A 54,917-nucleotide genomic window follows, 5' to 3' on the forward strand; every position below is an offset into this window, starting at 1 on the left:
GACAAGAAGGAGCGTGCGGCACTGATCGCAGTCTATGCGTCGCGTGGCCATGCGCCGTTATGGGTCGACGAGAAAGGCCTCAATGCGGATGCGGCCGGCGTGGTCCGCGCCTTCGAGACGGCGGGCGAATGGGGGCTCGATCCGGCGGATTTCGCGGCGCCGAAAGTCGATGTCGCAACGGAGCTTTCGCCCGAGACGCAGGCGGCTCAGGAGGTCGCGCTGTCCCTCGAGGCGCTGAAATATGCGCGCTTCGCGCGCGGCGGGCGCATCATGAGCCCGGCCGAAAAGCTCAACTCGAACCTCGACCGTAAGCCGCAGCTGCTCGATCCAGCAGCGGTGATCGAGGGGCTTGCGGGGGCACCCGACAAGGCGGCCTATCTCACCGGCACACATCCCCGGCATCCGCAGTTCGAGCGGCTGCGGGAGAAATACGCCGAGGCGATCGCCAAGATCGGCGGCAAGCCGAATGCGGCAGCCAAGAAGATCCTCGCCAACATGGAGATGTGGCGCTGGATGCACGACGACCTCGGCGCGGTGCACCTGATGGCCAACGTGCCCGCCTACATGATCGAGCTCGTCAAGGACGGGAAGGCGATCCACACGGAGCGTATCGTCGTCGGCGAGATCGGCAAGCAGAGCTCCATCTTCACGCGCCCGCTCAAGAGCATCACGTTCCGCCCCATGTGGCGCGTGCCGGAGAGCATCAAGGTCAACGAGCTGTGGCCGAGCCTGCTCAGGGGCGGCGGCCTCATGCGCCAGTACGGCCTCGAGGTCGAGACGAAGGACGGCCGGCGGCTCGACTGGCGGACGATGGACTGGCGGACGCTCGACATCCGCAACTATGAGGTCGTGCAGCCGGCAGGGCGCAAAAGCGTGATGGGCTACGTGAAGTTCTCGTTCCCGAGCCAGCACACGATCTTCATGCACGATACGCCCGACAAATGGATGTTCAACTCCAAGCAGCGGACGCTCTCCCACGGCTGCCTGAGACTGCGCAATCCGCTCAAGACCGCGGAGCTCATCCTGGCGGAGGACAAGGGATGGGATGCCGCCAAGGTCGACGATCTCGCGAAGAACGGGCCGATGAACAACGAGATCCCGATGGACACCAAGATCAAGATGCACATCGCCTATTTCACGGCGTGGGTGGACGATGCGGGGACGCTCAAGACCTACGGCGACGTCTACGGGCACGAGAAGCGCGTCACGCAGGCGCTGGACGGCCGCTGGGACGCGATCGCCAAAGGGCGCAATCACCTGGCGCCGGTCGTGCCGGACCAGGCGCAGCTCACGGCCAAGCCGGTAAAGCAGGCCGCACGCAGCGGCAAGTCGGCGAACGACGATTTCCTGAGCTCGTTTGGCGGCGGGTTCTGAGGCGTTTTCGATCGAGACGTGCAGCGCCTTTTCACCCGCGCAGCGTCATGGCGAAGCCATGCTTCGCATGGGCATATCGCTTCCAGGTGAGGGGGCCTGCTCTGCGCACGGCGTTCGCCGCGCTTGGCAGGAATGACGGGGGGATGGACTAGGGCCAGCGGCGGAGCGCGGTGCGGGGGAAGCTCCATTCGGGCGTCACAAGCTGGTCGCCAACGGGTGTTGCGTACCAGGGCGATCCATCGGACGCGTTCGGGTTCTTGAGGATGTGCATGTCCTGGGCGGGCATGTAGCTTTGCAGGAGCAGGAAGCGCCTCTCTCCCGTGGCCCGGTTCTCCACCATGTCGACGACGAGCACGGCGTGGCCCGGGAAACCGCCCTTGATGAACACGTGCCCGATGGCGAGGCCGTCCGCGGCGACCGGCTTCAGCTCCCGCTCAAGCGAGTAGGTGCCGGCATAAGCGAAGACGAGATCCATGTACTTGCGCAGCCCCGCATGGTCTTTCCGCGGCGCGGAGGAGAAGCGGCGGCGCTTGCCATCGGTGTCGTTGAACGCGATCTCGCCGTCGCGGCCGAGGCTATAGAGCCATTCGGCGCGCAGCCGCATGATGGCATCCGCGCACTGCTGCAGGTCGCGGGGCCCGACGTCGATATCGACCACGGCTGCGTGCACGTCCTGGCGCCATTTGGGCTTTCCGGTGTGCAGCAGCACGGGTGCGCCCGCCGATCGCAGCGGCAGGCCGCGCAGCCACGCGGCGAACGATCCGTCCGCCGCAGGCGTACGCGTAAACCCTGGCGGAGGCGCGATCCGTTCGGCGAGCGTCTCTGCCGGCGCCGCATCGGATGCGCGCCATCCGTAAGGCGTGCGGGCCTTGGTTGCCGGTGCGGCGGCCGCCGTTGCGACAGCGGCGAGAACGAGCAGGATCGCGGACAGAACGAGTGGGGCGGGGCGGTCTCTCATGCGTCTTTCGCTTGCATGCAATCGTGGCATGGCCGCGACGTGACGGATCGCTCCAACGATGTCGATGGCGATCCCGGCGGGATACGCTTCGGTGTTCGCGTGGTGGCGCGAGACCAGGATCGCGTCGGACCCGAGCCGCGCGAAGCGCCGCTCGTCGGTCTCATCCAACACTCGGAGCGCGACCAGGCGATCGGCGGCTCGCGGGTCCTGGGAGCTGCAACCGGGGCAAGCGGGTCGAGGCTTGCCTCGGCGTCCGCACAGGGCGCGCGCGAGCATCCGCGCTTTGCGTGTGCGTCAAGCTCCTCGGGTGCACCGTATGCCGCGCGACGGCACGGGGGCTTTCGGCCCAGCGCGTCCGCAGCTTGCAACAGGTGACGGAGGGCCCGGACGGAAGGTTGAAAAGGAACGAGCCCGCCCGGAGGAAGCTCCGGAGCGGGCTCGCATGATCGCGGTCAAGGACGATTGCGTTCTGCGGCGGATCACGTGGTTAGGTATCCCCTGGTGCGCGTTGGCCAGTCTGCTGGCCGTGAGAGCGCTCCCTTTCGGGATCACCTGCTTTTCGGTCCGCCTTCTCGTGTCCTAGCCACTGATCCTTGTTTCGTGGGTCTCTCGGCCGTTTGCGAGTTCGTCCGGTCTTGCGTCTCCGGCTTCACAGGCGCTCTCGGGGGTTTGCCAACGCATCCCGGGCGCTTTCGATCTCATCGGCAGCCGATCTCTGGCTCTGCCGGGTTGCGACGCGTCGGGCGGAATGCTCGAACGCCGTGATGTCTGATCGAATAAAAAGCCTCTCGACGGCTATGCCCTACACGGGCCCGTTGCCGACCAAGTCTCCACGTCGATTGAACGAATTTTCAAATCCGCGCCGCCCGCCGATATCCCGGCTCTCACAGCGACGGGATCATGCCGCGAACGGCTTCGACTGATCCGGTGGCCACATTTTCTTAGACCTCCTCTTTGGAGAAGTAGAGAAAGTCTGCGCCTCGTCGGCTCCTCTGTCAATCCATCAAGTCTCGGCGATCACACGATGCGCCTTAACCGCGTGTTGAGGCTCGCGCGCTAGAATTCACGAGACCTCCAATCGCAGCCGGGCCGTAAAGAGGCTCTCGAGCCCTGCATCTCGACCGCGATCCCGCTCACGTCTCACAAGGCGCGCTGCCATGAGATCTGCAATCGGGTTTCTGTCGCTTCTTGCTTTCGGATGCCTCGCCGCGGGCGTGCTGACGGTGGTCGGCTCAGGCTCTTCGGCGGATTTCTCCTTTGCTCCGGCGATGGGTGCGACGCATGGCGGCGTGCACCTCGGCTCGCTCCTGATCGGTCTCGTGCTCGGCGTCGTGCTCTCGGCGCTGGCGCGCGTGTCCTGGGGTGAGCTGCCACATCGCTTCGTGTGCTGGATGCTTGCCTACGAGCGCGCGTTCTACCGCCTGGCGCTCTTGGGCGCGTTCATCGGCGCGCTGGTCTTCTACTGACCCTGCGCCCGATCGCGCAAAAAGAAAGCCCGGCATCGCTGCCGGGCCTTCCGTAGGATCGATGTCGGTCCGGCGGGTCCCGCCGCAAACCGCGATCAGATCGAGTAGTACATATCGTATTCGACCGGATGCGGCGTCATCTCGTAACGCATGTTCTCGCCCATGCGCAGCTCGATGTAGGCGTCGATCATATCGTCGGTCATGACGCCGCCAGCCTTGAGGAACCCGCGGTCCTTGTCGAGCGAAGCCAGCGCTTCGCGCAGGCTGCCGGCGACCGTCGGGATCTTCGCAAGCTCGGCCGGCGGCAGATCGTAGAGGTTCTTGTCCATCGGGTCGCCGGGATGGATCTTGTTCTGGATGCCGTCGAGGCCCGCCATCAGCATCGCCGTGAAGGCGAGGTAGGGGTTGGCGCCCGGATCCGGGAAGCGGATCTCGACGCGCTTGGCCTTCGGGCTCGTGACGACCGGGATGCGGCAGGACGCCGAGCGGTTGCGCGCCGAATAGGCGAGCAGCACGGGTGCCTCGTAGCCCGGCACCAGGCGCTTGTAGGAGTTCGTCAGCGGGTTGGCGAAGGCGTTGATGGCCTTGGCGTGCTTCAGGATGCCGCCGATGTAGAACAGGCAGGTATCCGAGAGGTCGGCGTACTTGTTGCCGGCGAACATCGGCTCGTTGCCCTTCCAGATCGACTGGTGCACGTGCATGCCCGAGCCGTTGTCGCCGAAGATCGGCTTCGGCATGAAGGTCGCCGACTTGCCGTAAGCCTGCGCTACCTGATGCACGACGTATTTGTAGACCTGCATGTGGTCGGCCATGGTGATCATGGGGCCGAACTTGATGCCGAGCTCGTGCTGGGCCGCGGCGACCTCGTGGTGATGCTTCTCGACGACCACGCCCATCTCCGAGAGCACGGACAGCATCTCCGAGCGGATGTCCTGGCATGAATCGATCGGCGGAACCGGGAAGTAGCCGCCCTTCGCGCGCGGACGGTGGCCGAGGTTGCCCATCTCGTACTCGGTCGACGAGTTCGACGGCAGCTCGGAGCTGTCGACCTTGAAGCCGACGCTGTACATGTCGGTCGAGAACTTCACGTCGTCGAAGATGAAGAACTCGGCCTCGGGGCCGAAGAACACCTTGTCGCCGATGCCGAGGGAAGCCATGTAGGCTTCGGCCTTCTTGGCGATGGAGCGCGGGTCGCGCTCGTAGGGCTGACCGGTCAGCGGCTCGGTGACGTCGCAGAAGATCGCGAGCGTGGTCTGAGCGAAGAACGGATCGATGTGCGCGGAGGTCGGGTCGGGCTTCAGGAACATGTCCGAGGACTCGATGCCCTTCCAGCCGGCGATCGACGAGCCGTCGAACGCATAGCCTTCGAACACGCTCTCGTCGATGCAGGAGACGTCGGCGGTGACGTGATGCATCTTGCCCTTGGTGTCCGTGAAGCGCAGATCGACGAACTTCACGTCCTTGTCCTTGATCAACTTCAGGACGTCACTGACCGTTTTCATAAAAACTCCCCTTTCGATCTGGATTGGTCATCGCGGCGCGTCGGACGCGCGCGAGATCAGATGGCATCCGCGCCGGTCTCGCCCGTGCGGATGCGAATGGCTTCCTCGATGGTCGAGATGAAGATCTTGCCGTCCCCGATCCGGCCCGTCTTGGCGGCTTTTTGGATCGCCTCAACAGCCTTGTCGAGCATCTCGTCGCCGAGAACGACCTCGATCTTCACCTTCGGCAGGAAGTCGACGACGTACTCGGCGCCGCGATAGAGCTCCGTGTGGCCTTTCTGCCGGCCGAACCCCTTCGCCTCGATCACGGTGATGCCCTGCAGGCCGATCTCCTGGAGGGCTTCTTTGACCTCGTCGAGCTTGAAGGGCTTGATGATGGCTTCGATCTTTTTCATGTGCGCCCTGTCCTCCATGGGTGCCGAGCGCACCCGATGCGCCGAACCGGCCATCGGGTAGCACGGGGCGTGCCAAATCGTGTGCGACTATTTTAGTCTTTGCTAGTCAATGAGTTGGAGAGTTTCTGCCCTTTTCGTAGGCAGCCGTGCAGGCTTACGTAGCCTAAAAAGCAGGCGGTATGGGCATATTTTGTGCACACAGGGACGGCCGGTGCACGGCGACCTGCCGGCAGTCTTCTACAGCATAGCGCCAGTTGGCATTTTCCGTTTGCCGCACGCCGCGCGATCATGGCGGCAGGCCGCGGCGGCGTGAACGAGGGAGAGACAGCGTGGGGCACGAGACGAACTGGCTCAATGGCGGCGTCGAGCTCCTCTCGCCGCGCGAGATGGGGCGTGCCGACCGGATCGCCGCAAGTCACGGCGTGCCGGGTCTCGTCCTGATGGAGGCCGCGGGTGAGGCGGTCGCGGAGGCGGCGCGGGGCTTCGTTCGGCGGGGCTTGCGGGGGGCGGGGCTCGGGGGGCCGTTAAACACGGGGGCCTTGGGGTCCGCCGCCGCGCGCCTCCTCAAGCGCGCATCGTACGACGTGCGCCTGTTCCTCGCCGGCGAGAAAGCCGCGCTCACGGGCGATGCCGCCGCCATGGCGCGGCGCTTCGACGGACCGGTGCGCGCCCTCGATCCGCTCCAGCTCGAGAGCCTGCACCTCGTCATCGACGCGCTCTACGGCGCCGGGCTGTCGCGGCCGATCGACGGCGTTGCCGCCGAGGTCATCGCGGCGGTGAACGACTCGGGCACGCCGGTGCTCGCGGTCGACGTCCCGAGCGGCCTCGATGGGGCGACGGGGATGGCGGCGGGTCCGGTGATCCGCGCCACCGAGACGGTGACGTTCTTCCGCCGCAAGCCGGGGCATCTGCTGTATCCCGGCCGGGCGCTCTGCGGCCGCGTGCACGTGGCCGACATCGGCATTCCGGAGCGGGTGCTGTCCGAGATCGAGGTTCAAACGTTCGCCAACGCCCCCGCCCTCTGGCAGGCGCAGTTCCGCTGGCCGACGCACGAGGGACACAAGTATGCGCGCGGCCATGCGGTGGTCGTCTCGGGACCGGCGCACGCGACGGGTGCCGGCCGGCTCGGCGCACGCGCCGCACTCCGCGCCGGGGCGGGCCTCGTGACGGTGGCGAGCCCGCTCGATGCCGTGCAGGTCAACGCCATGCACCTGACGGCGATCATGCTGAAGCCGTTCGAGGGGCCTGAAGGGCTCGCGGGGGTGCTTCAGGACACGCGCAAGAACGCGGTTCTGATCGGCCCCGGCGGCGGTGTCGGCGAAGCGATGTGCCGGCTCGTTGAGGCGGTGCTGCGCTCTCCGGCCTCCGCTGTGCTCGACGCGGACGCGCTGACATCGTTTGCGGGCGACCTGGGGCGGCTGCGGGCCGCCATCGCGCAGCGCCCCGAGGGAAGCGTCGTCCTCACGCCGCACAACGGCGAGTTCGATCGCCTGTTCGGCGCCGTTTCGGGCTCGCGGCTCGACCGTGCGCGGGCCGGCGCCGAGCGGTCCGGCGCCATCGTGCTGCTCAAGGGGCCCGACACAGTAGTGGCGGCGCCCGACGGGCGCGCGGCGATCAACGCCAATGCCTCGCCATGGCTCGCGACCGCGGGCTCCGGTGACGTGCTCGGCGGTATCGTCACGGGACTGCTCGCCCAGGGCATGCCGGCGTTCGAGGCCGCAGCGGCGGGCGTGTGGCTGCATGGCGACGCCGGCACGGATTTCGGCCCTGGCCTGATCGCGGAGGATCTGCCGGAACGCCTGCCAGCCGCGCTGGCGCGGCTGCGGAGTGTGACGCGATCTGCGTGAGAGGAGTTGGCCTCTTGGGCGTCGCATGTGCGGCAGCTTGTGTGGGTGCCGGCCTTCGCCGGCATGACGTTGGTATTGTGGCAACCGGAGCAAGCGGCCCCTGGATGGCCGCCTCAGGGGCGGCCATGGTGTGAGAAGCGCAGACGGCTCACTCTGAACCGTCGGAGTACTGTGATCGGCCGGCTTCGCGCATGGCGCGGTCGGCGGCGAGGAAGGCTTCGAGATCGGCGGGGGCAGGCGGGCTCGCGGCGGAAACGCCGATGGCCGCCATCATGTCGCGGACGGGCACGTAGCGTCGGGCCTTGCGGTCGTAGAGAGCGCCCTTGACCAGCGCGCGGGCAGCGACCTGCCCTTCGCGCGCGCCTCGCGCGAAGACGAACGTCTGCTCCATGAGCACGGCCTCGTCCAGCCAGCCCAGGACGCGCGTTTCGAGGCGGTAGCGCTCGAAGGCGCGCAGCTCGCGGCGGAAGCGGATCAGGACCGCGTTGGCAACCGGCGTCCAGGCGTTCCGCCAGACGGCACCTGCAAGGCCGCTCCGCACGAGCAGGTCCAGGCGGCCGAGATCCATGACCGCGAGATAGCGGCCGTTGTTCATGTGGAAACTGAGATCGAGGTCGTTCGGGAGCACCCGGAGCGTCAGCGCGCCGACGTCGCCGGGGAGGGCGAGGCGGGGGCGGAACGGCGCCGACAGCAGAAGCCACACGAGGCGCAGCCAGAGGTTCATCGAGCACGCGGCTCCCTTTGGGCCCGCGTCACGCGGGGCGGGCCTGATCATCCGGCCTTCGCGCCCTTGCTTCAGCGCGTCGCAGCCACAATTGCCCTTTATTGACCGGGAGGCCAGAGTCAGGGGAAGATTCGCGGCAGCAGGCAGTCTACCATGCGACCGGCCGCGACTGGCAAAGAGGCTCCATGACAGCGCTGCGTACCGTTCGTCCCGTTCCCGTCCGGGTGGCCCTGGCGCTGGCGCTTCTCGCCGGCGGCGCGGGCACGCCTGCGGTCGCAGCGCCGGCCCCGGGCGCGACGTCCGCCGAGGTCGCGGAGGAGGGCGCGGGCGCGCTGGTGCGGGGCGAGGCGCAGGCCGCGGTGCTCAACTACACCGTGGCTCTGAAGGATACCTCGCTGCCCAACGACCGGCGGGCGGCCATCCTCAACGACCGCGGCGTCGCCAACATCAAGCTCGGCCAGACACGCCAGGCGTTCGAGGATTTCAATCTCGCCGCGCAGCTCTTTCCGGAGTTCGCTGCCGTCTACAACAACCGCGGCAATCTTCTCCTGTCGCTCGGGCTCGCCAAGGAGGCGCTCAAGGATTTCGACCGTGCCCTGGTGCTCGCCCCCGGATACGCCGCGGCCTACAACAACCGGGCCGGCGCATTGATGCGCCTCGGCGAGACCGAAGGCGCGATCGCCGACTATACGCAGTCGGTCAAGCTCGCGCCCATGAGCCCGGCCCCGCTCAGCGGGCGCGGGCTCGCGCACCTGGCGCTCAACCGGCCTCATGCGGCGATCCGCGACTTCTCGCGCGCGGTCAAGGCGGATGCGCGCTATTCCGTCGGCTATCGGAGCATGGCGGAAGCCAAGCTCGCGGTCGAACGGTACGACGAGGCGATCGAGGACCTGTCGCGGGCCATCGCCTTCGACGCGACCAACGCGGAGAGCTACCTGCTGCGGGGCAGGGCGTATCTCGCGCTGCGTAGCACCGCGTCCGCGATCAAGGATTTCACCAAGGCCACCGAGCTCGACGGCAAGAGCGCAACCGCGTTCGCCGAGCGCGGCTTTGCCTACTCCCTCGCGGGCGCCCCCGAGGAGGCGTTCCTCGACCTCAACAAGGCGATCGAGATCGATCCGCGCTCGGGGCTCGCGTTCGCCTACCGCGCCTATGCCTACAAGCAGACGGGGCAGACCGACATCGCCGTGCGCGACATCGAGGTGGCGCAGAAGCTCGATCCCGCCGCGCCGGAGGTGCACTGGGTGAGCGCGGAGATCGCCGAGGCGCAAGGAGATACGGTGCAGGCCATTGCCGCCCTCAAGAAGGCGCAGGCGTTGCGGCCGGGCTATCGCGAGGCGAAGGAAGCGCTGCAGCGCCTCGGCGCCGCGCCGCTGCATCCCGAGGAGCGGGAGGTCGCGGGCGCGGGTATCGACACGTGGCGCGTGGTTGTCCGCGGCGCGCAGTATTTCGCCGTGGACGATCGTTATCCCCGTCTCTCGGTTCCGCTGGAGATGATGGGCGCCGGCGAGCCCAAGCTTCTCGAATGGCAGCTCAAGGAGGCGCCGTTCAAGGGCATCGGCACGCTGCGCTTCTTCGGCGGAAAGGTAGCCGGCAAATCCGGCACGGAGGCGCTCGAGCTGATCGCGGTGGTCGATCTCGAGACGAACCAGGTCGTGGCGATCGAGCCGCACAAGCAGGGCGACAAGGTCGCCGCGTGGACCTGGGCCAACGGCAAGGCGACGGTCGCCAGCGTCGATGGCGTCACGGACGAGATCGACCTCAGGATCGGGCGCGAGAACGAGGTGGTCGGCGCCGGGCCAGGGCGTCGCTACACAACGACGTTGGAGGGCGGCGGCAGCCGTGGCGGCAGCGGCTGGGCGCCCTGGAACTCGCCGTTCGGCGGCTCGTACGGGGAGCAGGCGCCGACGCAGAAGCGCGTCAAGAAGAAGTCGAAGTCGTTCTTCGACCTGCTCTTCAACTGAGCGGCCCCCATTCCGGGGCGGACCCCTGGGTCGGCATTGGGTCAACACTCTCCTAACGCAAGTGTGCTTTCCTCGCACAAGTGTGCTTTGCTGCTCCTCCGGGCCGCGTCCGTGGCCCGATGCACATCGTTTTTTGTCTGGAGTGAGAAAGAGATGCGTTTGGTCCTGCTCGCGATCGCGCTTGCGGCCGCAACGGCATTCGTGCCCGTCGCGGCGTCCGCCGATGTCGTTGCCCGTATCAGTACGAGAGGCCAGACCATGGACGTCTACGTTCATGGAATGCACTACTACAGCTGGCCGGTTTCGACGGGACGCGGGCCTTACGCGACCCCGACCGGGTCCTTCCGGCCGAAACGGCTCGAGCGGCGCTGGTACTCCACGAAGTACAACAACGCGCCGATGCACTACGCCGTGTTCTACAGCGGCGGGTATGCGATCCACGCCACCACCGAGGTCGGACGGCTGGGGCGACCGGCGTCGCACGGCTGCATACGGCTCGCGCCGTCGCATGCGGCGCAGTTCTATACGCTGGTGCGCTCCCACGGGCCCGCACGCACGCGCATCACCATCACACGATAGACATAGCAAAGCGGGCGGCTCTAGAGCCGCCTGCTCCGATGACCTCTCCTCGAGCCGCCTGCATGTATGCGTCGTCCTCAACTCTTCCGGCCTCCCGCTTCCGCCGCACGTGGCGGGCCGGGCTCGCCGTTGCGGCGGTCATCGCCTATCCGGCCTGGACCCATCAGGCCCGGGCGGAGACGGAGATGGCCCGCGGCGACGGCGCGGAAAGCGTCCCGATCGTCACCATCATCAACAAGGCGCCGGCCGCAGCAGCGCACGAAGCGTTGCAGCCCGAGGCCACGCCGTCGGCTCCGTCACCGGTGCGCACCGTCCCTTCTGCGTCTGAGCCTACCCCGCACGCCGCTCCCGGCTCCGGGCCCGCGTCGGCCGGGGGCACCGGGATAGAGGCCGGCGATCGAGCGCCAGAGGCGGCCGAAAGCGTGGCGCCTCCACCGCCTCCCTTGCCGCCCACGCTTTCGATCGACATCGACCTCTCGCGCCAGCTCATGACGGTTACCGAGGACGGGGCGCGGATCCACACGTGGCAGATCTCATCGGCACGCTACGGCTTCCGCACGCCGACCGGCACCTTCCAGCCGACGTGGATGGCCAAGATGTGGTACTCGCGCCAGTACGATCTCGCGCCCATGCCGCATGCGATCTTCTTTCACAAGGGTGTCGCCATCCACGGCACCTACGCGACGCGCGCGCTCGGCAATCCGGCGTCGCACGGCTGCGTGCGTCTCGGGCTCGCCGACGCGGCGGCGCTGTACAAGCTCGTGACGCGACACGGCATCGAGCGGACCCGGATCGTCGTGCACGGCGCGCCCGATCATTCGACCGCGGGACGCGTGACGCGGATGGAGAGGAGGGCCGCGACGGAGGAGGTGGTGCGTTTCCGCCGCGCCTCACCCTACCGTTATCTGCCGCCAAGCTACTACGGGCGCGGGGTTGCCGCCGATGTCGGCGCCGCGCGCCGCGCCTACGGCGCGCCCCGGAACGGACCGCGCGGCGCGCCGCGGGGATATTCCTACGGCTACGGCTTCTAGACCATGATCACTTCAGGCCCGGTCAGCCTGAAGTCAGAACGGGTTCCAGGTCGGGCGGGGGGAGAAGCGCACGTAGCCGATGTTGGCGCCGAGGCGGAGACCCAGCCCCGAGCGGATCGGAGCCATCGTCACGTCGCCGCCCTGGAGCAGCGTCATGCCGACGCCGCCCACGAGATAGGCCGAGCCGTCGATGCCAGTGAAGCGACGGAAGAGCGCGTCCGGCTCGTGCAGATTGTAGATCAGGAACAGCGTGCGCGAGCCGGCGGCGCCGACGTCGTAGCCGATCGAGGGCCCGTGCCAGTAGACCCTCTGGCTGCCCCCGTTGCGCAGGTAGAGGGTCCCCTCGCCATAGCGCAAGCCGGCCAGGAACGCGCCGCCGCCTTCGGTGCCCAGCACATAGGCCGTGGGCCGGCCGGCCTTCTCGAAGGCGTGCTCGATCACGCTCGCGAGCGAGGTCGAGACGGTGCCGAAGAAGCCGCGGGTCGCCTCGCGGATCTCGTCGATGGTGTAGCCGCCGCCGTCGGCGTCGAACGACGTGGTGCCGTCGCCGTTCTCCTCGGGCGCGGGCAGCGCGTACGGCGCGCCGGGAGGCGGGACGTCGTAGTTGGGCTCCGCGGGCGGCATCGGCGGCGGCGGAATGATGGCCTGTGCCGTGGTCGTGCTCCAGTCCGAGACGCGGTCGGCGTCCTTTTCCGCGACGTCGGGCGCGGGTGCGGATGCTGCTGGCGGGGTTGGAGCGGGCTCGGCGGATGGCGCGGGCTTGGCCGCCGGCGCCGGGCTCGTGGGCGGCGCCTCGTTCGTCTTCGGCGTTTCCGCCCGGCGCAGCGGCGAGAGGGCCTCGGTCACGTCGGCTGCGGAGGGCTCGGCGGGCGCGGGAGCGGGTTTGGGCGGCGCTGCGGCGGCGCTCCGCTCGGGTTCGTCCTTGGCCACCTGCGTCGGCACGGCTGCGGCCGGCGGGGCCCCGATCTCCTGGTCGATCTTCGAGATGAGGTAGGCCGACTTGGCGCGCATCACGGCCATGAGCTCGCTCGAGGCCGCCTTGAGCTCGGTCAGGTTCGCGCAATCCCCGCTCGCCGCGCCGTCGGTGCTTTCAGGGCTACCAAGCGTATCGATCCTGCTCAGAAGCTCGCCGGCCTCGGCATCGAAAGCGTCGAGCTTGGGATCGCGGACCAGCTTGAGCCCTTTGGTCTCGTAGTCGGCATCGGTCCATTTCTTGTGGTCGCGGAGCGCCTGCAGCTTCGCCTTGAGCTTCGGCTGCGTCTCGGCGCTGAACGCGCGCAGCTCGGCAGCCGACGCATCGACGGCGTCGCCGAAGCTGTCGGCCGTGCAGGTCTCCGCGCCCGCGGAGCCGGCCATCAGCGCCAGCGCCATGGCCCAGCCTGCCGAGGCTGCGGCGAGTTTCCGTCTCATGCCCATCGAAAAGCTCTCTTTCGCCAGTTTTTGGCGTTTTTCGGGAGTTTAGCGACGAAAGCCCCTGAAACGGGATATTTTTTTGACAGGCGCGCCCGGGCTTTAGCCGATCCGGCTGCCGCCCGCCGTACCCCCTCGGCTCAAGGAACCGTACGCACGACGCTCGACATCGGCCGCTCGCTGCCCGCCGCGGGCAGGCCCTTCACGTCCTTCTCGATCATCTTGTCGTACTCGGCCAGCGTCTTGAGATCCTCCTTGGCCTTCATCTGCACGACTTTGTAGCCGCCGGCCTTGAGGGCCGCGAGCAGGGCCGGCATCGCCTTGGCCGTATGCGGCTGGATATCGTGCATCAGGATGATGCCTTTGCCGTTCTTCTCGAGCTTCTTCATGATGGTCTCGACGAGCTTCTCGGCGGTCTGGCGCTTGAAGTCGAAGCTGTCGACGTCGGTCGAGAACATGGCGATGTTGCGGCTCGCAAGATGGGCGAGGGTCGCCTGGGAGTCACGCAGATAGGGATAGCGGAAGAACGGCGAGATCGGCCCTCCGACCGCGCGGCGCACGCCGCTGATGCCCTTCTCGATTTCGTCCTTGGCCTCCTGGTCCGATTTCTTGCGCAGATCCTGATGCGACCAGGTGTGCGTGCCGACGGTGTGTCCGCGATGGGCGACGTCGCGAATGATCTCGGGCAGGCCGAGCGCCATTTTGCCGAGGCTGAAGAAGATCGCCTTCGTGCACTGTTCATCGAGCGCGTCGAGAATGGCCTTGGTCGTGCGCACCTGCGGCCCGTCGTCGAACGTGATGACGACCTCCTTGGGTTGGAGGAAGTCATAGGCTTTGTAATGGTCCATGCCGAAGCCCGGGCCGCCGGTGGTGTCGATCTCGACGGTGCGCGCGACGCCGAGCGCGTCGGGGTTGGCGCATGCGGCCTTGGGCGCTTCCGGCAGCGCTGCCGTCTCGGGAGGGGCCTTGGCGGTGGTCTTCTGCGGGGGTGTCTGAGCGGCCGCCGCGGTTGCGATCAGAACGAACAGCGTTGACAGCGTGGTGCGCATCGTGGGGTCCCTCCCGATTTGTGGCGGCCTTTCTAGCAGCAAAAGGTGGCCGCGGGGAGGTCGGCGGACGGACCTGGGGATAAGGTGGAGGAAAGCGGGAACGGGCGAAAGGCCCGCCGGCTCAGGAGCATTTGGCGGCGAGCTTGGACCGGAAGCGGGCAACGTCGACGACGATGCGGGTGTGCGTCGCCTTGCCGATCGATTCGATCGAATCCCACGCCTCGATGAGGAACGATAGCTTGCGCCCCTCGACCCCGGTGAGGGTCGCGCGCGCCGAGACGCGCTCACCCGGCGGGCTTGCGGCCGTGTGGCTCAAGTCCAGGTGGACGCCGAGGGAGGCTTCGCCGGCGGCCAGATGGAGTTCGACACAGGCAACGGCGGCCTGCTCCATGAGGGCGGCGAGGCTCGGCGTCGCGTAGACGGCGACACTGCCGCTGCCGACAGCGGGCGCGGTCATGGCCTCGGTGACGACGGCGCTGGCGTGGCCTTCGAGGCCCGCCCGCAACGCGCGGACCTCCGGTCGGTCGGTGGGGCTCATGCAGATCCTTTCAGGGCGCGGACATCCAGGATCTCACGGCCGCGCGCGCCTGTCACGCCAGCACCCTGTCACGCCAGGAACAGCGAGGGCGCGCGGGCCGGCGTAGGGTCCGGCCATGAACCACACGGGCCCGACCGATCGGCCCCATCATCCCGGAGGCTTCCAATGACCCGCACGCTCCGCAACGCCGCTCTCGCCACGCTTGCCGCCGCCACGGTCCTCGCGCCTTTCGCGCCCGGCGCCTTCGCCCGGGGCGGCAAGGAATATTTTTCGCAGACGTACGTCTTCGACAAGCCGATGAACGGCTACCAGGGTTTCTCCGGCGCCTATCACTGCTCCTACGTCAAGACGCCGAAGACGGTCTGCACCCGCGCCGGCTCGTGCAAGCGGGTCTGGGAGCTGCTGCAGACCTGCCAATAGTCTGCGCGCCACGCGTTTCGCCCGTTTCCTCCTCCACATCCATCCTGGCCCCGGTTTCGGGGCCTTCTTTTTTGGAGCACGGGACGGAAGAGAATATCAGCGGATGACACGCAGCTCCACGCGGCGGTCGAGCTGATAGAGCGCTTCGGCCGGGTAGCGTGAGCGGTCGACGCCCATGTAGGGCTCGGACTTGCCTTTGGGAGAGAGCGTGAGCGTCCCCGTGTAGCCGCCCTTCTTGAGCAGGCTCGCGACCGTCTCGAGCCGCTCGCGGGAGAGATCGTAATTGTACGCGTCGGTGCCGCGCTCATCGGCGTGGCCCGTGAGCTCGACGACGTTCAAGTGCTTCAAGCTCAGGTATTCGAGCAGGAGCGCGGCCGCGCGCTCGCCATCCGGCGTGAGCGTCGCCTCATTGTAGACGAACATGATGGGGACCGGGATGATGTCCGTCTTCACTCCGGCAGACGGCGGATCGGGCGCCGCTGCGACCGTGGCTTCGCCCGTGGATGTCCGCTCGGCGGGTTCGGCCGTCGGCGCGCTCGCGTTCGGCTGCACGTCGAGGACCGGTGGGGCTGCTGCTGCGAGGCTCTGTGCGTCGGATGCCGCCGCTTTTGGAGCTTCGCCGGCGGACACGGATTTCGCGGCGTCCGCGGTCTCTTGTTTCGCGTCCTCGCGGGCCTGCTCGACGAGGCTCTCGAACTTGCGCATGACGTCGCCGGCAACGCTCTCTGCCGACGACGGCGCCGGCTGCCCAGCGCTCGCGGTCCGAGGGGCCGGTTTCTGGGGCGCCGATTTCTCCGGTTCTGCCGGAGGCGTGCGGCTCACCTCATAGGTGAGGCTCGGGTCGGCGCTCGCGAACTTGTGTTCGGTCGAAAGCGTCCATTCGCCGTTCTCGTCCGTGCGCGCGGTGCCGGCTGGCTTGCCGTTCTCGAGCACCGTCACGTAGCTGTCGGCCGCAGCCCGGCCGGCGAATACGGACGTTCCGTCCGGAGAGATGCGCGAGATGTCGATGGAGACATCGCCGGGGGCGGAGGAGGACGACGATGATGAGGTGGAATCGCCGCCGAGAGCTTTGGCCGCCGCGTCGATGGCGGCTTCCGGAGAGGGCGGCGTCTCTTGCGGCGCATCCGTGGAAGCGGCCGCCTTGGCGGGATCCTTCGCGGCCGGCTCCTCATCCGTGACGGCGAGAGACCACGGCAACGGGATGCCGAGATGGCCGGCCGCGAAAATCGCAGCCGCACCGGCCGCGGCCAGCAGGACCAGACCAAGCGCAACGCGCCTGAGCATCGCCACTCTCCACCTCGATCGTAGCACCATGTCCGCGCACGATGAGCCAGCTTTGGCGCGTTATCAAGGCTCCGCGGCTATTTCTCCAGTCCGGGAAATGATTAGAGGCGCAGAGCGGCAATCGCCCTGCGCCTCGCGATGTCGTCACATCAGGCCAGCCGACGGCTCACCCCTTGTTGTCGGGGGCGGGAGCCTCCGGCTGCGGTCCGCGCTCGTCGGCCGGGCCGCGGTCACGGTCGCGCCTCCAATGCCCCTTGCCCTTGCCGGAACGCCCGCCGCGGTCGAGCTTGGCCTTCTGCTCGTCGGAGAGCGCGGCGTAGAACTTCTCGGCGGCGGGACGGAACGTCTTGAGGGCCTCGAGCGAGGTTTCGAGGCCGGCCTGCGTCTGGGCCAGGCGCTCGATCGGCGTGCGCTTCTGGCGCTGGCCGTCCTCGGCCGTGTCGGGACGCTTCGGGCACGCTTCGCTGAGCTTCCCGGCAGCCGCGCGCGCAGCGGCGCTGAACTCGTCGAAAGCCGCCTTCTGGTCGTCGGTGGGCTTCACGCGGTGCTCGATGCGAACCAGCATGTGGTCGGCAAACTCGGCGGCGTCGCCCCGGCAGATGCGGTGGTTGGGGCCGCCGAACGACAGACCCATGATGCCCGCTCCGCCGCCCATGTGGCGGTGCTTGTGGCCTTCCCAGTAGTTTCCGCGCTGGGCCATGGCGCCCGCGGCAACGAGCACAACCGCCGTCGCGGTGACGCCTGCCAGGATGTACTTGCCTTTCCGTGTCATGTGATCCGTCTCCTTGCTCGATCGGCGCCGAAGGCGTTGTTGCTGTCCGGGGGGAGCCGGAGCGCCGTCTTGCAGGGAGAACGGCGGAGGCGCGCAGTTCCGTCGCGCCTCCGCGTCGTTTACTGGCAGACTTTCTGGCGGGCGTGGCAGTCGGTCGCGATGACGCCGGTCTCGCACTTGTACGTCGTCGCGCCCGAAGGCTTGGCGTAGCCCGCGTTCTCGCGGATGTTCTTGAGCGCGGCATCGGCCATGAACTTGGCGATGTCTTCGTTGATGCCGGTGCCAACGGCGCCGATCTGCTTGCAGGCCGCGTTGGCGGTAGCGGGCAGGGTTGCGAGCAAACCGAGCGCGAGTGCGGTTGCCACGCCCTTGGCAATCAATCTCATGTTCATCCTCCATGACAGACGTCGGCCTTCGGGCGACATGCCTGCGGCCTCGGCGCGGGGACGCTGCGCCTTGCCCGGGGTTGAATTGTGGCGGAAAGGCGTCCGCGCCGCTGAATGGCCGGCGGGTGTGACGCGGAAGTCAACGGCGCGTGCAGCGCCGGTCTATTTGCACAACAGGAGGTCGCGGGCACCGGTATCGTCGGTGACGGTCAGCGTGCCGCCGGAGACCGTCAGCGTGAAGTCGTAAGGTTCGGCGCTGCCCTCGACCGTGCACTCCGACGTCACCTTCCACTCGTTGCCGGTGCCATCGACGGAGGTGAACCGGCAGTGCGTCTCGTACTGGTCGTAGCCGTCCTTCGACAGCATGAGGGGCGCCTCCTGGCGTTCCTGCGGCACCTTGCATTGCGCGAGGTCGGACGCCCAGGTGCCGACATAGGCCGGATCGTCTGCCGGATCGTCGGCATGTGCGGGAAGGCTCGCCATGAGGAGCGCGGCCAGAGCCGCCAGGGCCAGAGCGTGTCTCGGTCCGTGCGTGCGCATGCATTGATCTCCCGGATAGGTTCGAAGTCCAGGCAAGCGTTTTCGTCGCACGCCTGTCAAGGGGCGTATCGGGTGGTCCGGTGCCTGACACAATGCTATGCCATCCAGCCTTCGGGCCGGACGCATCGCCGGTCGCACGGGAGTGATCATGCTGAAACGGGTTTTGCTTGCGGCCCTCGCCGCCGTCGTTCTCTTCGGCGCCTACGTGGCGCTGCAACCTTCCGCCTACCGCATCGAGCGCACGGCGATCGTCGTTGCGCCGCCCGCCGCCGTGTTCGCCGAGGTCAACGACTTCCACAATTGGGCCGCATGGTCGCCATGGGCCGGGCTCGACCCCGATGCGAAGACGACGTTCGAGGGGCCGGTCGCGGGCGAGGGCGCGGTGTTCCATTGGTCCGGCAACGCGGAGATCGGCGAAGGCCGCATGACGCTTGCCGAGAGCAAGCCCGACGAGCGCATCCTGATCGACGTCGACTTCGTCAAGCCGTGGGCCGGCAGCCAGTCGAGCGAGTTCACGTTCAAGGCGGATGGCGCGCGCACCATCGTGACCTGGACCTCGTCCGGCGTGAAAGATTTCATCGGCAAGGCGATGTCCCTGTTCATGGACACCGACAAGATGATCGGCGCTCAATTCGAAAAAGGGCTCGCCAACCTCAAGGCCGTGACCGAGGCCAAGCTCGGCCACGCCCAGCCGGACCCGGTCGCTGACTGAGGAGGGCAGGCGTCAAGCCTTCTTGTTCTGCCCGCGCGGACGCCGCGCGCCGGTCGTGTCCAGCCGCGGCGCCACCCCGCCGAGAGCCGCGATGAAGGCTTGCGCGCCGGCGGGCGCACGCACTTTGCCGCCGTGGATGAAATAGACGAACACGTCGCGCGGGCCCTTGTCGCCCGTCGGGGGCGGAGCCACGCAATGGCCGGCCACCCGTTCCGGCACCCCGCCCTCGGCCCATGTTTGAGCGGCCGCGGCCCAGGCCGAGATCTCCTGTGCGGGATAGCAGGTCGGCACGTCGTCTGTGCCCTTCTGCAGACGCGCGTAGACGAACGTGCCCGAGGGATCGGCAATCGCCGGATACGTGGGATGATCCGCATACACGACCGGGACGCCGAAGCGGCGCACGAGCGCGACGAACGCTTCGCACTTGAACGAGGGATGGCGCACCTCGACGGCGTGGCGCAGCGTGCGGCCGTCGAAGCTCGCGGGCAGGAGCGCGAGGAAGGCGCCGAAATCGGCGGCGTCGAACGCCTTGGTCGGCGCGAACTGCCAGAACATCGGGCCCAGACGATCGGCCAGCATCGTGGGGCCCGAATCGAGGAAGCGCTTGATCGAGTCGCCTGCTTCGGCGAGCACGCGCCGGTTGGTGGCGAAGCGCGGGCCCTTGAGCGAAAACACGAAGCCGTCGGGCACCTCGCGCGCCCATTTCGCGAACGTGGCCGGCGTCTGCGAGCGATAATAGGTGCCGTTGATCTCGATGGAGGTGAGCGCCCGGCTCGCGAACCCGAGCTCCTTGGCGTGGGCGAGCTTGTCCGGGTAGAAAACGCCACGCCAGGGCTCGAAGGTCCAGCCGCCGATGCCGGCTCTGATGGCTCCACGCTCGCTCATGCGCTCCTCGACAGGATGTGCTCCTCGGCGCGCGCCCCCGTTGTCCCCAGCATAGACCGGCGGACGGCGGGGCGACAACCTGCCCGACCCAGCGGCTCCGTGCGCCAGGGCCGGCCGGTGTGGTAAAGCCGGTGAGGAAAGGAGCGCTGCGCTTCGTGGAATCGACCGACCAACAGACGGAAGCCGAAACGGCCAGCACGGAGACGGAGACCGAGCCGGCCGGCGAGACGCTTGCGCTCAGCGAGCGGCTGGTCGCGCCACCGGACAGAAACCAGCGGGCGTTCCGCCTGGCGCTGGTGGCCGCGCTCCTGGTCCACGCGTCGCTGCTGATCGAGATCGGGCGGAGTATGCCGCGTGCGATCGGAGACCGGTCGGGGGTGTCGGATGCGATCGCCGTCGATCTCGTGACGGAAGCCGATCTCCGGAGCCGCGAGACCGTGTCGCTGCCTGCCGCCGGCGCACCTGTGCCCCCGCCCGCGGCCGCACCGCAGCCGGACGAGCCGCAGCCGCCTGAGCCCAAGCCCCAGGCAGAGGAGCCGCAGCCGCAAGCGGAAGCCCCCGCTCCCAAGGCGCCAGCCCCAGAGGAGAAGCCCCAACAGCAGGCAGCGCTGCCGGATTTCGAAACCATGCTGCAGGATCTCGCGACGACGCCCTTGCCCGAGGAGGCCGCCAAAGAGACGCCGCAAGAGAAGCCCCAGGAGGCTAAAGAGGCCAAGGAGACCAAAGAGGTCAAAGAGACAAAGGAGACGGCGAAGCCCGCCGAGAAGGCGCCACCTTCTCCACCCCGCGAGAAGGCGCAGAAGCAGGCGCGGCTTGAGCCCACGCCGCGCGATCTCATGTCGGCTCCGCCGGGGCGCTCGGCGGCGGCCTCGCGTCCGCCGGGCATCACGCGCTCCGGTGAGAACGACGAGTTCGGGCGCGCCGTCGTGCGCGCGTTGCGCCAGACCATGCCGCCGCCGCGCGGCATCCTCGGCCGCGTCACCGTGCGGCTCATCCTGACCCAGAACGGAGACCTCGCAGAGGTGCGCGTGCTCGACGCGTCGGGCACGAGCCTCGACCAGAGCGTCGTCTTCGCGACCAAGCAGACCTATTTTCCGCTGCCGCCCTACAACGCCACCCTCGCGGACCGGACGTTCCTCATCACCTACGTCTACCGGTGAGGCGGCTCAGTCCTTGTTGAGGGTCTTGTCCAGGTCCGTATCCTGGCCGGCGAGGTGCTTGTCCTTGTCGGGCAGCACGTCGGCGACCGCCGAAAGGCGCTTCCAGGCAGGCTCCTGCGTTTCGGCGCCGGACTTCGGAACGAACGCCGATTCCTCGACCACGCTCATGCGGTGGATATAGCGCGGGCAGTTCGTGAACACGGATTCGATCGTGACGCGCACAATCATCTGCGCGCCGGGATAGCGCTCGAGCAGGGGATCGCCGTCGGCGATGCACGCGGAGCCGAGCACGCGCATGCGCGCCTGCCGCTCGAAGTCCACGAACAGCAGGCTGACCTTGCCGGTCTCGTTGATGTTGCCGGTCGAGAGGTGCATGCCGTTGCCGTTGTAGTCGGGAAAGGCCAGCGTGCGCGCGTCCGCGACGGTCACGAAGCCGCGTGCGCCTCCTTTGTACGAGCAGCTCGGCTGGCCGTAGGCATCGGCGGTGGCGAGGAAGAACATGTTCTGGCGGGCGATGAAGGCGGCATCGACGGCGCTCAGGTGGTCGTGAACGAGAACGGCCTCAAGGCGGTCTGCGAGCTTGCGGCTGCCGAAACGGTCCTGCAGGTCGCGCTGGCTGTCGGAGAAGAAGTCCGCGCGCTCGCCGGGCCCTGCCGGCCGGGCCGCGACCTCGTCGCAGGCGGCGACACAGGCAAGCTTGCCGACGCATTCGGTCCAGCTCACGCGGTAGATCTCGGCGGCGTCGCGCGCGGCGAGCTTCTCGTGCGTCAGCGTCAGCTCGGTGACACCGGGCTCGAGCTTTCTGAGCTCGGCCACAACGATCGACGTGCCTCCCCGCAAGGCGGGAACCGGGCCGTCGTAGATCCACGACAGCGCGACGCGGCGATCCTCGACGAGATCGAGATAAGTTCCGGAGAAGGCATAGGGCTTGCCGTCGCCGTTCACGCCTTCGAGGCGGAAGCTGCCGCCCGTCCTCAGGTCGACGGTGACGGAGGTGACCGTATCGGCTCCGGGCGCCAGCCACCGGGCGAGCAGCCTCGGCTCCGTCCAAGCGGCGTAGACGGCGCCGGTGGTCGCCTCCACCTTGCGCACCATCGTGACGGAAACGGTCCTATTTCTGTCGCGCACCGCCACCCTTGCCTCCAGTCCCCTCGGAAAGGACGCTTTCCAGCGCGTCGAGACGCTCCTGCCAGAACCTCTCGTACCCGCCGAGCCATTCGAAGGCTTCGCTCATCGCATCCGCATTGAGGTGGCAGACGTGGTTGCGGCCGACCACCTCGCGGTCGACGAGGCCGGCGCGCTCGAGCGTCTGCACGTGCTTGGATACGGCCGCGAGCGACATGGCGAAGCACGGCACCATCTCGCTGATGTGATGGGGCCGCTTGGCGAGCAAGCTCACGATCTCCCGCCGCGTCGCGTTGGCGAGGGCGTGAAAGAGGTGGTCCAGGTGCTCGTCGTTTCGCTCAACCATTTGATTGAATCTTTCATCGTGCGGCCGGATTGTCAATTCGAACCGCGGCTGTTTGTCAAACCGCGCGGCTTAATAACACTTCGAGCATTTTTGGCTTCGCGATTAAGTCCGTGCGCGTCGCGTTCACTGCAGCCGGCTCGCGATCGCCGGGCCCGCGTGACTTTCCCGTCCGCGGCAGGTATGACGCGGCTCGCTCCTCCGGCCGAGGGGTATGGCGGACCCCGGGGGAGGCTCGTTCATCGATGGCAGACGACACCCTCGTCCGGAGCGGAAAGGCCGAGGCGCGCGACTGGATCGGCCTCGCCGTTCTCGCGCTGCCCTGCATCATCTATTCGATGGACCTCACGGTGCTGCACCTCGCGGTGCCGCAGATCGCCGCCGCGCTGAGGCCGAGCTCGTCGGAGCTCTTGTGGATCGTCGACATCTACGGGTTCATGGTGGCGGGCGCCCTGATCACCATGGGAACGCTCGGCGACCGCATCGGGCGTCGCCGGCTGCTTCTGATCGGCGCGGCGGTGTTCGGCGTGACGTCCGCGCTCGCGGCGTTCTCCACGACCCCCACGTCTCTGATCGCGGCCCGTGCGCTCCTCGGCCTCGCGGCGGCGACGCTCGCGCCGTCGACGCTCTCGCTCATCCGCAGCATGTTCCATGACGACCGGGAGCGGGCGCTTGCGATCGGCGTGTGGGTGGGGTGCTTCTCGGTCGGCGCGGCGGTGGGGCCGGTCGTCGGCGGCTTCATTCTCGCCCATTACTGGTGGGGGGCGGTGTTCCTCATCAACATCCCGGTCATGCTTCTGCTGCTGGGGGTCGGCCCATACCTGCTGCGGGAGTTCCGCGACCCCGACGCGGGGCGGATCGATCTTCTGAGCGCAGCGCAGTCGATGGCAGCGGTGCTCGCGGTCATCTACGGCTTGAAGCGCATCGCCGAAGCGGGCCTGGCGCCGCTGCCGCTGTTCGCCGTCGGCGCGGGCGTTCTGATCGGCGCCTATTTCTTTCAGCGGCAGTCCGCGCTCGACGATCCGCTGATCGACATCGGCCTCTTTCGCATCCCCGCCTTCTCGGCGGCGCTCGGCACCAACATCGTGGCGCTGTTCATGGTGTTCGGCACGTTCCTGTTCATTGCGCAATACCTGCAGCTCGTGCTCGGCATGGGGCCGCTCGAGGCCGGTCTCTGGACAGCGCCTTCGGGCGTCGTCTTTGCGCTCGGATCGGTCGCGACGCCGTTTCTGGTGCGCCGCTTCGAGCCTTACGTCATCATCTCGGTGGGCTTCGTCATCACCGCCGCCGGCTTCCTCGTGCTGACGCAGCTCGGCGCGGCCGACGGTCCGTGGGTGCTGTTCCTCGGCATGATGATCCTGTGCCTCGGCGTCGCGCCGACGGGTGCGATCACGACGGACATCGTCTTGGCCAAGGCGCCACCCGAGCGCGCAGGCGCGGCCTCGGCGATCTCGGAGACCAGCTTCGAGTTCGGCGGCGCGCTCGGCATTGCCGTGCTCGGCAGCCTCGTCACCGCCGTCTATCGAAGCGCGATGGCCGGTGAGCCGCTCGCGGGCGTTCCGGTGCCGTCGATGGCGGCGGCTAGGGATACGCTCGGCGGCGCCGTTGCTGTGGCCGCCGAGCTCGGCGATCCGGCCCGGACGGCGCTTCTCGGCACGGCGCGGGAGGCGTTCGTGTCTGCCTTCGTGGCCGCTTCCGCCGTCTCGGCCGCGACCGCCCTCGGCGCGGCCGTGCTGGCGGTAATCACGCTCCGCAACGGGCGGCGGTGACGGTTCGGGGAGCGCGGGAAGTGCGCACGGTCCTCCGCGCGGACCGATCCTAATCGCGGCAGGGCACCGATATCACGCGGCCGACGTAAGGGATCTTGAACTTGCATTTGCGCTCCGGGACGACGCTTTCCACGTCCGCGTCCGTATCCGCGACCGGCGCAGCGGCAGTCGTCGTTGCGGGCGCGGCTTTCTCCGTCGCAACCGGCTGCGCGGAGATCGTGCCGGCCGCCGGCGCGGGTGCTTCTTCCGCCGCAGGTCTCCGCTTCGGCGCGCCGATCAGGGCCAGCGATGCGCTCGTGGCACCGGTGAACGTCTCGGTCGTCGCCGCGACCTGCGGAGGGGGCGTTGGGGCCTGAGGCGCATCGGCCTTTGCGGTCTCGGCCGGCTTCGCGGGCACGGCGGCCCTCTCCTCGCCGCAGCGCGCGATACTGTCGGGCGCGCGCTTCCAGGTGAAGGTCTTGCTGAAGAACGAGCCGGCGTTGCCGACCACGCGCAGTTTGTCGTCGCTCAAGCGGGTCAGCGCCACGCTGTATTTCCTGCCGCGGTCGGGGCTGTAGATCCAGCCGCCGCCGTCCGGCGTGACGTTGCCGAGAATTTGCATGCCGCAGCGCTTGGCGTTGGCGGCGTCCGTGATGTGGACCACGGTGCCGCAGAGGCCCGGACCGCCGGCGCACGGCGCAATCTCGACGGCGCCGCGTCCGTTGTGGTCGAACCAGATGCCGGTCGGGTCGCTCGTCGCGGCCTCGGAGCCCGAGGTCCAGATCAACGCGCCCGCGGCCGCGAGCGTCAATGTGCGAATGCTTGGAAACATGGCCCATCCTCTCCGTATCGCAAGGGTGTCTCTCGCAATGTCGATGGGGGATCTTTGGCGGCGGCGGCCGGGAGGCGCTATTCCGCGGGGAACAGGCCGGAAGGGAGAAGGCGCGCGCAAGGCGGACTGATCCGGGCCTCGCGGCCCGTCCACAGGGCGCGTTTGAACTCCGGGGAGCGTTTGATACGATCGGCCCGCAGCGGCCGCTGTGGCGCCTCTCCCCGAGGTGCCGCGGCCGCAGCGCGTCCTCGTCCATTCGCGTCGCACCTCGATACAAGGTTGCAAAGAGACGCGGGATCCCCGTTCGATCTGACCGCCGGAGAGCGGCACGTGTCACTCAAATCCCTCCGTCACCGCTGCGAGTACGGCGCCCTCGTGCTGGCCATGAGCGCGATGCGCCTGGCCGGCGTCGACGCGTCGGCCAGCGTCCTGGCCTGGCTCGCGCGGCTCATCGGACCGCGGACGCGCCGTCACGGGCAGAGCCTCAGGAACCTCGCCATTGCCTTTCCCGACCGCAGCCCCGCCGAGCATGCACGCATCGCGCACGCGATGTGGGACAACATGGGCCGCATCGCCGCCGAGCTCATGCTCATCGACCGCGTGATCGCCGACCCAGCCCGCATCGACATCCGCGGAACCCAGGGGCTCGAGGCGGCCGTGCGGGAGCGCGTGCCGCAGGTCGGCGCGACGCCGCATCTCGGGAACTGGGAGCTCACGATCTGGCCCGTGAAGCTGCTTGGCGGCGATCCGGCCGCCGTCTACCGGCCGCTGGCCAACCCGTACATCGACAGGCTCGTGCGGTCGCGGCGCACCGCCCTGTTCAGCGGCGGCCTTTTCGCGAAAGGCAAGGAGGACGGGCCGCGGGCCGCGAAGGGATTGATCGATTTCGTGCGCGGCGGCGGATGGCTCGGCTTCGTCTGCGATCATGTGGACCGGCGCGGGGTCGACGTGACGTTCCTCGGACAGTCCGTCCGCGTCTCGTACGTCCCGGCGCTGATCGCCCGCCACACCGACGCGTGGCTATGGGTGGCGCGGACGGTGCGTCTCGGGGCGCAAAGCCGGTTCCGCCTCGACGCCGTCCGCCTCGACATGCCGGTGAGCGACGACAAGCGGCGCGACGCGCATCGGGCGACGGAGTTGATCTTCCGCCAGTTCGACGCCTGGATCCGCGAGCATCCCGAGCAGTGGCAGTGGTGGAACATCCGCCCGCCAAGGGCTTCCGGGGGGCGCACGGCGACAAAAGCCGATGCAGGCCTGCGCGCGCTCGGATGACAGGCGTCGAGCACGAGCGTGGCCCGCGATCTCCCGCGAGCCGCGCCCGTCCCGGCCTATTTCACGTCGAGAAGCTCGACGTCGAACAGAAGCGTCGCGTTGGGCGGAATGACGCCGCCTGCGCCGCGCGCGCCGTAGCCGAGCTGCGGCGGGATGATCAGCGTGCGCTTGCCGCCGACCTTCATCGTCGACACGCCTTCGTCCCAGCCGGCAATCACCTGTCCGGTGCCGACCGAGAACGCGAAGGGCTCGCCGCGGTCGACGGAGCTGTCGAACTTCGTCCCCTTCTTGCCGTCCTCGTAGAGCCAGCCCGTATAGTGCACGACGCCGGTCTGGCCCTTCTGAGGCGTCGCGCCCGTGCCGACCGTCGTGTCGATGATCTTGAGGCCCGAGGCCGTCGTCGTTTCTTCCGCCGCGGCAGGGGCCGCCGCACCCGCGGCGAGGGCGCTCAGCGCCACGGCAAAGGCAAACGCCACAAACGCACCGGCGCGCATTGGTATCCGCATACGTGTCTCACTTTCTTTCTGCAGCCTTGGAAATCGCGGCCGCGAGCCTACTGGTTCTTGGCCTGCGCTTCCATTTCCTTGAGGTAGTTCTCAATGTCCTCCTGCGTGACCTCGTTGTTGGTCACCAGCGCCTTCAGGCACTCCTTTGACAGGTCGGTGGCCTTGGAGCGCATGCAGGCGCGCAGCTCCTCGCTGCCGACCTCGAGGCTGTCGCAATGCTTGTGGTAGTCGTCGCGGCAGGCGTTGCGCACCGCGTCGTTGACCTCGGCAATAGCGGTGCCCGCGGCGAGGCTTGCGGCGAGCGACGCAATGGCGAGAATTCGTTTCATGGCATGGATCCCTGTTGGCTGGCCCTCTCTGAAGCCGGCAGCTCTTTAGCACGACTCCCGAGGCCGTGGTGTGGCGCGGGCTGAGGGGCGGCCTCAGGCCGCGCAAAAACTTTCCGATCCGAAGCGCAAACCGACATTGTTTGGACCTAAACGGAATGCTAGCTCGCGCACGCGGTTCGCGCCTGCCGTTCCAGGGGGCGCAAAGCCGCGCCGGGAGACCCGAGGAGACGTTCGATGCCGAAAAGAATTCTGCTTGCGATCGTGTCGGCGGTCGCGCTTTTGATGCCTCTCGCGAGCGCCGAGGCACAGCGCCGCTCCGAGGACTGGCGGCCGGACAACCGTGCCGATTGGGACCTGTTGGGCACGGCCCAGATCGGTACCCGCATCGAGCGCGACACGATCGACGTCGGGCGCCGCGAAGGGCGGTTCAGCTCGATCGGCTTCACCGTCACGGGCGGCGATGCCCGCGTGGAGGAGCTCAGGATCTATTACGGTGGCGGCGGCGGGAGCGACGTGCTCCGCGTCGGCGAGGTGTTCAAGGCCGGGTCCCGGTCGCGACCCATTGACCTTCCGGGGCGCGCGACCGTCATCGAGCGCATCGAGATCGCCTATCGCGCGTTCGGGCCGGTGAAGATCGATTTCTATGGCGAGCGGCAGCGCGAGGCGCGCTGGGACGTGCTCGGCTGCCAGCGCGTGGGCTTCCTCGATACCAGCGACACGATCCGCGTCGGACGGCGTGAAGGCGCCTTCCGGGCCATCAAGCTGCAGGTCAAGGACGCGACGCTTCGGCTCAACAAGGTGCGCGTCACCTTCGGCGACCGCTCCACGCAGACCTTCGACGTGCGCGCCGCGATTCCGAAGGGAACGGAGACGCGGCCCTTCGATCTCGACGGACGCCGGCGCGTGATCGAGCGCATCGACCTCGAGTACATTCCCTCGCTCGCGCTCAAGAAAGGCCCCGAAGTGTGCGTGCTTGCGACCGAAGGCGGCGGCGGGTTCGGGGGCGGCCCCGGTCCGGGCTCCGGGCGCCGGTAGGCAATCGATTTCCTGATCCAGAAGCGGCCGTTCGGCGACGGCCGCGAAGCTGAAATCTCCCATGGAGGACCACTTACGATGCGCAAATCGACTGCCGCCGCAGCGGCCTTGGCGGCCACTCTGACGGTCGCGCCCGCACTGGCGGCCCCGCCGGCCGACCAGGATGCCTGCAACCAGCTCGCCTACAGCTACGCCGAGAAGGCCGCGGGACAGAAGCTCCCCGAGGCCCAGGCCATAAAAGTCGACGAGTTGATCGGCAAGCTCGAGGGCCAATGCAGCGAAAGCAAGTTCGCGGAGGCCGAAGCGACCGCGAAAGAGATCGACGCTTTGCTGAAATAAAGCGCCGGCGGGCTCGGACGAGCAGAAACGGAGGCGGGGTTCCCTTGCGGTGCCCCGCCTTTTTTCCGTTCAGTGCTCGGCCGGCTTGGGCCTCGCGTGCGCATGGCTGAGGTGATCGACATAGGCGATGCCGATGGCGGACAGGATGAAGGTGACGTGGATGATGGTCTGCCACATCACGCCAGCCTCTGTGAGCTTTGCGCCTTCCATGCCGAGGTTGCCGGCCTCGATGAACGTCTTGAGCAGGTGGATCGACGAGATGCCGATGATGGCCATGGCGAGCTTGATCTTGAGCACGCTGGCGTTGACGTGGTCGAGCCATTCGGGCTGGTCGGGATGGTCCTGCAGGCGCAGGCGGGAGACGAAGGTCTCGTAGCCGCCGACGATGACCATCACGAGCAGGTTTGAGATCATCACCACGTCGATCAGGCCGAGCACGATCAGCATGATCTGCTGCTCGCCGAAGTCCGTGGCGTGGGCCAGGAGGTGGATCAGCTCCTTCATGAACAGGAACACGTAGACGCCCTGGGCGATGATCAGCCCCAGGTAGAGCGGGACCTGCAGCCAGCGGGATCCGAAGATCAGCGTGGCGAGGGTGCGCAATGGCGAGCGGTCGAGATCGGCAGACATGCGTGTAGGCCCTTGCGGTTGCTGCGGCGAATATATGCCGCGGGCGGCCGGATAGCATTGCGCCCGGGGGGTCTGGTATGCGGCATACAGGGGCGCCACGCACGTCTGTAATTTTCCCGATGGGGAGAGAAGGCGGCCGGAGGCGTGAAGCCCGGGGAGATCGAGGGAAGCCGGCCGGGGGCGGCTCGGGAATGCGGGATTCGGACGGATCCGAGGTAAGCGCCCCGCCTGCGGGCTTGCGCGCACGCCGGCTTTTTGCTCATACCGAGGGGACTTGCGGCGTCGCGCCCCTTCGGGGGAGGGCGGCGTCGGCCGCAACGAGGCGAGAACGGAGTTCACGACATGACCGACACGACATCCACCGACGAGGCCATCGCCGAGCTCAGGCGCCAGGTCTCCGAGCTCTCCGGGCTCTCGCTCGCGACGGGCGTGCTGCTGACGCAGCTCCTGCAATCGATGACGCTCAAGGAGCTGAGCCCGCAGCGGGCGGCGACCAAGATCATCGCCAACGCGCGCGAGGCCGTCGAGGGGTTCACCTCGATGCCCGGGCATGCCGACCCGGTCATGAAGGCGCGCGCGCTCGATGCAGTCGAGCAGTACGAGACGCAGATCCGCAGCGTGTTGCCGGTCTGAGGCGCGCGTACCCGGAGGAAGGCGACGATCTACGCCTCCTCCGGCCCGGTCAGCGTTACGCCCGGCGCCAGCTTGGCGCGCCGGATGGCGAGCATCGTCTTGACGCTCGCCACATTGGGAGCGGCCGTCAGCACCTTGAGTACGAAGTCCTGAAACGCGGGCAGGTCGGGCGCCACGCACTTCAGGATGTAATCGCTCTCGCCGGAAAGCATGTACGCCTCGCGCACGATGGGCCAGCCGAGCACGCGGTTCTCGAACGCGTTGAGGTCGGGCTCCGCCTGGCTGTACAACCCGACCATGGCGAACGCCGTGAGCGCGAAGCCGAGCGCGCGCTCGTCGACCAGCGCCGTATAGCCCTGGATGACGCCCGCATCCTCGAGCGCCCGCACGCGCCTGAGGCACGGCGGGGCTGAAAGCCCCACGCGCTGCGCCAGCGCCACGTTGGTCAGGGCACCGTCGGCCATCAGCTCACGCAGGATGCGCCGGTCTGTTGCGTCGAGACGAAGCGCCATGAACGGTCTCTCCTGATGGTCGAAACTGAATCCCAAGTCTCGTCAAAAGCTTGGCGCGCGGATCCGATTCAATCAGCACCAACCGCGCTTAAGGCACCTGCGCAACGAATGCAAAGATTTATCACAACTTCCGTGCGTACAATTGCGCAATGTGCAGCCGTAGCCGGGACTCGACAGCCGGCGACGGACCGCAGAAGGTGGCCGGCATGAGCAGCCCCACCCCCGTTGCCGGCCCGACGCAGGACAGCCCCGCGCGACCGCTCGCCGGCGCCAAAGCCTGGATCATCAGCGACGGCAAGGCCGGCCACGAGGCGCTCTGCCGGGGCGTGGCCGATGCCCTCGAGCTGTCGGTCGAATGGAAGCGCGTGGCGCCCTCCGGCCTCTGGAAGGCGATGGCCCCGTGGGGCCCGGTCGCCCCGCGCGAGCGCTTCGGCGAGCCGGGATCCCTCTTCGCCCCGCCATGGCCCGAGATCGCGCTCGCCGCCGGCCGCACGACGACGCCCTACATCCGCGCGCTGAAGCGCAAGGCGGGCTTCAAGACCTATACCGTCGTCATGATGGATCCCAAGACCGGGCCGGGCTCGGCCGACCTCTTCTGGGTGCCCGAGCACGACAAACGGCGCGGCCCGAACGTGATCGCGACGCTCACTGCCCCGCACCCGCTCTCGCCGGCGCGTCTCGCGGACATCCGCGCGCATCCCGACCCCGCGCTCGATGCCCTCCCGGCGCCGCGCGTGGCCGTCCTGGTCGGGGGGCCGAACGAGCGCTACCGCTATCCCCCGCCGGTCGTCGCCGGATTTGCGCGCCTCGTACACTCGCTCGCAGACCTCGGCGCGGGGCTCATGATCACCACCTCGCGCCGCACGCCGCCCGACCTCATCGCCGCCCTCGAAGCCACCGTCGCCGGAACGCCAGCCGTGCTCTGGAAAGGCGAAGGAGACAACCCGTATCCGCAGTTCCTCGCCAAAGCCGATGCGTTCCTGGTCACCGCCGACAGCATCAACATGACGGGCGAAGCCGCGGCGACCGGCCGGCCCATCTACGTCTTCGCCCCCGACGGGGGAGCCACGAAGTTCGACGCCTTCCACGCAGCGCTCGAAACCAGGGGCGTGACGCGCCCGGCGCCCGAGCGCTTCGCCGCGCTCGAGGTTTGGAGCTACGCGCCGGTCTATGCCGCGTGCGCGATCGCCGACGAGATCGCGCGCCGCTGGCAGCGCCGCCGCACCCTGTTTCCGGGCTTGACGTGACCGGCGCGAATGCACCCCCGCGTGGAGACCCGATGACCGCCATGGCACCGGCGCCGCCTCTCATCCGGGCCGGCGGCACGCGTTCCGGCACGCCCGCGCCGTCGCGTCCTCTGCGCCTCTGGCGGTGGATCGAGATGGCGATCCTGTTCGGGCTCGCCCCCGTCGTCATGCGCTGGCTCGTGCACGGCGAGCGCATTCCGCTGCTCTCCGACTACATCCCGCCAGGAACCAGGATCCCGATCTTCGTCGCCCTCGTGCCGGTGCTCGTCGTCGCCGTCGTCCTGCTCCTGATCGATCCGACGTTCCGCCTCCGCGACGAGCTCGCGCGCGGCATCGGCAGGCGCAACGCGCTGACGATCGCGATGATCTTCCTGATCGCCGGCAGCGCCGCCGCCCTCTGGGTGAGGCACGCGCATCCAAGCTGGTTTCTCGAATTCCCCGCCAACCGCCCCGAGACCTATTGGCGCATCATGATCGCCTATCCATTGTTCTCGGTGGCCGCGCAGGAATTACTCTACCGCTCGTTCTTCTTCCATCGCTACGGACCGCTGTTCGGCCCGCACGCGTGGCTGATCGTGATCGTGAACGGCCTGCTCTTCGGCTTCGCGCACATCGTGATGAACTCCGCCTTTGCCATTGCCGCGACGGCCCTCGGCGGCCTGATCCTGGCCGCGCGCTACGCGGTGACGCGCTCGTTCTGGGCGGTGTTCGTCGAGCATACGCTGTGGGGCTGGCTGATCTTTACCATCGGCCTCGGCCGCTACTTCTTCACCGGCGTCTCGAATGTGTGAGGCCGGACGGCGCTCAACTGAAGAGTTTGAACATGCCGGCGATCATGGCAAACGCAGCGATAGTCGCAAGCGTGTGCTGGAGGAGCCGGACATCGAGGTGATCCTTGGTTACGAGATCGGCCCGGCCGAGATCGTTGACAATCCGGCTGACCGCCTCGGCCTGGGGCGTGGGAAGCCCTGCCTTTTCCAGCTGTTGCGCGACCTTCAGCGTACCCATGCTCAACATACTACCCCCTCCTCCGATGCAGGTCCATGTACCGTCGAAGAACTGAGGCTGACGTTGAGATCCGTCGCGTGATCCGCTAGAAGACGCTCCAATCCCGAATTCTTCGACCAGAGAGGCGCCCCCAATGGCCGCAGCCCATCAGTACGTCTATCACATGCACAAGCTCTCCAAGGCCTATCCGGGGGGCAAGCAGGTCCTGAAGGACATCTCGCTGTCGTTCCTGCCGGGCGCCAAGATCGGCGTCGTGGGCCTGAACGGCGCCGGCAAGTCCACGCTCCTGAAGATCATGTCCGGCACCGTCGACGACTTCCTCGGCGAAGCGCGCGCCGCCGACGGCATCAAGGTCGGCTATCTGCCGCAGGAGCCGGAGCTCGATCCCGAGAAGGACGTGCTCGGCAACGCCATGGAAGGCGTCGCGGAGAAGAAGGCCATCCTCGACCGCTACAACGAGATCGCCGCCAACTACTCTGAGGAGACCGCCGATGAGATGACGGCGCTCCAGGACCAGATCGACGCGCTTGGCCTGTGGGACCTCGACACCCAGGTCGAGCAGGCGCTCGACGCGCTGCGCTGCCCGCCGGGTGAGGCGGACGTAACCAAGCTCTCGGGCGGCGAGAAGCGCCGCGTAGCGCTGACGCGGCTCCTGCTGTCGAAGCCGGACATCCTGCTGCTCGACGAGCCCACCAACCACCTCGACGCCGAGAGCGTCGCCTGGCTCGAGCACTTCCTCAAGGAGTACACGGGCTGCGTGATCCTCGTCACCCACGACCGCTACTTCCTCGACAACCTCACCGACTGGACGCTGGAGCTGGACCGCGGCCAGGGCGTGCCGTGGAAGGGCAACTATTCGAGCTGGCTCGAGCAGAAGGCCAAGCGCGCCGAGAGCGAGAAGGCCGCCGAGGAAGGCCGCCAGAAGCAGATGGCGCGCGAGCTGGAATGGATCCGCTCCTCGCCCAAGGCCCGCCAGGCGAAATCAAAGGCGCGTATCGCCGCCTACGACAAGCTCGTCGAGCAGGCCGGACGCGAGGAGGTTGGCAAGGCGTCGTTCCAGATCGCGGCCGGCCCGCGCCTGGGCGACATGGTCATCGAGGCGGAGGGCCTCTCCAAAGCCTTCGGCGACCGCCTGTTGATCGATGACCTCTCCTTCAAGCTGCCGCCGGGCGGCATCGTCGGCGTCATCGGCCCCAACGGCGCCGGCAAGACGACGCTGTTCAAGATGCTGACCGGGGCGGAGCAACCCGACAAGGGCACCATCAAGCTCGGCCCGACGGTGAAGCTCTCCTACGTCGACCAGTCGCGCAGCCACCTCGACGACAAGAAGACCGTCTGGGAGGAGATCTCGGGCGGCCTCGATATCATGAAGTTCGGCGACAAGCGCGAGATGAGCTCGCGCGCCTACTGCGGCTGGTTCAACTTCAAGGGGCCGGACCAGCAGAAGAAGGTCGGCCTGCTCTCGGGCGGCGAGAGAAACCGCGTGCACTTGGCCAAGATGCTGAAGGAGGGCGGCAACCTGCTGCTCCTCGACGAGCCGACCAACGACCTCGACACCGAGACGCTGGGCGCCCTCGAAGCCGCCCTCGAGGACTTCCCCGGCTGCGCCGTCGTGATCTCGCACGACCGCTTCTTCCTCGACCGCCTGGCGACCCACATCCTGGCCTTCGAGGGCGACAGCCACGTCGAATGGTTCGAAGGCAACTTCGAGGCCTATGAGGAGGACAAGAAGCGCCGCCTCGGCGACGCCGCCGTGGAGCCACATCGCATCAAATTCAAGCGCTTCGAGCGGTAAATCCGCGCCGGCGGCCGGCTCCGCGGAGCGGAGTCGCCGGCGCCAACGAAAGCGCGCCCCACCGCATCAAGTTCAAGCGCTTCGAGCGGTAGGCCCGGCGATCCTCGGAGAAGCGCGGTCGATGAGAAAGGCTGACCCTATGGCGCCGACGCTCTACGCCCACCCGTTCTCGTCCTACTGCCAGAAGGTGCTGATCGCGCTCTACGAGAACGCGACGGCGTTCGCGTATCGCGAGCTCGGCCCCGAGGACCCGGCGGCCGGGGAGGCGTGGGCGGCGCTCTGGCCCGTGAAGCGGATGCCGGTGCTCGTCGACGGCGGCCGCACGGTGCTCGAATCCTCGACCATCATCGAGCACCTGGACCGGCACCATCCAGGCCCCGTGCGGCTCGTCCCGGAGGATCCCGACGCGGCGCTGGAAGCACGCATGATGGACCGCGTCTTCGACAATTACGTCATGACGCCCATGCAGAAGATCGTGCTCGATCACCTGCGGCCCCAGGCCGACCGCGACGCCTATGGCGTCCGCCAGGCCCGCGACCTGCTCGACACGATCTACGGCTGGCTCGACGAAAAGCTTGCCGGTCGGAAGTGGGCGATTGGCGACGCCTTCACACTCGCAGATTGCGCCGCCGCGCCGTCGCTCTTCTATGCCGACTGGGTGCACGAGATCCCGGCTGCCCGCGCAACGCTCAAGGCGTACCGCGCCCGCCTCCTCGCGCGCCCGTCGGTTGCGCGCTGCGTCGAGGAGGCGCGTCCCTTCCGCCGCTTCTTTCCGCCCGGTGCGCCGGACCGCGATTAGCGAGCACGCGCGCAGCCTTGAGATCGGCCACGAACGCGTCATAAGCCGCGCGCTTCGCCGCGGCGTCCGGAATGCGCAAGAGATACGACGGATGCACGGTGATGTAGCCCAGAACGCCGTCGAAGCGGAACGCGCCGCGGAGCTTGGTGACGGGCAGCGCCTTGCCGGCGAGCGCGAGCACCGCCGTTGCCCCGAGCGCCACGACGAGCTTCGGCGCAACGATTTCCAGCTCGCGCTTGAGCCACCAGCGATAATGGCTGACTTCGCCCGCCGTCGGCTTCTGGTGCAGCCGGCGCTTGCCGCGTTGCTCGAACTTGAAGTGCTTGACGGCGTTCGTGACGTAGGACGCCTCGCGGCGGATCCCTGCATCCCCCATCGCACGGGTCAAAAGCTCGCCAGCCGGGCCGACGAACGGCCGGCCCTGAAGATCCTCCTGGTCGCCCGGCTGCTCGCCGACGAAGGCGAGCGCGGGATGGAGCGGGCCTTCGCCGAGCACGGCGCGCGTGCCGCCCGGCACGTTGGGATCCGCCGCCGAGATGATCGCATTGAGCTCGGCCAGGGTGCGAACCCCGGTCAGCGCCTCGGCCGGCGCGGGGGCTCTCGAAGGGGCCGCTTGCGGTTTCATGCGCTCTCAACGCACGAACCTCACATGCGGCGCACGCCGCCGGCAGATTTATTTCGTGTACGCCTGCTCGACGTTGCGCGCCTTGTCGAGGTTCACGATCGCGTCGCGCCCGACGACGTGCTCGAGATGCGCGGAGGCGAGGTCCGCGCCGTTGAAATCGGCCTTCGCCACGTTGGCGCCGGTGAAGTCGGCGCCCGCGAGCCCGGCGCCGGCGAGAATGCTGCCCGAGAGGTCGGCGTCCTTCAGCGAAGCGAATTCGAGCACGGCGCCGATTAGCCCCGCGTTCGTCACCTTCGCGCCGTCGAGCTTCGCCGAGCGCAGCACGAACGGATGACGGCGGCTCGCACGCGCCGGAACGCCATTCGTCATGTTGACGCCGTCGAGGATCGCCTGAACGAGGCTCGCCTGTGTCAGATCGCTGGCGACGCGGGCATGCGAAAGGTTGGCGCGGTCGAGCGTGGCGCCCTGGAGCTGGGCCGAGACGAGGCTCGCGCCTTTGAGGTTGGCGCCCGTGAGGTCGGCTTCGAGCCCCCACGCCTGATCGAGTGTGGCGCCCGAGAGGTTTGCGCCGGCCAGCTTGGTGCCGTTGAGACGCGCGGCCTGCAGGTTCGCGCCGTGGAGATCGAGACCCGAGAGGTCGAGGCGGTTGAGCCCGCGGCCGTTGAGCTCGACGCCGCCTGACGTTCCGGCTGCCGCGATCAGCGCTTCGACGTCGGCCCGCGTCATGTCCGCCTTGGTGAAGGCGTCCGACGTCCTGTCGATATACTGCAGAAGATCCTGGGCAGCGGCGGGCGGCGCGGCAGAGAAAGTGAGCGCGAGCAGCGCCGCGCAGCCGAGCATGAGCTTCGTGGGCATGGGAAGTCCGTCCCTGGAGTTTCTGTCTTGGGACGGAGATTAGCAGCAGGCGACCGTCCCCGAGCGATCAGAATTTCGGCGCCCCGCCATCAGCCTGCCTGATCCGCCCGCCACAGGAGGCGCCCCGCGACCGCGGGCGGCGTCGCGAGGCGAGCCCCGGTACGCTAAAGCGTTTTCAAGCGAAGTGGACACCACTTCGCGTTAAGAAAACGCGGCAAGCCAAAAACATAGAGCCTCGCCTCTGAGTCTGTCAGAGGCGAACAGGCTCTAGGTTTCGCGGCGGGAAGGGAAGGCACGGCGGTTACCATGAAGCTCATCGCCCTCTATACGCGCGCACTCGGCATGCTCGGGGCGGAGAAGGGGCTCGCGCTGGTGCTGGCGGCCGCCTCCGTCGTCATCGGCGTCGTGCAACTCGCCGAGCCGATCCTGCTCGGCCGCGTCGTCGACGCGCTCGCGCGCGGAAACGAGGCTTTTCCCACCATCGCGCTCTGGGCCGCCCTCGGGCTTTTCGGCATCCTCGCGAGCGTGGTCGTCGCCGTGCTGGCCGACCGCCTCGCCCACCGCCGCCACCTCGCCGCCATGGCGGAGGCTTTCGACCGAGCCATGGCGCTGCCGCAAGGCTACCACGCCGACCGCGGCTCGGGCGCCGTCGTCCGCTCCGTCATCCAGGGCACGGACGCGCTCTTCTGGCTCTGGCTCGGCGCCATGCGCGAGCAGCTGACGGCCGTCGCCGGCATCGTGCTGCTGGTGCCGACGGCCATCGGCATGGACATGCGCATGGCCGCGATCCTGGCCCTGCTCGCGGTCGCCTACGTGGTGATGAACACGCTCGTCATGCAGAAGACCAAGGACGGCCAGTCGAACGTCGAGCGCTACAACGCAGCGGTCTACGGCCGCGTCGGTGATGTCATCGGCAATGTCACGGTGGTGCAGAGCTTCGCGCGCCTCAAGGCCGAGAGCGAGGCCATGCGCGCCGTCATGAGCGATCTTCTGGCCGCGCAGTACCCGGTTCTGACTTGGTGGGGCATTCTCACCGTGCTGCAGCGCGCGGCGGCGACGATCACCATGGTCGCCGTGTTCGCGCTCGGCGCGGTGCTGGCGGGACGCGGCGAGCTGTCCGTCGGCGCCATCGTCTCGTTTGTCGGCTTTGCCAATCTTCTGATCTCCAAGCTCGATCAGATTGCGGGCTTCGTCACCGCCATGCATCGGCGCCGGCCGACGTTCGAAGCCTATTTCGCGCTCCTCGACGAGCCGGTCGGCATCGCCGAGAAACCCGATGCGCCGCCGCTCCCGCCCGTGAAGGGCGATGTGCGCTACGAGGGTGTGAGCTTTCGTTTCCCGGGCACGGAGCAGGGCGTGCACGACATCGCGCTCGCCGCCGCGCCGGGCGAGACGGTGGCGCTCGTCGGCCCGACGGGTTCGGGCAAATCGACGACGCTCTCGCTGCTCATGCGGCTTCGCGCTCCGGATGCCGGCCGCATCCTGATCGACGGCACCGACATCGCCGACGTGACGTTGGCGTCGCTTCGCCAGCAGGTGTCGGTCGTGTTCCAGGATGCGGGCCTCTTCAACCGCTCCATCGGCGACAACATCGCCATCGGCCGCCCGGGCGCGACGCTCGCCGAGGTCGAGGAGGCCGCACGCCTCGCCGAAGCGCATGAGTTCATCCTGAGGAAGCCCGACGGCTACGGCTTCGTCATCGGCGAGCGCGGCGTCGCGCTCTCGGGCGGCGAGCGTCAGCGCCTCGCCATCGCGCGGGCCATCCTCAAGGACGCGCCGATCCTCGTGCTGGACGAGGCGACAAGCGCGCTCGATGCCGAGACGGAAGCCCGCATCAAGCGCGCGCTCGACCGTCTCCGCGCGGGCCGTACAACTTTCATCATCGCGCACCGGCTCTCGACGGTGGCCAACGCCGACAGGATCTTGGTGCTCGATCAGGGCCGCATCGTCGAGCAGGGCCGCTTCCGCGAGCTTGCCCAGGGGCAGGGCCTGTTTGCCCGCATGGTCGCCGAGGGCGGCTTTACCGTGCCTAGGACATCCGAGGCACACGCCGCCCCGCAAGCCGCGGCCACAGGAGGTTGAGCGCGAGCCCCGCCATCACCAGCCCCGCCGCGGTGAGCTTCCAGTCCTGCAACGGCTCGCCGAGCCAAAGCACCGAGGCGCCGATGCCGAACACCGGGACGAGCAATGCCATCGGCGCGACGGTCGCCACGGGATGGCGCGCCAGCAGCCAGCTCCACGTGGCAAAGCCGAAGAGCGTGTTGCCGACCGCCTGCCAGAGCACGGCGCCCCAGGTCGCGGCGTCGGCCTGAATGAGCCCGTCGCGGATCGCCAGCCATCCCTCGAACGCGAGCGAGAGCGCGAGGAGCGGCGGCAGCGAGAACAGGCTCGCCCATACGACATAGGCCAGCATGTCCGCGGCCGGAGTCGCGCGCACGACGATGTTGCTGCCCGCCCAGGCGGCAGCGGCGATCAGCACCAGCACGATCCCGAGCGGCGTCGTCGCGCCGTCGGTGTGGACGAGGATGATCGCGAGCCCCGCGAGCGTGATCAGCAGCGCGACGACCTGGAACGGCCGGACGCGTTCGCCGCTGATCGCCATCGCGAGCCCGATCGTGAAGAATACCTGTGTCTGGATGACGAGCGAGGCGAGGCCCGGCGTGACGAGCCCGTTCATGGCGATGTAGAGGATACCGAACTGGCCGCCTCCGACCAGCAACCCGTAGCCCGCAAGATTGCGCCACGGCACGGCCGGCCGCTTGAGGATCAGCACGGCAGGCAGGAGCGAGCAGAGGAACCGCAGCGACGCGAACAGCAGCGGCGGCAGATGCGTGAGCCCGATGTGGATGACGACGAAGTTCGATCCCCAGACGGCCGTCACCGCGAGCGCGAGCAGCGCATGGCGCAACGGCAGGCTGGTGGACGGACTGCTCACGGGACGACGCTTTCGTTTGGAACGCGCCTTTTAGGCGCGCCGGCAAGACGGCGCCAGTGCGCACGTGGCCGCGACGTCCTCAATCCCTCCCGCGCAGAGGAGGGCGCGCGGGCGGCGTCAGTTGGCGGAAACGGCCGCCGGGGCCGGACGTGGACCGCGGCTCGTCCCGAAGCCATGCATCCTGAGCGCCCACTGCAGCGCCACGATGAAGCCCTTGACCGGCTGCAGGAGCGCGAGCGTCAGCACGACGGTCAGCGGCAGCCAGAGCGAGAGGTGGAGCCAGACCGGCCAGCCGTAGCGGAACTCGGCCCAGAGCACGAGCCCGACCACGATGTGCCCGACGATCGACATCACGATATAGGCGGGCATGTCGTCGGCCCGGTGGTGATGGAGCGGCTCGCCGCAGGACGCGCACGTATCGACGACCTTGAGGTATTTGCGGAACAGGGCGCCGGTCCCGCAGGCGGGGCACATGCAGCGTGCGCCCCGGGCGAGGGTAACGGCCATGGTCGGCTCTTCGGCAGTCATTGGGAACCTCCTCGATGCGGGGCTCACGCCCTTGATCCGCGGAGGGATAGAGTGGATTGTATGGATCAGCAACGCGCGATATGACCTACTTGTATGGATTGGACCCCTACAATCACCGACCGCCAAGGCCCCCTGTACCAGCGCATCGTGACGGCGCTGGCTGAGGACATCGCCGCCGGCCGCCTGCATCGGGGCCAGGCGCTTCCCACCCAGCGCGCGCTCGCACGCGCCCTCGGCGTCGACCTGACGACGGTGACGCGGGCCTTCGCCGAGGCCCGCCGCCAGGGACTCGTCGAGGCGAGGGTCGGGCGCGGCACGTTCGTGGGCGCCCACCCGCCTGCGACCGTGCGGGGTGCTGCACCCGGCATCGACCTCTCCATGAACCTGCCACCCCAGCCGATCGAAGCGGACCTCGACGGGCGGCTCGCGAAAGCGGTCTCCGACATTCGCGGTTCGTCGGGGATCGCGCCCTATCTCACCTATCAGCAGCCCGGCGGCACAGCAGCCGAACGGCAGACGGCCGCGGACTGGCTCCAGGGTCTCGTTCCCGGCGTGACCGCGACCGCAGCCCGTGTCCTCCTCGTGCCCGGCACGCAATCGGCGCTCTTCTGCCTCCTGCTCACCCACGCGGCCCCCGGCGATACGGTTCTGACCGAGCGCCTGAGCTATCCCGGCCTCAAGGCCGCGGCCGCCGCCGCGGGCCTCCGGCTGGCCGGGGTCGAGATGGACGCGGAGGGGATCGTCCCCGACGCCCTGGACCGGGCCGCCCGCACCGGCACGGCCCGGCTCGTCTACCTGATGCCGACGCTGCACAATCCAACGACCGTGACCATGCCGGCGGAACGGCGGCGCCACATCGCCGATGTCATCCGTGCGCGCGGCCTGACGCTGATCGAGGACGATCCCTATTCATTCCTCGTCCCCGGCGAGACGCCGGTCTCGGCGCTGGTCCCCGAGCGGGCGTACCTGGCCGCCAGCCTTTCGAAATGCATCGCGCCGGGCTTGCGCACCTCGCTCGTCGTGGTGCCGGATGCCGAGGCGGCCGCGCGGCTCGCGAGCCTCTTGCGCGCCACGCTGCAGATGCCTGCGCCCCTGATGGCCGCCGTCGCCACGCTCTGGATGCGCGACGGCACCGCAGGCGCGATCGTCGGCGCCATCCGCTCGGAAGCCGCGGCGCGGCAGGCGCTCGCCCGCGCGGCGCTCGCCGGACACCCCCTGGCGGCCCACCCCGGCGGCCTTCACGTCTGGCTACCGTTGCCGCAGCGATGGCCGGCCCAGCGCTTTGCGGCCCACCTCAACGGGCGCGGCCTCGCCGTCGTCACCGGGGAGGCGTTCGCGACCGATGCGTCGCCGCCGAACGCCATCCGCCTCGCGCTCGGCGCCGCACGAAGCCGCGCGCAGCTCGCCAGGGCGCTCGAGATCCTGTCGGAGGCGCTCGCCTCACCCGCGCCCGACGACGAGGTCGTAGTCTGAGGCCGAGCCCGCCTCGGATCAGGCCGGCTCCTGCTCGATCACGGCGAGCGCATCCTCGGCGCGCTCGTGCACGCGCGTCTCGAGCCCGCGCCGCCTGAGTGCGTCCTGCAGCTTCTCACGCGTGAGCGCGCTCGTCGCATAGCGCGCCATGCGATCGTAGTGATGCTTGTGCACATAGGCGACCATGTCCGCATACGCATCGTAGAGGTCTTCGGCGATGCGGCAGCCGTCCTGGTTGACGATGGAGTTGACGCGCCGCCCGGCGGCCGTGCTCGCCGCCACGATCGCCTTCTGCAGATCGTCGACGTCGGCCTTCTTGCGCGCGCTCCAGCCCGAGAGGTTGATCGCCAGCACGTTGCGGGCCGCGTCGTAGCTGATGCGCTCGTGGAGGTTCTCGTTGAGGAGGTCGGCCAGGAGCCCCATCGGCGCATCGCGGAAGATCGCCGGATTCATCGTTATCGGCTTGTGGATGTGCGGCTTGAAGGCCATGTGCGGAAGGATGTCCCGCTCGATGTCGATGCCGGGCGCCACCTCGATCAGCTCGAGACCGTGGTCGGTGAGCTGGAACACGCAGCGCTCGGTCACGTAGATCACCGGCTGCTGCTTGCGCGCCGCATAGGGCCCGGAGAACGTCACCTGCTCGACCTGATTGACGAACTTCCTCGCGCGGCCTTCCTTGACGATCTTGAGCTTGCCGTCCTCGATCGTGACCTCGAGCCCGCCCGCCGTGAACGTGCCGGCGAACACCACCGCACGGGCGTTCTGCGAGATGTCGATGAAGCCGCCGCAGCCGTTGAGCCGGCCGCCGAACTTGCTGGTGTTGACGTTGCCGAGGCTGTCGCACTCCGCCATGCCGAGGCAGGTGAGGTCCAGGCCGCCGCCGTGGTAGAAATCGAACATCTGGTTCTGGTCGACGATCGCATGCGCGTTGGCCGACGCTCCGAAGCTCGATCCGCCCGCCAGCACGCCGCCGACCGCGCCCGCCTCCGTCGTCATGACGAGGTAGGGCGTGACCTTCTCCTCGTTGGCGACGTTCGCCACGCCGTCGGGCGCGCCGACGCCGAGGTTGATGACGCCGTTCGGCGGCAGCTCGAAGGCCGCGCGCCGCGCGATGATCTTGCGCTCGTCGAGCTCCATGCGCGGCAGGCTGTCGACCGTGACGCGCACCTCACCCGCGAGGCCGGGATCGTACATCACGCCGTAGTTCATGCGGTGCATCTCGGGCGGGTCGGCGATCACCACGCAATCGACGAGGATGCCCGGGACCTTGACGTCCTTCGGCTTGATGAAGCCCGCTTCGACGATGCGCTCGACCTGCGCGATGACGACGCCGCCGTTGTTGTGCGCGGCCATCGCCTGCGCCATCACGTCGAGCGTCAGGCACTCCCTCTCCATGCTGAGGTTGCCGAGCGGATCGGCGCTCGTCGCCCGGATCAGCGCGACGTTGATCGGCGTCGCCTTGTAGAAGAGCCATTCCTTGCCATCGACCTCGACCAGTTTGACGAGGTCTTCCTTGGTCGCGGTGTTGACCTTGCCGCCGCCCAGGCGCGGGTCGACGTAGGTGTGCAGCCCGACCTTGGTGAACAGCCCCGGGCTGCCCGCAGCACAGCTCCGGTAGAGCTTGGAGATGACGCCCTGGGGCAGGTTGTAGCCCTGGATCCTGCTCTCCTGCGCAGCCTGCGCGACCTTCGGCATGCGGCCGAAGTTGGCGGCGATGACTCGTTTCAGGAGTCCCTCGTGATGCAGCCGGCCCGTGCCGAGCCCCTTGCTGTCGCCGGCGCCCGCGCACATGATGAGCGTGAGGTCGCGGGGCGCGCCCGTTTCGACGAAGCGCTTCTCGAGGGCGGCATGCAGCATCTCGGGGATGCAGCTTTGCACGAAGCCCGTCGTGGCGATGACGTCGCGGTCCCTGATGCGCGCGATGGCATCGTCGGCTGACATGACCTTGCTGCTCGGCATGGTGCGTTCCCCGGAATGGCGGTCACTCTGTTTTCGTCCGCAAGGTCTCCCCACGGAGGATCGGTGACGTGCTTTGGATGTAACGCCGACGATATAAAGGCGAGCGCCGCTACGCCGCAACAGTCGCCATCGTCCTACTCGAACGGGTGATTTTCAACCTACCCATCTCCCAAGAGGGCGAGGAGAAGCCCCTCGCCGGGTCACACGTTCGCCGGAATTGGTTCGCCATGTGCGGGGCGCGACGGGGAACGAATGAGGGAGGGACCGCCATGGCTCGGGAGAGATCCGGGGCGTCCGTGTATGCTGCCGGCTTCACATCGGACAACGCGCGGCAATTCTCCGCGGGCCTCGGCGCCAGGCTGCTCTCGGCGGTCGCCGTGCTCTTTTCCGGCTACAGCCTTTGGGACACGACGCTCCGGAACGCCGAGCTGCGCGTGTTCGTGCCGCGCGTCGTCTACTATGCCGCGCCCTACAACAACACCAATTTCGAGATGATCCAGGTTCCCGTCACGATCACCAACGAGGGGGCGCAGACCGGCACCATCCTGCACATGGACCTCGCGGTGACCGATCCGCGAACGAACGAGACGAAGAACTTCTACGCGGCCGAGCTCGGCGTCTGGTCCATGGAGCGCACGCGCACGAAGAGCTACACGGGCTTCGCCCCCCTTTCGCTCGCCGGGCGCGAGAGCCGCACGGAATCCGTCATTTTCTACACGCGCGGCGACGACGAGAAGCCGGAGCAGATCATCCGCGAGGTCGGCCCCTACGCGTTCACGCTGACCGCGACCCTGGCGCGCGACACCGGGGGGTTGGCCAGCCTCAAGGGCGGCGCCGCCGACGACACGAAGCCGGTCACGGTCCGCTTCGAGCGCATGCTGCCGTTCTACGACGCGCGCGCGTTCGAGAACGGCACCATCTTCATGCACGCCAAGGACTGGACGTCCTCATCCAGCGACGCGTCCGAATAGCCCCATGCCCGCATTGACTTGCGGCCCGCCGGCACCATAGTTAACGGATGATCATGAGACGCCTGCTGACGCTTGCCGCCGCGATACTGGCCGTGCTGCCGGCCCTGTCCGGCGCCGGCCGCGCACAGCAGTCCGGCGGCTTCTCCACCACCGCCAGGAACGCGATCCTGATGGATTACGAGTCCGGCTCGATCATCTACCAGAAGGCGGCCGACGAGTTGGTGGCGCCCGCGAGCATGAGCAAGCTGATGACGCTCGCCGTGCTCTTCAAGGCGCTGAAGGACGGCAAGGTCACGCTGGAGACCGAGTTCCAGACCAGCGAGAACGCCTGGCGCAAGGGCGGCGCGCCCTCCGGCACCGCGGCGATGTTCATCCCGATCAACAACAAGACGCCCATCAGCGAGCTGATCCAGGGTATCGCCGTCCAGTCCGGCAACGACGCCGCCATGACGGTTGCCGAAGGGCTCGCGGGATCGGTCGAGAACTTCGCCAAGATGATGGAGGCGGAGGCGCGCCGCATCGGCCTCGAGAAATCGACGTTCCGCAACGCCACCGGCCTTCCCGACCCCGAGCACCTGATGACGGCCCGCGAGCTCGCCGAGCTCGCCCGCTACATCATCAAGACCTACCCGGACCGCTACAAGGTCTTTAGCCAGCGCCAGTTCGATTACCGCAAGCACAAGTTCTACAACCGCAACCCGCTGCTTTCCGCCAATATCGGCGTCGACGGCATGAAGACCGGGCACACGAGCGAGGCAGGCTACGGCATGGTGGTCTCGTCGGTCTCGGACGGCCGCCGCCTGATCGGCGTCGTCATGGGCTTCGAGACGGAGAAGGAGCGCCAGAGCGAGACACGGCGCATGCTGGAGTGGGGCATCAAGAGCGTGGCCAGCGCCAAGCTGTTCGACGCCGGCGAGGCGGTCGGCTATGCGCGCGTCTGGGGCGGCACGGATTTCTACGTGCCGCTGGCGGGCGACGGCGACCTCGAGGTCATCCTCCCGAAATTCCCGCTGAACCAGAAGATCCGCGGCGAGATCGTCTACGAGGGCCCGCTGAAACCGCCGGTGCGCAAGGGCGACCATGTGGCGGTCTTCCGCGTCACCAGCATGGTGCCGGGCAGCAGCGAGCCGATCGCCGTCAGCGAGACGCCGCTCTATGCGGAGAACGACGTCGACGAGGCGAGCTTCTACTGGCGCGGTGTGGACTCGCTTCTCCACCTCGGCCTGGCGATCATGCCCGACATCCGCGCCCTGCTGGATCGGGACTGAATTTTTCAGGTCCTCCGTCCGCCCGGCCCACCGTTGGGATCGATGCCTGACGCAGGTTAACGGCATTCTGTGCGCTTCCCTCGGTTGTCTTCTCCGACTAGTGTCCCGCGGAATGAAGCGAGGAAAGTTCATCACGTTCGAAGGCGGCGAGGGCGCCGGCAAGTCCACGCAGGCGGGCCTGCTTGCCGAGCGCCTGCGCGTGGCGGGCCTCGGGACGGTCGTCACGCGCGAGCCGGGCGGAACGCCACTCGGCGAGGCCGTCCGCTCCCTCGTGCTCGACACCCGGCCCGTGCCGGTCACCGAGCTTCTCCTGTTCGCCGCCGCCCGCGCCGAGCACGTGGCGGAGGTGATCCGGCCCGCGCTCGCCCATGGCACCTGGGTCGTCTGCGACCGCTTCATCGACTCCTCACGCGTCTACCAGGGGGCCCTCGGCGGCGTGCCGCGCGACCTGATCGATGCCATCGAGGCCGGAAGCGTCGCGCCGACCTTCCCGGACCTGACGATCGTGCTCGACCTCCCGCCGGAAACGGGACTGCAGCGCACGGCGAGCCGCGGCGCGCTTTCGCGCTTCGACGCTGAGAGCGCGAGCTACCATCGCCAGCTTCAGGAAGGGTTCCGCACCGTCGCCCGCGCCGAGCCTGAACGCTGCCTTCTCATCGACGCCGACCGCGCACCCGGCGAGATCGCAGACGACGTGTGGCGCGCCGTCGAGACACGCCTGCTCGCGGAAGCCCGCTGATGACCACGCGCGCATTTCAATCACGACGGCATCCCTCCCCCCTTGTGGGGGAGGTTAGGAGGGGGGGAACCCGCAGCGCGGACGTTGGGTGTCCACCTACCCCTAACTCTTCCCCACGTCGAGTCGAAGACCGGCCTTCGGCAAGACGGGGAGGGGAATTCGCGCGCCGTCGGGAGGCAAGCTGACCATGGCCCGCGCGCCCGCCGTCCAGGAGATCGAGGAGTTGCCCGAGGCCGACCGCCTCGACGGCTTCCCGCACCCGCGCGCAACCGCGCGCCTCTACGGACACGAGGCGGCGGAAGAGACGCTCGAGCGGATGTTCGCCTCCGGCCGCATGCACCACGGCTGGCTGATCACGGGAGCCGAGGGCATCGGCAAGGCGACGCTCGCTTATAAGTTCGCGCGCTACATCCTCGCCGATCCCGCCGAGCGCACGCCCGGGACGCTCGACATCGCGCCCGACACCCGCGCCGCCCGCCAGGTGCGCGCTCTCTCCCATCCCGGCCTGCTTGTCATCCGCCGCGTCTGGGATCAGAAGACCAAGCGCTTCCCGTCCGCCATCGCCGTCGACGAGGTGCGCCGCCTGAAGTCGTTCCTCAGCCGCACCGCCGGAGAGGAGGCCTGGCGCGTCGTCATCGTCGACCGCGCCGAGGAGCTCAACGTCTCCGCCGCCAACGCGCTCCTGAAGTCGCTCGAGGAGCCACCGCCGCGCACCGTGTTCCTGCTCGTCGCCTCCGCCCCGGGCCGTCTCCTGGTGACGATCCGCTCGCGCGTGCGCACGCTCGACTTGGCGCCGCTCGGCGAGGAGGCCCTGCGCCGCGCCGTGACGCAGGCGTTCGCCGCGAGCGGAGACGAGGTGGCGGCCGGCGCCCCGGCGCCCTCGGACTGGGAGCGTCTCGCCCGCCTCGCCGAAGGCAGCGTGCGCCGGCTCCTCTCCCTGCACGCGGCCAAAGGCGTGGTGCTGCACGAGCGGATCTCGGCGCTGCTCGCCGGCCTTCCGGTGCTGGACTGGGGGGCCGTTCACGCATTGGGCGACGAGCTTGCGAGCCCCGCCGCCGAGCAGCGCTACGAGCTCTTCTTCGAGCTTCTGATGGGGGCCGTTGCCCGCCTCGTGGACGCGGAAGCGCGCGGGGACGGCCCGGCGCCGGAAGCCGCCCTCGCGCACCGCCTGATCGGCCCCGCACGGCTTGCCACCTGGGCCGGCTTGTGGGAAAGAGTGGCCGCGGACAAGGCCGATGCCGCGGCCCTGAACCTCGACCGCAAGGCCCTGATCCTCGACGTCTTCTCCCGTTTGGAGCAGGCGTCGCGTTCCTGACGTTCCTTCGGAAGCTCGCGCGAGAAATGACCTGGTCAATGAGAGCGCCGATCCACGACGCGCGAATGTGACGGGTTCGTCCCCGTATCCATCCAGCGATGAAAACCTGGTCATTGACGACTGAGCGAGGCCCTATGGGCGACCGAAAGAAGTTCTACATCACGACCGCGATCTCGTACCCGAACGGCGTGCCCCACATCGGGCACGCCTACGAGGCCATCGCTACCGATGCCATCGCCCGCTTCGAGCGCCTCGACGGCAAGGACGTGTTCTTTCTCACCGGCACCGACGAGCACGGTCTCAAGATGAAGCAGACGGCCGTGAAGGAGGGTCTTGCGCCACGCGCGCTCGCCGACCGCAACACCGCCCGCTTCGTCGAGATGGCCGCGGTGCTCGGCCTTTCCAACGACGACTTCATCCGCACCACCGAGCCGCGCCATTACGAGACCTGCGCCGAGATCTGGCGGCGCATGGAGAAGGCCGGCGACATCTTCCGGAAGCCGTACGGCGGCTGGTACTCGGTGCGCGACGAGACCTACTACAAGGAGAGCGAGACGGAGGTGCGCGAGGATGGCGTGCGCTATGCGACGCCGACCGGCACGCCCGTCGAATGGACCGAGGAGGAGACCTACTTCTTCCGCCTCTCGGCCTACGAGGAGCGCCTGCTCGCGCACTACGAGGCGAACCCCGACTTCATCCTGCCGGCAGAGCGGCGGAACGAGGTCGTGAGCTTTGTGAGGAGCGGCCTCGAGGACCTCTCCATCTCGCGCTCGACGCTCGACTGGGGCATCCCGGTCCCCGACGCACCGGGCCACGTCATGTACGTCTGGGTCGACGCGCTGACGAACTACGTGACGGCCACGGGCCTGCTCAACATGCCGAAGGGAGATCGCGCTGGCTTCTGGCCCGCCGACGTGCACGTCATCGGCAAGGACATCGTGCGCTTCCACGCCGTCTACTGGCCGGCGTTCCTGATGTCGGCCGGCATCGAATTGCCGAAGCGCATTTTCTCGCACGGCTTCGTGCTGAACAAGGGCGAGAAGATGTCGAAATCGGTCGGCAACGTCGTCGATCCGTTCGATCTCGTGCGCGCCTACGGCCGCGACCAGGTGCGCTACTTTTTCCTGCGCGAGGTGATGTTCGGCCAGGACGGCAATTATTCGCCGGAGGCCATCGCCAACCGCATCAACGCGGACCTCGCAAACAACCTCGGCAACCTCGCGCAGCGCTCGTTGTCGATGATCTACAAGAATTGCGACGGCCGGATCCCCGAGCCAGCCGTCTTCACGGCCGAGGACGAGGCGATCCTCGCCGCCACGGACGCCCTCTACGCGGAAACCCGCGCAGCCATGGATAAGCAGGCCGTCACGCGCTACCTCGACGCCGTGTGGGCCGTCATCGCCGACGCCAACCGCTATTTCGCGGCCGAGGAGCCGTGGGCGAAGAAGAAGACCGACCCGAAGCGCATGGAGACCGTTCTCTACGTGACGGCCGAGATCGTGCGCCAGTTCGCTATTCTGGCGCAGCCCGTGATGCCCGAGCTGGCGGCCAAGCTGCTCGACCTTATATTGCCGGGTGACACCGAGAGCCGCAGCTTCGCGAGCCTCGGCCCGGCCGGTCGCCTGGTCCCCGGAACGCCGATCCCCGAGCCGCAGGGCGTTTTCCCGCGCTATGTCGATCCGGAGGAGCAGCCGAAACAGCAACCGCCTCCGAAGCAGAAGAAGGCCAGCAAAGGCGAGAAGGAATAAGCCGGTCATCCCCACGCCGCAGCAGATTTCCTCTCCCTGATGGGGAGAGGGTCAGGGTGAGGGGGCTTGACCGGGACGGAGATAAATACGAAGGGCGAGCATGACGCGCCCCTCACCGGAAGCGATCGTCCAGGCGAAGCATGGCTTCGCCATGACGATCGCTTCCGACCTCTCCCCGTCATGGCAGAGCCATGCTTCGCATGGACGGGGAGAGGTGAAGCACGTCGGAGCTATTGATGCTGGTCGACCACCACTGCCACCTGGATTTCCCCGAGTTCGCGAGCGATCTCGCGGGTGTGGTGGCGCGCGCCAAAAGCGCGGGCGTGGGCACGCTGGTCACGATCTCGACGCGCATCCGCGCCTTCGACCAGATCCGCGCCATCGTCGAGCGCTTCCCCGACGTGTGGTGCTCCGTCGGCACGCATCCGCACAATGCCGACGAGGAGCGCGGTATCCCGACGTCCGAGATCGTCGCTCTCTCGCGCCATCCGAAGGTCGTCGCCATCGGCGAAGCGGGCCTCGATTACCATTACAAGAACGGAACTCCCGCCGCGCAGGCCGAGGGCTTCCGCGCCCACATCGCCGCCGCGCGCGAAACGGGGCTCCCGCTCGAGATCCACACGCGCGATGCGGACACCGATACGCTCGCCATCCTCGAGGACGAGCACCGGAAAGGCGCCTTCCCGGCCGTGCTCCACTGCTATACGGGTGGGCGCGAGCTTGCCTTGCGCGCCGTCGACCTCGGCCTCTACGTCTCGTTCTCGGGTGTCATCAGCTTCAAGAAGACCGAGGCGCTGCAGGAGATCGCCCGTGACGTGCCGCTCGACCGCATCCTCGTCGAGACCGACGCACCGTTCCTGGCTCCCGCGCCCCATCGCGGCAAGATGAACGAGCCCGCCTATGTCGTGCACACGGCAGCCGCGCTCGCGCGCATCCGCGATCTCACCGAGGGCGAGATCGCGCGAGCGACGACGGCAAATTTCTTCCGCCTCTATACCAGGGCGCGCCCGCCGGCACCTACGGAGGCCGTCGCCGAATGACGCTGCGCTTCACGATCCTCGGCTGCGGATCCTCCGGCGGCGTGCCGCGCATCGGCGCCGGATGGGGCAAGTGCGATTCCGAAAACCCCAGGAACCGCCGCCGCCGCTGCGCGATGCTGGTCGAGCGCCGCGGGCCGCGCGGCACGACGAGCGTCCTGATCGACACGCCGCCCGATCTGCGCGAGCAACTGCTGTCGGTGCGCGCGAACGCGATCGACGCCGTTCTCTTCACGCACGACCACGCCGACCACACGCACGGCATCGACGACCTGCGCATGATCGCCTACGCGATGAAGCAGCGCGTGCCGTGCTACTTCGATGCCGTGACGCAGGCGAGCATCGTCGGCCGCTTCGCCTATTGCTTCGTGCAGCCCTCAGGCTCGGTCTATCCGCCGATCCTGACCGCGGAGCGTCTGGTCCCCGGCGAGCCCGTGCGGATCGAAGGAGCGGGCGGGCCGATCGAGGCGCTCCCCATCCGCCAGCACCACGGCGACATCGAAAGCCTCGCCTTCCGCTTCGGCAAAACGGCCTATTCGCCGGACGTCTCCGCGCTGCCGCTCGAGTCCGTTCCGCTACTGGAAGACCTCGATCTCTGGATCGTCGACGCGCTCCGCTACACGCCGCACTCGAGCCACTTCTCGGTCAAGGAGGCGCTGGAGCATATCGCCAGGCTCCGGGCCCGGCGCGCCGTGCTGACGCACATGACCGGCGACCTCGACTATGACGCGTTGAAACGCGAGCTGCCCCCCCACGTCGAGCCCGCCTACGACAACATGGTGATCGAGATCTGAGGGGAGCACGGCTGCGACGCGGAACCACGGCGCAAGACTCCCGCCGTCAATCACAAGTTTTTTTGCCTAGAGCTTGTTCAGATCATACGGACGCGGTTGGCGTACTTGATCGCCCTTGTTCCTCCCCCCTTGGGGGGGTGGCTAGGAGGGGGGGGATTGCAGACCATCAGCCATAGGGGTTCCCCCCACCCCTGACCCCTCCCCACAAGGGGGGAGGGGAACGATGTTTCGAGCCCATAAGATCTGAACAAGCTCTAGGCGTCGTTGCCGACGGCGAACACGGGCTTGGTGCTCGGCTTGAAGCGCACGAGCTCGCCGTTCGCGGTGGCGGACGGCAGCAGCAGCGGCAGCGCGAAGGCCGCGACCTCCGCCGGCTCCGCGAGCTTGGCCTTGTCCTCGCCGGGGAACGCCTTGGCGCGCAGCCCCGTCCGCATCGGCCCAGGATCGAGCAGCGAGACCCGAACGTTCGTGTTGACGAGCTCGTCCGCATAGCTGCGTGCCAGCGCGTCGAGCCCCGCCTTCGAGACGGCGTAGGGCCCCCAGTACGCCAGATCGCCGGCCGCCACGCTCGACGTGACGAACAGCGCGCGTCCCGCGTCCGACCGCTTGAGCAGCGGGTCGAGCGTTCGGATCAGCCGCCAGTTGGCGGTGAGGTTGGTGTCGAGCACGCTGTCCCACGCGTCGGCGGCAATGTGGGCCAGGGGAGACAGCGGGCCGAGAATGCCGCCGGCGGCGACCAGGACGTCGATCTTCCCCCAGCGCTGGTAGAGCACCGGCCCGATCTGATCGATGCGATCGTGCGCCCGGAGATCCAGCCGCAGGATGGTCGCGCGCCCGCCGCTGGCGCGGATCTCGTCGTCCAACTCCTCGAGGGCGCCCGCGCTCCGGGCGCAGATGATCACCTGGGCGCCCTCGCGGGCAAGCGCCAGCGCGAAGGCACGCCCGAGGCCGCGCGAGGCGCCGGTAACGAGGGCAATACGGTCCTTGAAGCGGGAGCGGGGTGTCATGGGCGCCTATGGTGGGAGGAATCTGGGCAGAGGCTTGTGAGGCCGCAGTGTACGCGCGGATGGGCCTCCGAGAAAAGGCGTTCCCCGCCGCTTGGTTTCCGAGAGGCAAGCGGTCGAGTTGATATGCAAGTCGGCACGTGCCGCCGGGTCGTCCCAACGGCCCGCGTGGTCCGGTAGGCAGCCGGAGGCGTTCAGCCGACCTCGGCCAGCAGCGAGAGCTGGCGGGTGCCGGCCTGCCCGTTCCGGTCGGTGAGCTCCGTCGGATACTCGCCCGTGAAGCAATGATCGGTGAACTGCGGGCTGTTGTCGTCGCGTCCGTCGTAGCCCACGGCGCGGTAGATGCCGTCCACCGACAGGAACGCCAGGCTGTCGGCACCCATGAAGGCGCGCATGCCCTCGAGGTCGTAGTTGGCCGCGAGGAGGGCCGTCTTGCTCGGCGTGTCGATGCCGTAATAGTCGGAATTCGTGATCGGCGGCGAGGAGATGCGCATGTGCACCTCGCGCGCGCCCGCTTCGTACATGAGCTGCACGATCTTCTTCGACGTGGTGCCGCGCACGACGCTGTCGTCGATGAGCACGATGCGCTTGCCGCGGATGACGCCCGCGTTCGCCGAATGCTTGAGCTTGACGCCGAGCTGGCGGATGCGCTGCTCGGGCTCGATGAAGGTGCGGCCCACATAGTGGTTGCGGATGATGCCGAGCTCGAACGGCAGCACGGACTCGCGCGCATATCCGATGGCCGCCGGCACGCCCGAGTCGGGGATCGGAACGATGACGTCGGCATCGGCCGGCGCCTCGCGTGCGAGCTGCACGCCCATCTGCTGGCGCACGTCGTAGACCGAGCGCCCGCCGATCACGCTGTCGGGCCGCGCGAAGTAGATGTACTCGAAGATGCAGGGCCGGGCGGGCCGGCGCGGGAAGGGGCGATGGCTCTCGAGACCCTCGGCCGTGATGACGACCACCTCGCCGTTCTCCACCTCGCGCACGAACTCGGCGCCGACGATATCGAGCGCACAGGTCTCCGACGTCAGCACGTAGGCGTCGCCCAGGCGGCCGATGACGAGCGGACGGATGCCGACGGGATCGCGTGCGCCGATCAGCATGTCGTTGGTGAGGCCGACCAGCGCCCAGGCGCCTTCGATCTGACGGATCGCCTCGATGAAGCGCTCGACCATGCGCCGTTTCTTGGAGCGGGAGAGGAGGTGGAGGATGACCTCGGTGTCCGAGGTCGAGGGGAAGATGGCACCCGAGTTGATCAGCTCCTGGCGGAGCGTCAGCGCGTTGGTGAGGTTGCCGTTGTGGGCGACTGCGAAGCCGCCGGTATCGATGTCCGCATAGAGGGGTTGGACGTTCTTGAGCGCGGGCTCGCCGGTCGTCGAGTAGCGGTTGTGCCCGATCGCCATCGAGCCCTTGAGGCGATGGATGACGTTCGCCTCGTTGAAGTTGTCGCCGACGAGGCCGAGCCGGCGCTCGGAGTGGAACTTGCCGTCGTAGCTGACGATACCGGCCGCTTCCTGGCCGCGATGCTGGAGGGCGTGAAGGCCGAGAGCCGCGATCGCCGCCGCTTCGGGGTGCCCAAAAACACCAAAGACCCCGCATTCCTCGCGGAGTCTGTCATCGCCCATCTTGGACAGGCCGAAATCCGGAAAGGCATCGCCCCCGACACCGGGTGCGTGATCGTGCTGCGCCATGGCTGCCTCCCGCTCAAGCATCCGCCGCAAGAACTAACGCAATGTCAACGCAACGGGCGCTCTGCGCTCCCGAGGGGCGCTCCCCTCGGCCGCTGCATGCGCGGAATATATGCCAAACGCCGGACCGTTAAAGAGCTTTGTTGCAACTGCTGCAGATCTGTCGCGGCTTATTGTACGAAAGGCGCATACGCCGCCCTGCAACTCGTGCAGGGCGACGGCTGAGATCACTGCGCGGGCGGCGCATCCGGAGCCGCCGACGGCTGCGAGAGCGACGTCGGCATATAGGTTTCGAGGATGCCGCGGATCACGTGGCCGGTGTCGCGGATATAGGGCGTGGACAATCCGTCCCGCACCCACGGCAGATGGTTCTGCTCGTCCGGCACGAACGAGGCGTAGAACATGTAGGGGATGACGACCAGCAGGAACCCGCGCGCGAGGCCGAACACGAAGCCCAGGATGCGGTCGATCATGCCGACGCGCGAATCCAGGATCACGTCCGAGATGCGCGCCGTGATCAGGTGCACGATGATGAGCACGATGAGAAAGATGACGGCGCCGATGGCGATCTGGGCCACCGCCGCCTGGGTGCCCATCTGGGCCGCCATATCCTCGGCGACCTTCTTGTAGTTCAAGACGAAATAGAGCGTCGCGCCGGCGGCCGCGATCCACGACAGGATGGAGAGCAGCTCGCGCGTCAGCCCCCGGTACATGGCGAGCAGTGCCGAGATGAAGCAGACCGCGAGCACCGCGGCGTCGAGATAGGTCAGCGGCCCGATCATGGGTCACGGCTCCTCTGGTCTGAACAGCGATCGCTCCGGAACCT

General features: G+C 68.0%; 54 protein-coding genes and 1 pseudogene (1 of these 55 running past the window's edge). 27 read left to right on the forward strand and 28 right to left on the reverse strand.

The features are described from left to right. Window positions 1-1,374, forward strand: the 3' portion of a protein-coding gene (locus V7082_RS01955; RefSeq protein ID WP_334145863.1) for a L,D-transpeptidase family protein. Its footprint begins 258 nt before the window's first position; 1,374 of the gene's 1,632 nt are visible here — the last part of the coding sequence; its start codon lies off the left edge, out of view; it ends in the stop codon at window positions 1,372-1,374. A 148-nt stretch (window positions 1,375-1,522) separates the two neighbouring features. Here V7082_RS01955 and V7082_RS01960 read toward each other — a convergent pair whose 3' ends face one another. Next, a complete protein-coding gene (locus tag V7082_RS01960; protein ID WP_334145864.1) occupies window positions 1,523-2,503 on the reverse strand; it encodes a DUF4846 domain-containing protein in 981 nt (326 codons plus the stop codon). 986 nt (window positions 2,504-3,489) lie between these two features. Between V7082_RS01960 and V7082_RS01965 the strand changes: the two genes are divergently transcribed. After that, window positions 3,490-3,798, forward strand: coding sequence for a hypothetical protein (locus V7082_RS01965; RefSeq protein WP_334145866.1), 309 nt, complete (start codon window positions 3,490-3,492; stop codon window positions 3,796-3,798). A gap of 95 nt (window positions 3,799-3,893) precedes the next feature. Here the strand turns inward: V7082_RS01965 and glnA are convergent, their stop codons facing one another. Together glnA and V7082_RS01975 are read right to left on the reverse strand one after the other, a co-directional pair. Beyond that, window positions 3,894-5,300 (reverse strand): type I glutamate--ammonia ligase, encoded by a 1,407-nt coding sequence (glnA, locus tag V7082_RS01970; RefSeq protein WP_334145867.1) that lies wholly within the window; start codon window positions 5,298-5,300, stop codon window positions 3,894-3,896. Window positions 5,301-5,356: 56 nt separating this feature from the next. Further along, window positions 5,357-5,695: a P-II family nitrogen regulator gene (locus V7082_RS01975; protein WP_334145869.1), complete on the reverse strand. Its 339-nt coding sequence runs from the start codon at window positions 5,693-5,695 to the stop codon at window positions 5,357-5,359. 329 nt (window positions 5,696-6,024) lie between these two features. Between V7082_RS01975 and V7082_RS01980 the strand changes: the two genes are divergently transcribed. Continuing rightward, a complete protein-coding gene (locus tag V7082_RS01980) occupies window positions 6,025-7,542 on the forward strand; it encodes an NAD(P)H-hydrate dehydratase (protein WP_334145871.1) in 1,518 nt (505 codons plus the stop codon). Window positions 7,543-7,690: 148 nt separating this feature from the next. Here V7082_RS01980 and V7082_RS01985 read toward each other — a convergent pair whose 3' ends face one another. Beyond that, window positions 7,691-8,266, reverse strand: a complete 576-nt coding sequence (locus V7082_RS01985) for a thioesterase family protein (RefSeq protein ID WP_334145873.1) — start codon at window positions 8,264-8,266, stop codon at window positions 7,691-7,693. A gap of 185 nt (window positions 8,267-8,451) precedes the next feature. On the opposite strand from V7082_RS01985, the gene V7082_RS01990 reads away from it, so the two are divergent. The 3 genes from V7082_RS01990 (at window position 8,452) to V7082_RS02000 (ending at window position 11,840) form a co-directional block, all read left to right on the forward strand. Next, the gene (locus V7082_RS01990) at window positions 8,452-10,230 is read left to right on the forward strand and encodes a tetratricopeptide repeat protein (protein ID WP_334145875.1); all 1,779 of its coding nucleotides are present in this window, start codon (window positions 8,452-8,454) and stop codon (window positions 10,228-10,230) included. Window positions 10,231-10,383: 153 nt separating this feature from the next. Then, window positions 10,384-10,809 carry a L,D-transpeptidase gene (locus V7082_RS01995; protein WP_334145876.1) on the forward strand — a complete coding sequence of 142 codons (426 nt, stop codon included), beginning with the start codon at window positions 10,384-10,386 and terminating at the stop codon, window positions 10,807-10,809. 62 nt (window positions 10,810-10,871) lie between these two features. Further along, window positions 10,872-11,840 (forward strand): L,D-transpeptidase, encoded by a 969-nt coding sequence (locus tag V7082_RS02000; RefSeq protein ID WP_334145878.1) that lies wholly within the window; start codon window positions 10,872-10,874, stop codon window positions 11,838-11,840. Window positions 11,841-11,873: 33 nt separating this feature from the next. Here V7082_RS02000 and V7082_RS02005 read toward each other — a convergent pair whose 3' ends face one another. The 3 genes from V7082_RS02005 to V7082_RS02015 form a co-directional block, all read right to left on the reverse strand. Further along, a complete protein-coding gene (locus V7082_RS02005) occupies window positions 11,874-13,250 on the reverse strand; it encodes a DUF1134 domain-containing protein (protein WP_334145880.1) in 1,377 nt (458 codons plus the stop codon). Between the two features lie 140 nt (window positions 13,251-13,390). Continuing rightward, window positions 13,391-14,299, reverse strand: a complete 909-nt coding sequence (locus tag V7082_RS02010; RefSeq protein WP_334145882.1) for a polysaccharide deacetylase family protein — start codon at window positions 14,297-14,299, stop codon at window positions 13,391-13,393. Window positions 14,300-14,420: 121 nt separating this feature from the next. Next, window positions 14,421-14,837, reverse strand: coding sequence for a thioesterase family protein (locus V7082_RS02015; protein ID WP_334145884.1), 417 nt, complete (start codon window positions 14,835-14,837; stop codon window positions 14,421-14,423). A 165-nt stretch (window positions 14,838-15,002) separates the two neighbouring features. Between V7082_RS02015 and V7082_RS02020 the strand changes: the two genes are divergently transcribed. Then, window positions 15,003-15,257: a hypothetical protein gene (locus V7082_RS02020; protein ID WP_334145886.1), complete on the forward strand. Its 255-nt coding sequence runs from the start codon at window positions 15,003-15,005 to the stop codon at window positions 15,255-15,257. A 96-nt stretch (window positions 15,258-15,353) separates the two neighbouring features. Here the strand turns inward: V7082_RS02020 and V7082_RS02025 are convergent, their stop codons facing one another. The 4 genes from V7082_RS02025 to V7082_RS02040 all read right to left on the reverse strand — a co-directional run bounded on the left by V7082_RS02025 (window position 15,354) and on the right by V7082_RS02040 (window position 18,239). After that, entirely contained in the window at window positions 15,354-16,541 is a 1,188-nt protein-coding gene (locus V7082_RS02025) for an OmpA family protein (RefSeq protein WP_334145888.1), read from the reverse strand. Window positions 16,542-16,707: 166 nt separating this feature from the next. Then, on the reverse strand, window positions 16,708-17,313 hold the full coding sequence (locus V7082_RS02030) for a Spy/CpxP family protein refolding chaperone (RefSeq protein ID WP_334145890.1): 606 nt from the start codon (window positions 17,311-17,313) through the stop codon (window positions 16,708-16,710). Window positions 17,314-17,432: 119 nt separating this feature from the next. Further along, a complete protein-coding gene (locus tag V7082_RS02035) occupies window positions 17,433-17,699 on the reverse strand; it encodes a hypothetical protein (RefSeq protein ID WP_334145891.1) in 267 nt (88 codons plus the stop codon). A 162-nt stretch (window positions 17,700-17,861) separates the two neighbouring features. Next, window positions 17,862-18,239: a hypothetical protein gene (locus V7082_RS02040; RefSeq protein WP_334145893.1), complete on the reverse strand. Its 378-nt coding sequence runs from the start codon at window positions 18,237-18,239 to the stop codon at window positions 17,862-17,864. 148 nt (window positions 18,240-18,387) lie between these two features. Between V7082_RS02040 and V7082_RS02045 the strand changes: the two genes are divergently transcribed. Next, window positions 18,388-18,951, forward strand: a complete 564-nt coding sequence (locus V7082_RS02045; protein ID WP_334145895.1) for an SRPBCC family protein — start codon at window positions 18,388-18,390, stop codon at window positions 18,949-18,951. 12 nt (window positions 18,952-18,963) lie between these two features. On the opposite strand, the gene V7082_RS02050 is transcribed toward V7082_RS02045, so the two are convergent. Then, window positions 18,964-19,836: a DUF72 domain-containing protein gene (locus V7082_RS02050; protein WP_334145897.1), complete on the reverse strand. Its 873-nt coding sequence runs from the start codon at window positions 19,834-19,836 to the stop codon at window positions 18,964-18,966. 155 nt (window positions 19,837-19,991) lie between these two features. Here V7082_RS02050 and V7082_RS02055 point away from each other — a divergent pair, with 155 nt between their 5' ends. Next, the gene (locus V7082_RS02055; RefSeq protein WP_334145899.1) at window positions 19,992-20,996 is read left to right on the forward strand and encodes an energy transducer TonB family protein; all 1,005 of its coding nucleotides are present in this window, start codon (window positions 19,992-19,994) and stop codon (window positions 20,994-20,996) included. Between the two features lie 6 nt (window positions 20,997-21,002). Here the strand turns inward: V7082_RS02055 and V7082_RS02060 are convergent, their stop codons facing one another. After that, window positions 21,003-22,124, reverse strand: a complete 1,122-nt coding sequence (locus V7082_RS02060) for an SRPBCC domain-containing protein (RefSeq protein ID WP_334145900.1) — start codon at window positions 22,122-22,124, stop codon at window positions 21,003-21,005. After that, on the reverse strand, window positions 22,108-22,467 hold the full coding sequence (locus V7082_RS02065) for an ArsR/SmtB family transcription factor (protein ID WP_334145902.1): 360 nt from the start codon (window positions 22,465-22,467) through the stop codon (window positions 22,108-22,110). The genes V7082_RS02060 and V7082_RS02065 overlap by 17 nt, the downstream gene beginning before the upstream one ends. Before the next feature lie 242 nt (window positions 22,468-22,709). On the opposite strand from V7082_RS02065, the gene V7082_RS02070 reads away from it, so the two are divergent. Further along, window positions 22,710-24,233, forward strand: a complete 1,524-nt coding sequence (locus tag V7082_RS02070; protein ID WP_334145904.1) for an MFS transporter — start codon at window positions 22,710-22,712, stop codon at window positions 24,231-24,233. Between the two features lie 49 nt (window positions 24,234-24,282). Here the strand turns inward: V7082_RS02070 and V7082_RS02075 are convergent, their stop codons facing one another. Continuing rightward, entirely contained in the window at window positions 24,283-25,044 is a 762-nt protein-coding gene (locus V7082_RS02075; protein WP_334145906.1) for a DUF2147 domain-containing protein, read from the reverse strand. 330 nt (window positions 25,045-25,374) lie between these two features. On the opposite strand from V7082_RS02075, the gene V7082_RS02080 reads away from it, so the two are divergent. Continuing rightward, window positions 25,375-26,316, forward strand: a complete 942-nt coding sequence (locus tag V7082_RS02080; protein WP_334145908.1) for an LpxL/LpxP family acyltransferase — start codon at window positions 25,375-25,377, stop codon at window positions 26,314-26,316. A 56-nt stretch (window positions 26,317-26,372) separates the two neighbouring features. Here the strand turns inward: V7082_RS02080 and V7082_RS02085 are convergent, their stop codons facing one another. Beyond that, the gene (locus V7082_RS02085) at window positions 26,373-26,822 is read right to left on the reverse strand and encodes an FKBP-type peptidyl-prolyl cis-trans isomerase (protein ID WP_442909743.1); all 450 of its coding nucleotides are present in this window, start codon (window positions 26,820-26,822) and stop codon (window positions 26,373-26,375) included. 47 nt (window positions 26,823-26,869) lie between these two features. Continuing rightward, on the reverse strand, window positions 26,870-27,151 hold the full coding sequence (locus tag V7082_RS02090; RefSeq protein WP_334145910.1) for a hypothetical protein: 282 nt from the start codon (window positions 27,149-27,151) through the stop codon (window positions 26,870-26,872). A gap of 234 nt (window positions 27,152-27,385) precedes the next feature. On the opposite strand from V7082_RS02090, the gene V7082_RS02095 reads away from it, so the two are divergent. Together V7082_RS02095 and V7082_RS02100 are read left to right on the forward strand one after the other, a co-directional pair. After that, window positions 27,386-28,186, forward strand: a complete 801-nt coding sequence (locus V7082_RS02095) for a hypothetical protein (RefSeq protein ID WP_334145912.1) — start codon at window positions 27,386-27,388, stop codon at window positions 28,184-28,186. Window positions 28,187-28,264: 78 nt separating this feature from the next. Then, on the forward strand, window positions 28,265-28,525 hold the full coding sequence (locus V7082_RS02100; protein ID WP_334145914.1) for a hypothetical protein: 261 nt from the start codon (window positions 28,265-28,267) through the stop codon (window positions 28,523-28,525). 69 nt (window positions 28,526-28,594) lie between these two features. Here V7082_RS02100 and V7082_RS02105 read toward each other — a convergent pair whose 3' ends face one another. Beyond that, window positions 28,595-29,155, reverse strand: coding sequence for a TIGR00645 family protein (locus V7082_RS02105; protein WP_334145916.1), 561 nt, complete (start codon window positions 29,153-29,155; stop codon window positions 28,595-28,597). 342 nt (window positions 29,156-29,497) lie between these two features. On the opposite strand from V7082_RS02105, the gene V7082_RS02110 reads away from it, so the two are divergent. After that, a complete protein-coding gene (locus V7082_RS02110; protein ID WP_334145918.1) occupies window positions 29,498-29,788 on the forward strand; it encodes a hypothetical protein in 291 nt (96 codons plus the stop codon). Window positions 29,789-29,817: 29 nt separating this feature from the next. Here V7082_RS02110 and V7082_RS02115 read toward each other — a convergent pair whose 3' ends face one another. Next, the gene (locus V7082_RS02115) at window positions 29,818-30,300 is read right to left on the reverse strand and encodes an Lrp/AsnC family transcriptional regulator (RefSeq protein ID WP_334145919.1); all 483 of its coding nucleotides are present in this window, start codon (window positions 30,298-30,300) and stop codon (window positions 29,818-29,820) included. Window positions 30,301-30,506: 206 nt separating this feature from the next. Between V7082_RS02115 and V7082_RS02120 the strand changes: the two genes are divergently transcribed. Both V7082_RS02120 and V7082_RS02125 read left to right on the forward strand, forming a co-directional pair. After that, window positions 30,507-31,547: a mitochondrial fission ELM1 family protein gene (locus tag V7082_RS02120; RefSeq protein WP_334145920.1), complete on the forward strand. Its 1,041-nt coding sequence runs from the start codon at window positions 30,507-30,509 to the stop codon at window positions 31,545-31,547. Between the two features lie 32 nt (window positions 31,548-31,579). Continuing rightward, a complete protein-coding gene (locus tag V7082_RS02125) occupies window positions 31,580-32,338 on the forward strand; it encodes a CPBP family intramembrane glutamic endopeptidase (protein ID WP_334145921.1) in 759 nt (252 codons plus the stop codon). Between the two features lie 13 nt (window positions 32,339-32,351). Here the strand turns inward: V7082_RS02125 and V7082_RS02130 are convergent, their stop codons facing one another. Further along, window positions 32,352-32,555 (reverse strand): hypothetical protein, encoded by a 204-nt coding sequence (locus tag V7082_RS02130; RefSeq protein WP_334145922.1) that lies wholly within the window; start codon window positions 32,553-32,555, stop codon window positions 32,352-32,354. A 133-nt stretch (window positions 32,556-32,688) separates the two neighbouring features. Between V7082_RS02130 and ettA the strand changes: the two genes are divergently transcribed. Continuing rightward, window positions 32,689-34,350 carry an energy-dependent translational throttle protein EttA gene (gene ettA, locus V7082_RS02135; protein ID WP_334145923.1) on the forward strand — a complete coding sequence of 554 codons (1,662 nt, stop codon included), beginning with the start codon at window positions 32,689-32,691 and terminating at the stop codon, window positions 34,348-34,350. Window positions 34,351-34,489: 139 nt separating this feature from the next. Continuing rightward, on the forward strand, window positions 34,490-35,149 hold the full coding sequence (locus V7082_RS02140) for a glutathione S-transferase family protein (RefSeq protein ID WP_334145977.1): 660 nt from the start codon (window positions 34,490-34,492) through the stop codon (window positions 35,147-35,149). On the opposite strand, the pseudogene V7082_RS02145 reads toward V7082_RS02140, so the two are convergent. Then, window positions 35,148-35,774 (reverse strand): annotated as a pseudogene (locus tag V7082_RS02145) (UdgX family uracil-DNA binding protein); the annotation flags it as partial. The gene V7082_RS02140 and the pseudogene V7082_RS02145 sit on opposite strands and share 2 nt — an antisense overlap. A 48-nt stretch (window positions 35,775-35,822) precedes the next feature. After that, window positions 35,823-36,629: a pentapeptide repeat-containing protein gene (locus V7082_RS02150; protein WP_334145925.1), complete on the reverse strand. Its 807-nt coding sequence runs from the start codon at window positions 36,627-36,629 to the stop codon at window positions 35,823-35,825. Between the two features lie 306 nt (window positions 36,630-36,935). On the opposite strand from V7082_RS02150, the gene V7082_RS02155 reads away from it, so the two are divergent. Next, window positions 36,936-38,711, forward strand: coding sequence for a glucan ABC transporter ATP-binding protein/ permease (locus V7082_RS02155; RefSeq protein ID WP_334145927.1), 1,776 nt, complete (start codon window positions 36,936-36,938; stop codon window positions 38,709-38,711). Here the strand turns inward: V7082_RS02155 and V7082_RS02160 are convergent. Next, on the reverse strand, window positions 38,659-39,564 hold the full coding sequence (locus tag V7082_RS02160) for an EamA family transporter (RefSeq protein WP_334145929.1): 906 nt from the start codon (window positions 39,562-39,564) through the stop codon (window positions 38,659-38,661). The two genes, V7082_RS02155 and V7082_RS02160, sit on opposite strands and share 53 nt — an antisense overlap. 117 nt (window positions 39,565-39,681) lie before the next feature. Further along, window positions 39,682-40,092, reverse strand: a complete 411-nt coding sequence (locus tag V7082_RS02165; protein ID WP_334145931.1) for a DUF983 domain-containing protein — start codon at window positions 40,090-40,092, stop codon at window positions 39,682-39,684. A gap of 93 nt (window positions 40,093-40,185) precedes the next feature. On the opposite strand from V7082_RS02165, the gene V7082_RS02170 reads away from it, so the two are divergent. After that, a complete protein-coding gene (locus V7082_RS02170) occupies window positions 40,186-41,565 on the forward strand; it encodes an aminotransferase-like domain-containing protein (protein ID WP_334145932.1) in 1,380 nt (459 codons plus the stop codon). Between the two features lie 18 nt (window positions 41,566-41,583). On the opposite strand, the gene V7082_RS02175 is transcribed toward V7082_RS02170, so the two are convergent. Continuing rightward, complete coding sequence (locus tag V7082_RS02175) at window positions 41,584-43,524, reverse strand: acyl CoA:acetate/3-ketoacid CoA transferase (RefSeq protein ID WP_334145933.1); 1,941 nt, start codon at window positions 43,522-43,524, stop codon at window positions 41,584-41,586. A 269-nt stretch (window positions 43,525-43,793) separates the two neighbouring features. Between V7082_RS02175 and V7082_RS02180 the strand changes: the two genes are divergently transcribed. From V7082_RS02180 to V7082_RS02210, 7 genes are all read left to right on the forward strand, one after another. Continuing rightward, entirely contained in the window at window positions 43,794-44,495 is a 702-nt protein-coding gene (locus tag V7082_RS02180) for a hypothetical protein (RefSeq protein ID WP_334145935.1), read from the forward strand. Window positions 44,496-44,548: 53 nt separating this feature from the next. Then, window positions 44,549-45,763: a D-alanyl-D-alanine carboxypeptidase family protein gene (locus tag V7082_RS02185; RefSeq protein WP_334145936.1), complete on the forward strand. Its 1,215-nt coding sequence runs from the start codon at window positions 44,549-44,551 to the stop codon at window positions 45,761-45,763. Window positions 45,764-45,875: 112 nt separating this feature from the next. Then, entirely contained in the window at window positions 45,876-46,502 is a 627-nt protein-coding gene (gene tmk / locus V7082_RS02190) for a dTMP kinase (protein WP_334145938.1), read from the forward strand. Between the two features lie 187 nt (window positions 46,503-46,689). Further along, a complete protein-coding gene (locus V7082_RS02195; protein WP_334145940.1) occupies window positions 46,690-47,817 on the forward strand; it encodes a DNA polymerase III subunit delta' in 1,128 nt (375 codons plus the stop codon). Between the two features lie 134 nt (window positions 47,818-47,951). Then, window positions 47,952-49,565 carry a methionine--tRNA ligase gene (gene metG, locus V7082_RS02200; RefSeq protein ID WP_334145942.1) on the forward strand — a complete coding sequence of 538 codons (1,614 nt, stop codon included), beginning with the start codon at window positions 47,952-47,954 and terminating at the stop codon, window positions 49,563-49,565. Window positions 49,566-49,801: 236 nt separating this feature from the next. Next, on the forward strand, window positions 49,802-50,605 hold the full coding sequence (locus V7082_RS02205) for a TatD family hydrolase (protein WP_334145944.1): 804 nt from the start codon (window positions 49,802-49,804) through the stop codon (window positions 50,603-50,605). Beyond that, on the forward strand, window positions 50,602-51,396 hold the full coding sequence (locus V7082_RS02210; protein WP_334145945.1) for an MBL fold metallo-hydrolase: 795 nt from the start codon (window positions 50,602-50,604) through the stop codon (window positions 51,394-51,396). The genes V7082_RS02205 and V7082_RS02210 overlap by 4 nt, the downstream gene beginning before the upstream one ends. A gap of 254 nt (window positions 51,397-51,650) precedes the next feature. Here the strand turns inward: V7082_RS02210 and V7082_RS02215 are convergent, their stop codons facing one another. The 3 genes from V7082_RS02215 to V7082_RS02225 all read right to left on the reverse strand — a co-directional run bounded on the left by V7082_RS02215 (window position 51,651) and on the right by V7082_RS02225 (window position 54,873). Next, complete coding sequence (locus V7082_RS02215) at window positions 51,651-52,403, reverse strand: SDR family NAD(P)-dependent oxidoreductase (protein ID WP_334145948.1); 753 nt, start codon at window positions 52,401-52,403, stop codon at window positions 51,651-51,653. Window positions 52,404-52,594: 191 nt separating this feature from the next. Next, the gene (gene purF, locus V7082_RS02220) at window positions 52,595-54,028 is read right to left on the reverse strand and encodes an amidophosphoribosyltransferase (RefSeq protein WP_334145978.1); all 1,434 of its coding nucleotides are present in this window, start codon (window positions 54,026-54,028) and stop codon (window positions 52,595-52,597) included. Window positions 54,029-54,318: 290 nt separating this feature from the next. Next, window positions 54,319-54,873, reverse strand: coding sequence for a CvpA family protein (locus V7082_RS02225; RefSeq protein ID WP_334145950.1), 555 nt, complete (start codon window positions 54,871-54,873; stop codon window positions 54,319-54,321). Window positions 54,874-54,917: the final 44 nt, after the last annotated feature.

Origin of the sequence: Hyphomicrobium sp. (assembly GCF_036833075.1) — a bacterium.
Lineage (GTDB): Bacteria > Pseudomonadota > Alphaproteobacteria > Rhizobiales > Hyphomicrobiaceae > Hyphomicrobium_C.

Excerpts from the sequence above, each read along its gene's own strand:
- V7082_RS01965 (WP_334145866.1), top strand. The coding sequence starts at position 3,490 with ATGAGATCTGCAATCGGGTTTCTGTCGCTTCTTGCTTTCGGATGCCTC.
- glnA (WP_334145867.1), bottom strand. The coding sequence starts at position 5,300 with ATGAAAACGGTCAGTGACGTCCTGAAGTTGATCAAGGACAAGGACGTG.
- V7082_RS01975 (WP_334145869.1), bottom strand. The coding sequence starts at position 5,695 with ATGAAAAAGATCGAAGCCATCATCAAGCCCTTCAAGCTCGACGAGGTC.
- V7082_RS01985 (WP_334145873.1), bottom strand. The coding sequence starts at position 8,266 with ATGAACCTCTGGCTGCGCCTCGTGTGGCTTCTGCTGTCGGCGCCGTTC.
- V7082_RS01990 (WP_334145875.1), top strand. The coding sequence starts at position 8,452 with ATGACAGCGCTGCGTACCGTTCGTCCCGTTCCCGTCCGGGTGGCCCTG.
- V7082_RS01995 (WP_334145876.1), top strand. The coding sequence starts at position 10,384 with ATGCGTTTGGTCCTGCTCGCGATCGCGCTTGCGGCCGCAACGGCATTC.
- V7082_RS02000 (WP_334145878.1), top strand. The coding sequence starts at position 10,872 with ATGTATGCGTCGTCCTCAACTCTTCCGGCCTCCCGCTTCCGCCGCACG.
- V7082_RS02005 (WP_334145880.1), bottom strand. The coding sequence starts at position 13,250 with ATGAGACGGAAACTCGCCGCAGCCTCGGCAGGCTGGGCCATGGCGCTG.
- V7082_RS02010 (WP_334145882.1), bottom strand. The coding sequence starts at position 14,299 with ATGCGCACCACGCTGTCAACGCTGTTCGTTCTGATCGCAACCGCGGCG.
- V7082_RS02015 (WP_334145884.1), bottom strand. The coding sequence starts at position 14,837 with ATGAGCCCCACCGACCGACCGGAGGTCCGCGCGTTGCGGGCGGGCCTC.
- V7082_RS02020 (WP_334145886.1), top strand. The coding sequence starts at position 15,003 with ATGACCCGCACGCTCCGCAACGCCGCTCTCGCCACGCTTGCCGCCGCC.
- V7082_RS02025 (WP_334145888.1), bottom strand. The coding sequence starts at position 16,541 with ATGCTCAGGCGCGTTGCGCTTGGTCTGGTCCTGCTGGCCGCGGCCGGT.
- V7082_RS02030 (WP_334145890.1), bottom strand. The coding sequence starts at position 17,313 with ATGACACGGAAAGGCAAGTACATCCTGGCAGGCGTCACCGCGACGGCG.
- V7082_RS02035 (WP_334145891.1), bottom strand. The coding sequence starts at position 17,699 with ATGAGATTGATTGCCAAGGGCGTGGCAACCGCACTCGCGCTCGGTTTG.
- V7082_RS02040 (WP_334145893.1), bottom strand. The coding sequence starts at position 18,239 with ATGCGCACGCACGGACCGAGACACGCTCTGGCCCTGGCGGCTCTGGCC.
- V7082_RS02045 (WP_334145895.1), top strand. The coding sequence starts at position 18,388 with ATGCTGAAACGGGTTTTGCTTGCGGCCCTCGCCGCCGTCGTTCTCTTC.
- V7082_RS02050 (WP_334145897.1), bottom strand. The coding sequence starts at position 19,836 with ATGAGCGAGCGTGGAGCCATCAGAGCCGGCATCGGCGGCTGGACCTTC.
- V7082_RS02065 (WP_334145902.1), bottom strand. The coding sequence starts at position 22,467 with ATGGTTGAGCGAAACGACGAGCACCTGGACCACCTCTTTCACGCCCTC.
- V7082_RS02070 (WP_334145904.1), top strand. The coding sequence starts at position 22,710 with ATGGCAGACGACACCCTCGTCCGGAGCGGAAAGGCCGAGGCGCGCGAC.
- V7082_RS02075 (WP_334145906.1), bottom strand. The coding sequence starts at position 25,044 with ATGTTTCCAAGCATTCGCACATTGACGCTCGCGGCCGCGGGCGCGTTG.
- V7082_RS02085 (WP_442909743.1), bottom strand. The coding sequence starts at position 26,822 with ATGCGGATACCAATGCGCGCCGGTGCGTTTGTGGCGTTTGCCTTTGCC.
- V7082_RS02090 (WP_334145910.1), bottom strand. The coding sequence starts at position 27,151 with ATGAAACGAATTCTCGCCATTGCGTCGCTCGCCGCAAGCCTCGCCGCG.
- V7082_RS02095 (WP_334145912.1), top strand. The coding sequence starts at position 27,386 with ATGCCGAAAAGAATTCTGCTTGCGATCGTGTCGGCGGTCGCGCTTTTG.
- V7082_RS02100 (WP_334145914.1), top strand. The coding sequence starts at position 28,265 with ATGCGCAAATCGACTGCCGCCGCAGCGGCCTTGGCGGCCACTCTGACG.
- V7082_RS02105 (WP_334145916.1), bottom strand. The coding sequence starts at position 29,155 with ATGTCTGCCGATCTCGACCGCTCGCCATTGCGCACCCTCGCCACGCTG.
- V7082_RS02110 (WP_334145918.1), top strand. The coding sequence starts at position 29,498 with ATGACCGACACGACATCCACCGACGAGGCCATCGCCGAGCTCAGGCGC.
- V7082_RS02115 (WP_334145919.1), bottom strand. The coding sequence starts at position 30,300 with ATGGCGCTTCGTCTCGACGCAACAGACCGGCGCATCCTGCGTGAGCTG.
- V7082_RS02120 (WP_334145920.1), top strand. The coding sequence starts at position 30,507 with ATGAGCAGCCCCACCCCCGTTGCCGGCCCGACGCAGGACAGCCCCGCG.
- V7082_RS02125 (WP_334145921.1), top strand. The coding sequence starts at position 31,580 with ATGACCGCCATGGCACCGGCGCCGCCTCTCATCCGGGCCGGCGGCACG.
- V7082_RS02130 (WP_334145922.1), bottom strand. The coding sequence starts at position 32,555 with ATGGGTACGCTGAAGGTCGCGCAACAGCTGGAAAAGGCAGGGCTTCCC.
- ettA (WP_334145923.1), top strand. The coding sequence starts at position 32,689 with ATGGCCGCAGCCCATCAGTACGTCTATCACATGCACAAGCTCTCCAAG.
- V7082_RS02140 (WP_334145977.1), top strand. The coding sequence starts at position 34,490 with ATGGCGCCGACGCTCTACGCCCACCCGTTCTCGTCCTACTGCCAGAAG.
- V7082_RS02150 (WP_334145925.1), bottom strand. The coding sequence starts at position 36,629 with ATGCCCACGAAGCTCATGCTCGGCTGCGCGGCGCTGCTCGCGCTCACT.
- V7082_RS02155 (WP_334145927.1), top strand. The coding sequence starts at position 36,936 with ATGAAGCTCATCGCCCTCTATACGCGCGCACTCGGCATGCTCGGGGCG.
- V7082_RS02165 (WP_334145931.1), bottom strand. The coding sequence starts at position 40,092 with ATGACTGCCGAAGAGCCGACCATGGCCGTTACCCTCGCCCGGGGCGCA.
- V7082_RS02170 (WP_334145932.1), top strand. The coding sequence starts at position 40,186 with ATGGATTGGACCCCTACAATCACCGACCGCCAAGGCCCCCTGTACCAG.
- V7082_RS02175 (WP_334145933.1), bottom strand. The coding sequence starts at position 43,524 with ATGCCGAGCAGCAAGGTCATGTCAGCCGACGATGCCATCGCGCGCATC.
- V7082_RS02180 (WP_334145935.1), top strand. The coding sequence starts at position 43,794 with ATGGCTCGGGAGAGATCCGGGGCGTCCGTGTATGCTGCCGGCTTCACA.
- V7082_RS02185 (WP_334145936.1), top strand. The coding sequence starts at position 44,549 with ATGAGACGCCTGCTGACGCTTGCCGCCGCGATACTGGCCGTGCTGCCG.
- tmk (WP_334145938.1), top strand. The coding sequence starts at position 45,876 with ATGAAGCGAGGAAAGTTCATCACGTTCGAAGGCGGCGAGGGCGCCGGC.
- V7082_RS02195 (WP_334145940.1), top strand. The coding sequence starts at position 46,690 with ATGGCCCGCGCGCCCGCCGTCCAGGAGATCGAGGAGTTGCCCGAGGCC.
- metG (WP_334145942.1), top strand. The coding sequence starts at position 47,952 with ATGGGCGACCGAAAGAAGTTCTACATCACGACCGCGATCTCGTACCCG.
- V7082_RS02205 (WP_334145944.1), top strand. The coding sequence starts at position 49,802 with ATGCTGGTCGACCACCACTGCCACCTGGATTTCCCCGAGTTCGCGAGC.
- V7082_RS02210 (WP_334145945.1), top strand. The coding sequence starts at position 50,602 with ATGACGCTGCGCTTCACGATCCTCGGCTGCGGATCCTCCGGCGGCGTG.
- V7082_RS02215 (WP_334145948.1), bottom strand. The coding sequence starts at position 52,403 with ATGACACCCCGCTCCCGCTTCAAGGACCGTATTGCCCTCGTTACCGGC.
- purF (WP_334145978.1), bottom strand. The coding sequence starts at position 54,028 with ATGGGCGATGACAGACTCCGCGAGGAATGCGGGGTCTTTGGTGTTTTT.
- V7082_RS02225 (WP_334145950.1), bottom strand. The coding sequence starts at position 54,873 with ATGATCGGGCCGCTGACCTATCTCGACGCCGCGGTGCTCGCGGTCTGC.